The 55,936-nt window shown below is 64.0% G+C and carries 52 protein-coding genes (1 of these 52 cut by a window edge); 24 read left to right on the forward strand and 28 right to left on the reverse strand.

Annotated elements, in window-relative coordinates; genetic code table 11:
• The 3 genes from LQT98_RS13235 to yfcF form a co-directional block, all read left to right on the forward strand.
• A partial coding sequence (locus LQT98_RS13235; RefSeq protein ID WP_231462751.1) for a hypothetical protein occupies positions 1-3,357 on the forward strand: 3,357 nt, incomplete at its 5' end.
• Positions 3,358-3,523: 166 nt separating this feature from the next.
• Positions 3,524-4,408, forward strand: coding sequence for a cysteine synthase CysM (cysM, locus tag LQT98_RS13240; protein WP_048410902.1), 885 nt, complete (start codon positions 3,524-3,526; stop codon positions 4,406-4,408).
• Between the two features lie 108 nt (positions 4,409-4,516).
• Positions 4,517-5,140 (forward strand): glutathione transferase, encoded by a 624-nt coding sequence (gene yfcF / locus LQT98_RS13245; RefSeq protein ID WP_231462752.1) that lies wholly within the window; start codon positions 4,517-4,519, stop codon positions 5,138-5,140.
• Positions 5,141-5,202: 62 nt separating this feature from the next.
• On the opposite strand, the gene LQT98_RS13250 is transcribed toward yfcF, so the two are convergent.
• From LQT98_RS13250 to LQT98_RS13265, 4 genes are all read right to left on the reverse strand, one after another.
• Positions 5,203-6,390 carry a DUF3734 domain-containing protein gene (locus tag LQT98_RS13250; protein WP_048410904.1) on the reverse strand — a complete coding sequence of 396 codons (1,188 nt, stop codon included), beginning with the start codon at positions 6,388-6,390 and terminating at the stop codon, positions 5,203-5,205.
• Positions 6,387-7,169, reverse strand: coding sequence for a 3-hydroxybutyrate dehydrogenase (locus tag LQT98_RS13255; protein WP_048410905.1), 783 nt, complete (start codon positions 7,167-7,169; stop codon positions 6,387-6,389). The genes LQT98_RS13250 and LQT98_RS13255 overlap by 4 nt, the downstream gene beginning before the upstream one ends.
• A 94-nt stretch (positions 7,170-7,263) precedes the next feature.
• A complete protein-coding gene (locus tag LQT98_RS13260) occupies positions 7,264-8,004 on the reverse strand; it encodes an acetoacetate decarboxylase (RefSeq protein WP_048410906.1) in 741 nt (246 codons plus the stop codon).
• A gap of 152 nt (positions 8,005-8,156) precedes the next feature.
• Positions 8,157-8,582, reverse strand: a complete 426-nt coding sequence (locus LQT98_RS13265) for a hypothetical protein (protein ID WP_231462753.1) — start codon at positions 8,580-8,582, stop codon at positions 8,157-8,159.
• A gap of 353 nt (positions 8,583-8,935) precedes the next feature.
• Here LQT98_RS13265 and LQT98_RS13270 point away from each other — a divergent pair, with 353 nt between their 5' ends.
• The gene (locus LQT98_RS13270) at positions 8,936-9,715 is read left to right on the forward strand and encodes an HAD-IIA family hydrolase (RefSeq protein ID WP_231462754.1); all 780 of its coding nucleotides are present in this window, start codon (positions 8,936-8,938) and stop codon (positions 9,713-9,715) included.
• Between the two features lie 74 nt (positions 9,716-9,789).
• Here LQT98_RS13270 and LQT98_RS13275 read toward each other — a convergent pair whose 3' ends face one another.
• Complete coding sequence (locus LQT98_RS13275) at positions 9,790-10,713, reverse strand: LysR family transcriptional regulator (RefSeq protein ID WP_231462756.1); 924 nt, start codon at positions 10,711-10,713, stop codon at positions 9,790-9,792.
• A gap of 193 nt (positions 10,714-10,906) precedes the next feature.
• On the opposite strand from LQT98_RS13275, the gene LQT98_RS13280 reads away from it, so the two are divergent.
• Positions 10,907-11,854, forward strand: a complete 948-nt coding sequence (locus LQT98_RS13280) for an alpha/beta hydrolase (RefSeq protein WP_231462757.1) — start codon at positions 10,907-10,909, stop codon at positions 11,852-11,854.
• Positions 11,855-12,154: 300 nt separating this feature from the next.
• Here the strand turns inward: LQT98_RS13280 and LQT98_RS13285 are convergent, their stop codons facing one another.
• The gene (locus LQT98_RS13285) at positions 12,155-13,414 is read right to left on the reverse strand and encodes a DEAD/DEAH box helicase (protein WP_231462758.1); all 1,260 of its coding nucleotides are present in this window, start codon (positions 13,412-13,414) and stop codon (positions 12,155-12,157) included.
• A gap of 161 nt (positions 13,415-13,575) precedes the next feature.
• Here LQT98_RS13285 and hflX point away from each other — a divergent pair, with 161 nt between their 5' ends.
• The 5 genes from hflX to LQT98_RS13310 all read left to right on the forward strand — a co-directional run bounded on the left by hflX (position 13,576) and on the right by LQT98_RS13310 (position 18,924).
• Positions 13,576-14,964: a GTPase HflX gene (gene hflX / locus LQT98_RS13290; RefSeq protein ID WP_231462759.1), complete on the forward strand. Its 1,389-nt coding sequence runs from the start codon at positions 13,576-13,578 to the stop codon at positions 14,962-14,964.
• A gap of 220 nt (positions 14,965-15,184) precedes the next feature.
• A complete protein-coding gene (locus tag LQT98_RS13295; RefSeq protein ID WP_231462760.1) occupies positions 15,185-15,616 on the forward strand; it encodes a hypothetical protein in 432 nt (143 codons plus the stop codon).
• Positions 15,617-15,654: 38 nt separating this feature from the next.
• Complete coding sequence (locus LQT98_RS13300; RefSeq protein ID WP_231462761.1) at positions 15,655-16,065, forward strand: immunity 50 family protein; 411 nt, start codon at positions 15,655-15,657, stop codon at positions 16,063-16,065.
• Positions 16,058-17,077, forward strand: a complete 1,020-nt coding sequence (locus LQT98_RS13305; RefSeq protein ID WP_231462762.1) for a hypothetical protein — start codon at positions 16,058-16,060, stop codon at positions 17,075-17,077. The genes LQT98_RS13300 and LQT98_RS13305 overlap by 8 nt, the downstream gene beginning before the upstream one ends.
• A gap of 179 nt (positions 17,078-17,256) precedes the next feature.
• A complete protein-coding gene (locus tag LQT98_RS13310) occupies positions 17,257-18,924 on the forward strand; it encodes an ABC-F family ATP-binding cassette domain-containing protein (protein WP_231462764.1) in 1,668 nt (555 codons plus the stop codon).
• Positions 18,925-19,171: 247 nt separating this feature from the next.
• Here LQT98_RS13310 and LQT98_RS13315 read toward each other — a convergent pair whose 3' ends face one another.
• A complete protein-coding gene (locus LQT98_RS13315; protein WP_113194596.1) occupies positions 19,172-19,438 on the reverse strand; it encodes a hypothetical protein in 267 nt (88 codons plus the stop codon).
• A 255-nt stretch (positions 19,439-19,693) separates the two neighbouring features.
• Between LQT98_RS13315 and LQT98_RS13320 the strand changes: the two genes are divergently transcribed.
• Positions 19,694-20,245 (forward strand): hypothetical protein, encoded by a 552-nt coding sequence (locus LQT98_RS13320; protein WP_231462766.1) that lies wholly within the window; start codon positions 19,694-19,696, stop codon positions 20,243-20,245.
• A gap of 58 nt (positions 20,246-20,303) precedes the next feature.
• Here LQT98_RS13320 and LQT98_RS13325 read toward each other — a convergent pair whose 3' ends face one another.
• Complete coding sequence (locus LQT98_RS13325) at positions 20,304-21,212, reverse strand: aspartyl/asparaginyl beta-hydroxylase domain-containing protein (RefSeq protein WP_231462768.1); 909 nt, start codon at positions 21,210-21,212, stop codon at positions 20,304-20,306.
• A 282-nt stretch (positions 21,213-21,494) separates the two neighbouring features.
• On the opposite strand from LQT98_RS13325, the gene LQT98_RS13330 reads away from it, so the two are divergent.
• On the forward strand, positions 21,495-22,502 hold the full coding sequence (locus LQT98_RS13330) for an arginine deiminase-related protein (protein ID WP_231462769.1): 1,008 nt from the start codon (positions 21,495-21,497) through the stop codon (positions 22,500-22,502).
• Between the two features lie 307 nt (positions 22,503-22,809).
• Here the strand turns inward: LQT98_RS13330 and arsB are convergent, their stop codons facing one another.
• From arsB to LQT98_RS13345, 3 genes are all read right to left on the reverse strand, one after another.
• Positions 22,810-23,880, reverse strand: coding sequence for an ACR3 family arsenite efflux transporter (gene arsB, locus LQT98_RS13335; RefSeq protein WP_456237133.1), 1,071 nt, complete (start codon positions 23,878-23,880; stop codon positions 22,810-22,812).
• A 137-nt stretch (positions 23,881-24,017) separates the two neighbouring features.
• Positions 24,018-24,497: an arsenate reductase ArsC gene (locus LQT98_RS13340; protein ID WP_231462770.1), complete on the reverse strand. Its 480-nt coding sequence runs from the start codon at positions 24,495-24,497 to the stop codon at positions 24,018-24,020.
• 4 nt (positions 24,498-24,501) lie between these two features.
• Positions 24,502-24,873: an ArsR/SmtB family transcription factor gene (locus LQT98_RS13345; protein ID WP_231462771.1), complete on the reverse strand. Its 372-nt coding sequence runs from the start codon at positions 24,871-24,873 to the stop codon at positions 24,502-24,504.
• Positions 24,874-25,004: 131 nt separating this feature from the next.
• Here LQT98_RS13345 and arsH point away from each other — a divergent pair, with 131 nt between their 5' ends.
• Positions 25,005-25,727 (forward strand): arsenical resistance protein ArsH, encoded by a 723-nt coding sequence (gene arsH / locus LQT98_RS13350; protein ID WP_231462772.1) that lies wholly within the window; start codon positions 25,005-25,007, stop codon positions 25,725-25,727.
• Positions 25,728-25,769: 42 nt separating this feature from the next.
• On the opposite strand, the gene LQT98_RS13355 is transcribed toward arsH, so the two are convergent.
• From LQT98_RS13355 to LQT98_RS13365, 3 genes are all read right to left on the reverse strand, one after another.
• Entirely contained in the window at positions 25,770-27,362 is a 1,593-nt protein-coding gene (locus LQT98_RS13355; RefSeq protein ID WP_231462773.1) for an ABC transporter substrate-binding protein, read from the reverse strand.
• A 291-nt stretch (positions 27,363-27,653) separates the two neighbouring features.
• Positions 27,654-28,427: a 3-oxoacyl-ACP reductase FabG gene (gene fabG / locus LQT98_RS13360; RefSeq protein ID WP_231462774.1), complete on the reverse strand. Its 774-nt coding sequence runs from the start codon at positions 28,425-28,427 to the stop codon at positions 27,654-27,656.
• 40 nt (positions 28,428-28,467) lie between these two features.
• On the reverse strand, positions 28,468-29,367 hold the full coding sequence (locus LQT98_RS13365) for a LysR family transcriptional regulator (RefSeq protein ID WP_231462775.1): 900 nt from the start codon (positions 29,365-29,367) through the stop codon (positions 28,468-28,470).
• Between the two features lie 469 nt (positions 29,368-29,836).
• On the opposite strand from LQT98_RS13365, the gene LQT98_RS13370 reads away from it, so the two are divergent.
• Genes LQT98_RS13370 through LQT98_RS13385 form a run of 4 tightly spaced genes read left to right on the forward strand, consistent with a single transcriptional unit; the run spans position 29,837 to position 33,341 of the window.
• Positions 29,837-30,550: an ABC transporter permease gene (locus LQT98_RS13370; protein ID WP_269326031.1), complete on the forward strand. Its 714-nt coding sequence runs from the start codon at positions 29,837-29,839 to the stop codon at positions 30,548-30,550.
• A 53-nt stretch (positions 30,551-30,603) separates the two neighbouring features.
• Positions 30,604-31,524: a glycine betaine ABC transporter substrate-binding protein gene (locus LQT98_RS13375; protein WP_231462776.1), complete on the forward strand. Its 921-nt coding sequence runs from the start codon at positions 30,604-30,606 to the stop codon at positions 31,522-31,524.
• Positions 31,525-31,533: 9 nt separating this feature from the next.
• A complete protein-coding gene (locus LQT98_RS13380; protein ID WP_231462777.1) occupies positions 31,534-32,193 on the forward strand; it encodes an ABC transporter permease in 660 nt (219 codons plus the stop codon).
• On the forward strand, positions 32,193-33,341 hold the full coding sequence (locus LQT98_RS13385; RefSeq protein ID WP_048411560.1) for an osmoprotectant ABC transporter ATP-binding protein OsmV: 1,149 nt from the start codon (positions 32,193-32,195) through the stop codon (positions 33,339-33,341). Before LQT98_RS13380 ends, LQT98_RS13385 begins: the two co-directional genes overlap by 1 nt.
• A 3-nt stretch (positions 33,342-33,344) precedes the next feature.
• Here LQT98_RS13385 and LQT98_RS13390 read toward each other — a convergent pair whose 3' ends face one another.
• A complete protein-coding gene (locus tag LQT98_RS13390; protein WP_231462778.1) occupies positions 33,345-33,572 on the reverse strand; it encodes a helix-turn-helix domain-containing protein in 228 nt (75 codons plus the stop codon).
• A gap of 415 nt (positions 33,573-33,987) precedes the next feature.
• Here LQT98_RS13390 and LQT98_RS13395 point away from each other — a divergent pair, with 415 nt between their 5' ends.
• Positions 33,988-34,536, forward strand: a complete 549-nt coding sequence (locus LQT98_RS13395) for an NADAR family protein (protein ID WP_048411562.1) — start codon at positions 33,988-33,990, stop codon at positions 34,534-34,536.
• Positions 34,537-34,603: 67 nt separating this feature from the next.
• On the opposite strand, the gene LQT98_RS13400 is transcribed toward LQT98_RS13395, so the two are convergent.
• Positions 34,604-35,611: a class 1 fructose-bisphosphatase gene (locus LQT98_RS13400; protein WP_048411563.1), complete on the reverse strand. Its 1,008-nt coding sequence runs from the start codon at positions 35,609-35,611 to the stop codon at positions 34,604-34,606.
• 330 nt (positions 35,612-35,941) lie between these two features.
• Between LQT98_RS13400 and LQT98_RS13405 the strand changes: the two genes are divergently transcribed.
• Positions 35,942-36,703, forward strand: a complete 762-nt coding sequence (locus LQT98_RS13405; RefSeq protein WP_231462779.1) for a substrate-binding periplasmic protein — start codon at positions 35,942-35,944, stop codon at positions 36,701-36,703.
• A gap of 7 nt (positions 36,704-36,710) precedes the next feature.
• Here LQT98_RS13405 and gcvA read toward each other — a convergent pair whose 3' ends face one another.
• Positions 36,711-37,604: a transcriptional regulator GcvA gene (gene gcvA / locus LQT98_RS13410; protein WP_231462780.1), complete on the reverse strand. Its 894-nt coding sequence runs from the start codon at positions 37,602-37,604 to the stop codon at positions 36,711-36,713.
• A gap of 202 nt (positions 37,605-37,806) precedes the next feature.
• On the opposite strand from gcvA, the gene acnB reads away from it, so the two are divergent.
• Both acnB and LQT98_RS13420 read left to right on the forward strand, forming a co-directional pair.
• Entirely contained in the window at positions 37,807-40,392 is a 2,586-nt protein-coding gene (acnB, locus tag LQT98_RS13415) for a bifunctional aconitate hydratase 2/2-methylisocitrate dehydratase (protein WP_048411565.1), read from the forward strand.
• Positions 40,393-40,914: 522 nt separating this feature from the next.
• Positions 40,915-41,109 (forward strand): hypothetical protein, encoded by a 195-nt coding sequence (locus LQT98_RS13420; protein WP_048411566.1) that lies wholly within the window; start codon positions 40,915-40,917, stop codon positions 41,107-41,109.
• 33 nt (positions 41,110-41,142) lie between these two features.
• Here LQT98_RS13420 and LQT98_RS13425 read toward each other — a convergent pair whose 3' ends face one another.
• The 7 genes from LQT98_RS13425 to ggt form a co-directional block, all read right to left on the reverse strand.
• Positions 41,143-42,567 carry an MATE family efflux transporter gene (locus tag LQT98_RS13425; RefSeq protein ID WP_231462781.1) on the reverse strand — a complete coding sequence of 475 codons (1,425 nt, stop codon included), beginning with the start codon at positions 42,565-42,567 and terminating at the stop codon, positions 41,143-41,145.
• Between the two features lie 120 nt (positions 42,568-42,687).
• Positions 42,688-43,131, reverse strand: a complete 444-nt coding sequence (gene aac(6'), locus LQT98_RS13430) for an aminoglycoside 6'-N-acetyltransferase (RefSeq protein ID WP_231462783.1) — start codon at positions 43,129-43,131, stop codon at positions 42,688-42,690.
• Between the two features lie 83 nt (positions 43,132-43,214).
• Positions 43,215-43,373 (reverse strand): hypothetical protein, encoded by a 159-nt coding sequence (locus LQT98_RS13435; RefSeq protein ID WP_156183980.1) that lies wholly within the window; start codon positions 43,371-43,373, stop codon positions 43,215-43,217.
• Positions 43,374-43,480: 107 nt separating this feature from the next.
• Entirely contained in the window at positions 43,481-43,801 is a 321-nt protein-coding gene (locus LQT98_RS13440) for an SMR family transporter (RefSeq protein ID WP_048411569.1), read from the reverse strand.
• A complete protein-coding gene (locus LQT98_RS13445) occupies positions 43,798-44,172 on the reverse strand; it encodes a DMT family transporter (RefSeq protein WP_048411570.1) in 375 nt (124 codons plus the stop codon). The genes LQT98_RS13440 and LQT98_RS13445 overlap by 4 nt, the downstream gene beginning before the upstream one ends.
• A gap of 280 nt (positions 44,173-44,452) precedes the next feature.
• Positions 44,453-45,238 carry a substrate-binding periplasmic protein gene (locus LQT98_RS13450; RefSeq protein WP_048411571.1) on the reverse strand — a complete coding sequence of 262 codons (786 nt, stop codon included), beginning with the start codon at positions 45,236-45,238 and terminating at the stop codon, positions 44,453-44,455.
• A 99-nt stretch (positions 45,239-45,337) separates the two neighbouring features.
• Entirely contained in the window at positions 45,338-47,095 is a 1,758-nt protein-coding gene (ggt, locus tag LQT98_RS13455; RefSeq protein ID WP_231462785.1) for a gamma-glutamyltransferase, read from the reverse strand.
• Between the two features lie 166 nt (positions 47,096-47,261).
• Here ggt and LQT98_RS13460 point away from each other — a divergent pair, with 166 nt between their 5' ends.
• Together LQT98_RS13460 and LQT98_RS13465 are read left to right on the forward strand one after the other, a co-directional pair.
• Complete coding sequence (locus tag LQT98_RS13460) at positions 47,262-48,881, forward strand: HAMP domain-containing methyl-accepting chemotaxis protein (RefSeq protein ID WP_231462787.1); 1,620 nt, start codon at positions 47,262-47,264, stop codon at positions 48,879-48,881.
• Positions 48,882-49,078: 197 nt separating this feature from the next.
• The gene (locus LQT98_RS13465; RefSeq protein ID WP_231462789.1) at positions 49,079-50,698 is read left to right on the forward strand and encodes a methyl-accepting chemotaxis protein; all 1,620 of its coding nucleotides are present in this window, start codon (positions 49,079-49,081) and stop codon (positions 50,696-50,698) included.
• A gap of 90 nt (positions 50,699-50,788) precedes the next feature.
• Here the strand turns inward: LQT98_RS13465 and LQT98_RS13470 are convergent, their stop codons facing one another.
• The 3 genes from LQT98_RS13470 to LQT98_RS13480 all read right to left on the reverse strand — a co-directional run bounded on the left by LQT98_RS13470 (position 50,789) and on the right by LQT98_RS13480 (position 53,775).
• Entirely contained in the window at positions 50,789-50,983 is a 195-nt protein-coding gene (locus LQT98_RS13470; protein ID WP_231462790.1) for a hypothetical protein, read from the reverse strand.
• A 355-nt stretch (positions 50,984-51,338) separates the two neighbouring features.
• Entirely contained in the window at positions 51,339-51,704 is a 366-nt protein-coding gene (locus LQT98_RS13475; RefSeq protein WP_231462794.1) for a hypothetical protein, read from the reverse strand.
• A gap of 424 nt (positions 51,705-52,128) precedes the next feature.
• On the reverse strand, positions 52,129-53,775 hold the full coding sequence (locus LQT98_RS13480; RefSeq protein WP_231462796.1) for a methyl-accepting chemotaxis protein: 1,647 nt from the start codon (positions 53,773-53,775) through the stop codon (positions 52,129-52,131).
• Positions 53,776-54,078: 303 nt separating this feature from the next.
• Here LQT98_RS13480 and LQT98_RS13485 point away from each other — a divergent pair, with 303 nt between their 5' ends.
• The gene (locus tag LQT98_RS13485) at positions 54,079-54,828 is read left to right on the forward strand and encodes an endonuclease/exonuclease/phosphatase family protein (protein ID WP_048411577.1); all 750 of its coding nucleotides are present in this window, start codon (positions 54,079-54,081) and stop codon (positions 54,826-54,828) included.
• A gap of 107 nt (positions 54,829-54,935) precedes the next feature.
• On the opposite strand, the gene LQT98_RS13490 is transcribed toward LQT98_RS13485, so the two are convergent.
• Positions 54,936-55,936, reverse strand: the 3' portion of a protein-coding gene (locus LQT98_RS13490) for a methyl-accepting chemotaxis protein (RefSeq protein ID WP_231462798.1). The gene runs 745 nt beyond the window's last position; only the last 1,001 of its 1,746 coding nucleotides appear in the window; its start codon lies off the right edge, out of view — the gene reads right to left on this strand; it ends in the stop codon at positions 54,936-54,938.

The raw sequence follows: 55,936 nt of genomic DNA on the forward strand, positions 1-55,936 counted from the left end.
CTGGCCAATCTGTTCAATCTGCTCGGCTACCGCAATAGCAAGACCGACGACTTCAAGGAGAGCAATTTCGGCGTGGCTTCCGGCCCCGGCAATATCGACGGCGACGGCCCGGCCGACAAGGTGCGCGCGCCGCGCGCGGCGAACCAGGACCAGCCATGGCGCTATGTTCGCACCGTGCCGTATCCCAGCCTGTATCTGCATCCGCCGATGCAGCGCCAGGCCTCGCCGGCGGTGGGCGGCAGCCCTTATCTGGGCGTGGGCGGCCTGCTGCAGATCGAGCTGGCCTGGCTGGACTTGTTCGGCAACCGCATCCTCAGCGATCTGGACGCGCCGCCGGCCAAGGCCAAGGCATACAACTTCCCGCCGCAGCTGACCGGCTACACCGACAGCGTGCTGGGCATCGGCCAATGGCCGTCGCTGGCCAACGACTACCAGTTCGCCACCCTGCCGGACGGCAAGGCGGGGCTCAAGGTGGCGCTGGCCTTTGATCAGCAACCCTATCTGGACGCGGCCAAGGCGCTGGACGCCGGCGGGCGGCAGCGCATCGAACAGGCGATCGCCATCTACGCCAAGATCTTGTATCAGTTGCAAGACCCCAACGGCCTCGCCATCGAACTGAGCAGCAGCGTCTGCCCCGACGCGGCATCCTTGCTGGAACCGACGCAGCAGGCGGCGCTGCTCAATTGGGCGGTGGACATCTATGCCTGGCTCAACAGCCTGCTGCCCAGCGGCAGCGGCAGCCATCGCGAGCGCGCCGCCGGCTTCCAGCCGCTGCTGGAGCTGAGCGTGCCGCTGCCCGCCGGCCAGATCAACGACGAGCAGATCTTCCGCCTGAACGCCAGCCTGACGCTGAGCCGCCGGCCGCAGCTGGTCAGCGGCGAACTGGCGGCGGTGTCCGGCGTGGCAGAGGCCGGCACGCTGCTGTCGCCGTCCACCGGCCCGCTGCAAGGCGACCAGGCCGCGGCCGGCGCGCAGCGCGATCTCAAGCAATTCGCCGCCAGTTTCGAGCAAGCGCTGTCCACCCCGCAGGGGCCGCGCTATCAAGTGGCCACCGGCACCGATCGCGACGCCTTCGCCGGCGGTTCCGGCATGACGCTGTGGGCGGTGCAGCTGGGACGCGACGCCACGCAAGCCATCTCCTACCGCGTGCTCAATCCGGGGCAGCCCAAGCAGTACGCGCCCAGGCCGGTGTCCAATCAGCTGGCGTCCAAGCAGAACGCGGCCATCATTCCCTATCACACCGGCAAGGTGATCAGCCTGCAGGACCCGGTCCAGCCGCGCGCCTTCACCGACGTGGATCTGGATCAATGGCTGCAGTCCTCGCTGGCGCGCATCGACCAATTGCTGTCGCCGGCCTATGTCGCGCCGGCGCAGATCCTGCGCAGCCTGACCGGCAACGATGCGATGCAGGGATTGCTGGACGCCAAGGAAGCGCTGGCCCAGGCGCTGAAGAGCGCGATGATTCCGGTGTTCCGCGACGAAACCGCGGACGACAAGGAATTGGCGGCGATCCGCGAAGCGTTCTTCCAGCGCATGCTGGGCACGCTCAGCGAATTCTACGCGGTGCGCGCCGGCATCCAGTTCCAGGCCGAGGTCAATGCGGAGATTCAGCTGTCGGGCGCGGAACTGACGCCGCGGCTGTACGGCAATATCGTGGGCCGTCCGGGCGGAGACAAGATCGGCGGGCAGGGCAATCTGTCGCTGACCGCGCCCAAGCTGGGGCTGAAACTGGCCGGCGACGGCGGCGGCAATACCCGCGCGCTGAGTTTCCTGCTCTCCAGCGCCGGACTGGAGGCCAAGAAGGTGGACCTGGACCTGGTGTTCGAAGGACAGAACATCGAACACCAGATCGGTGCGCTGGCCGGCATCCGCGGTTATCAGCCGTCGTCCTGGCTCAGTTTCGTGGCCGATACCGCCGGCGAGGGCTGGCCGCTGCGGCAGGCGCTGGGCGCGTTCAGCACGCCCATCGTGCTGCGCGCCTTCCCGGAAACCCCGGCCTTGACCCTGCAGGAAGCGGTGGCCAATGCCGATATCGCCTGCCCATGCCGGCCGCCCGAGAGCGCGGTCGCGCCGGCGCGGGCATGGGCCGTCGGCGATCCGGCTTGCAGCCGGCCCGGCGATTACAATCCCTTGGCTGCGCTGAGCCGCTGGAACTACCGGCTGCGTTATGCCTTGCAACGTCACTTCGAGCAGGACGCGATCAACGGCCAGATCGATTTCAACCTGGGCGGCCAGGCCGGCCTGAAAGCGCTGGCGCTCAGCCGCGATCTGTTCGACAACCTGGCGGAAATGACCCAGGTCTTCCCGCAGGTGGTGGCGGATCTGAACCGCTACCTGCTGCCGCTGGACATCGACAGCCAGGACCCGGCCCAGATAGAAAACGCCGAGGCGGCGCTGCTGTCCGCCGGCGCGATGGTGGGGTGGCTGGCGGACAGCGCCGGCGGTTCCGGCCTGCTGCAAGCGAATAGCCGGCTATTGGCGCAGGCGGAGCCGGTGCGCTTCGTCATCGAGGAGGACGCGGTGGAGCGCGTCAATCCTGGCGGTGGCAAAGTGAGCGCGCTGCGGGTGACGCTGACGCTGGAACAGGCGCTGCCCGAGCGCGTCGGCCAGCCCTTCGTGCAAGTGGAGCCGGAGCGTTACGAGTGCGAGCCGGAGGAGGGCGAAGGCCTGAGCCGCGCCTTCACCTATCGCCAGCGCGACACCGGCATGTATCTGCCCGCGTCCGAGGGCAAGGGCATCGCCGCGCGCATGGTGGTGTTGCCGGACCTGGACATTCTGGAGCGGCAGGACGCCAATGCCCAGGTCTTCCTGCGGCGCAACGAGGAATTGGTGCCCGGCAAGCCGACGGCCGAGCCTTTCGTCTACCAGACGCCGACGGTATCGCTGTCCGCGCCGCTGCGGCCCACCGTGGATTCTGACCAGCCGGTGAATATGGCGGCCATCTACGCCCAGGGCGCGGATCAGCCGGTGAGCCGCTCGCTGGAATGCCAGCTTGGCTTGTTCTACCAGGCCTTGTTCGGCCATGCCGGCAGCGACAGCGCCATCCTCAGCCTGACGGCCTACTATGAATACCGGCTGAACAATGCGCTGACCAAGGTGCGTCTGCCGGTCTATCTGATGCCGCCGACCAAGGCGGCCTTGCGGGAGGGGGGCGCCGGCCTGCCGCTGGCCGACATCGTCGCCTTGCAGGCCCAGGGTTGCGTGGATTGGTTCGCCGCGCATGGTCCGGAGCGGAAAGACGGCGGCTTGTGGTTCGATCTGACCGTCAGCTCCAATCTGACCGAGCAGGCGCAACCCTTGCTGCGCTTGCGCAATGTGTTCCTGGAGCTGGCGAACATCGAGCCGCCCTTGGCTTGAGCCGCGCCTCACGGTCTGCCGCTGGCGGCAGACCGTGAAGCTTCCCGGATTGATGCGCGCGCTCGCGGCGGCGGGGGTGCGCAATGGTTATTTGCTTAGACATAAGGATTCCGTCTTTGCTGATAGCCAATCGGTATAATGGCCGTTCCCCGTTGGAGAACGCGTCGTGTACAAGCATCTGGAAGATTTCGTCGGCCACACCCCGCTGGTCAGACTCAAGCGCCTGCCCGGCGTCACCAGCAACACCGTGCTGGTCAAGCTGGAAGGCAATAACCCGGCGGGTTCGGTCAAGGACCGGCCGGCGTTGTCCATGATCCGCCGCGCGGAACAGCGCGGCGAGATCCGGCCGGGCGACACCCTGATCGAGCCCACCAGCGGCAACACCGGCATCGCGTTGGCGATGGCGGCGGCGATGATGGGTTACAAGATGATCCTGATCATGCCGGAGAACTCCAGCGCCGAACGGGTGCAGGCGATGCGCGCCTATGGCGCGGAAGTGATCCTGACGCCCAAGGAAGCCTCCATGCCCGGCTCCATCGACCTGGCGCGCAATATGGAAGCCGCCGGCCAGGGCCGCATCCTCGATCAATTCTCCAATCCGGACAATCCGCTGGCCCATTATGAAAGCACCGGGCCGGAAATCTGGCAGGACACCGCGGGCGGCATCACCCACTTTGTGTCCAGCATGGGCACCACCGGCACCATCATGGGCACCAGCCGCTATCTGAAGCAGCAAAACCCGGCGATCCAGATCGTGGGCGTGCATCCGGAGCCGGGCAGCCAGATCGCCGGCATCCGCAAATGGGAAGATCCCTACGTGCCCAAGATCTGCGATTTCTCGCAGCTGGACGATTTGCAGCATGTCAGCCAGCAGGAAGCGGAGGACATGGCGCGGCAACTGGCGCGCGAGGAGGGCATCCTGGCCGGGCCTTCGTCCGGTGGCGCGCTGGCGGTGGCGCTGCGCCTGTCGCGCCAGCTGGAAAACGCGGTCATCGTGTCCATCGTCTGCGACCGCGGCGATCGTTACCTGTCCACCGGCCTGTTCGGCTGAGCATCTGTCGATGACGCGCCGGAACGCAGCGTTCGCGTTTTGGCGCTGGCGTGCGGCGCATCATGCAGTTAGCATCTGGAGTCCACTATCCCAGTCACGGAGGCTCCCATGCTGCTGCACGTCGATTCCCGCTTCCTCAGCCCTTATGCGCTGTCCGCCTTCGTCGCCCTGAAAGAAAAGGGGCTGACTTTCGAGCTTTCGACCGTCCGCCTGGAAGCGCAGGCCAATCTGGCCGTCGACTACCGTCGCCAGTCGCTGACCGCCCGCGTGCCCATGCTGGAAGACGGTGAGTTCCATCTCAGTGAATCCTCGGCCATTGCCGAATACCTGGAAGACGCTTATCCCGAACGCGCGCGCCTGTATCCGCAAGAGCTGCGCCCGCGCGCCCGCGCGCGCCAGCTGCAAGCGTGGCTGCGCAGCGACCTGATGGCGCTGCGCGAAGACCGCAACACCGAAGTGGTGTTCCTGCGCCCGGCGACGGGCACGCTGGCGCCGGAAGCGCGCCAGGCGGCCGGCAAGCTGATCGCCGCGGTCGAGCAACTGCTGCCGGCCGATGGCGGCGACTTGTTCGGCGCCTGGTGTCTGGCCGACACCGATCTCGCCTTGATGCTGAAACGGCTGCAATACGACGATGTGCTGCCGCCGCGCTTGGCCGCCTACGCCGAGCGCCAATGGCGGCGGCCGGCGGTGCAGGACTGGCTGGAGCTGGGACGGCGGGCGGCGTCGGCGTGACCGGCCGAGGCCTCGCCAGGGAAGGCCGTTGAGCAGGGGCGGGGCCAGGCCCCGCCTCGGCCTCAGCGGTGGATGTCGTGAGCGACGAAGGGACGGTCCGGCGATGGCATCGCCAGCCAGTCCGGATGGCGCAGCGTGCGGCACATGTCCTGATAGCCGCTGGCCCAGTGCATGCGCATGGTCTGAGCGCCGAATTGATAGTCCTTGTGGTGGTTTTCGTACTCCTTGTCCTGGTAGATCAGGTGTATCACCTTCAATAGCCGGCCGCAGGCCAGTTCCCGCGCGCGCAGATAGGCCGGGTGCTCGCGCTGCGCCTCCGGGATCAACTCCATCAATTGCCGCAGCAGGCCGCGGTAGTTCTGCTCCCGTTTCATCATGTCGGTGATCTGGCGGGTGCGGCTGGAGTACTGGATATCCTTCTGCCGCATCGTGATCGCCTTCATGTCCGTGGGCGGCTCGCCCTTGGCGCTCCATAGATCAACCTGGAAGATCAGCGAGTTCTTGCGCGGCTCGGTGGCCAGCACCTGCTGCAAGGGGGTGTTGGACACCAGGCCGCCGTCCCAGTAGTACTCGCCGTCTATCTCCACCGCCGGGAAGCCGGGCGGCAGCGCGCCGGAAGCCATGAAATGCTCGGGCCGCAGCCGTTGATGGGTATTGTCGAAATAGACGAAGTTGCCGTTGTGCAGATTGACCGCGCCCACCGACACCCGCATCTGATTGCTGTCGTTGATGCGGTCGAAATCCGCGAACCGCTCCAGCGTGCTCTTCAAGGGCGCGGTGTCGTAGACGCTGCAATTGGTCGGCAAGCGCACGGATGCGGGCCACCAGGGCCGCGGCTGGTAGAAGCCGTTCTGGCCCTCGGTCATTGCCCGCCACGCCTCCCAGTCCGACGCCAGCTCGTTCAGCTCCGTTGGCCAGGAACGGTTGTCCAGATGGCTGAACGGGCTGGGCGGCAGCATCGGCGGACGGCAGATGGTTTCCCAGAACGCGCGCAACTGCTCCACCCGCCGTTCCGGCGGATTGCCGGCGATGATGGCGGCGTTGAGCGCGCCTATGGAAATGCCGGCCACCCAGTTGGGGTGCAGATCGGCCTCGGCCAGGCCCTGGTAGACGCCGGGCTGGTAGGAGCCCAGCGCGCCGCCGCCCTGCAGCACCAGCGCCAGCACCTGGTAGCGATGATCGGGCGGCAGGCTGCGGCTCTGGTACAGGCCGTCGGCGTGCGGGCAGGCCGGGTTGTGCCGCGTCGTCATTGCATATACCAGCCGTGGCTGACGATGACGGATTGGCCGGTCAGCGCCGCGCTGGGGAAGGCGGCCAGGAACAGCGCGGTCTGGGCCACGTCTTCCACCGTGGTGAACACGCCGTCCACGGTATTGCCCAGCATCACATGCTTGACCACGTCCTCCTCGCTGATGCCCAATTCCTTGGCCTGCTCCGGAATCTGCTTTTCCACCAGCGGCGTGCGCACGAAGCCGGGGCAGATCACATGGGCGCGCACATTGTATTCCGCGCCTTCCTTGGCCAGCACCCGGCACAGGCCCAGCAGCGCGTGCTTGGCGGTGACATAGGCGGACTTGAGCTTGGATGCTTCATGGGAATGCACCGATCCCATATAGATCACCGTGCCGCCGCGCTTGTCCTTGTACATATGCGGCAGCGCCGCCTTGGTGGTGAGAAAGGCGCCGTCGACGTGGATGGCCTGCATTTTCTTCCAGTCGGAGAACTTGTAATCCACCAGCGGGTTGACGATCTGGATGCCGGCATTGGAAATCAGGATGTCCAGCGCGCCCAGCGCATCCACCGCCGCCTGGGTGCCGGCGTTGACGGATTCCTCATTGGTCACGTCCATCGCCACGCCCACCGCCTTGCCGCCGGCGGCCTGGATTTCCGCCGCCGTCGCCTGCGCCGCCGCCAGGTTGATGTCGGCGATGGCCACCGCCGCGCCGGCCCGGGCGTAGGTTTCCGCGATGGCCTTGCCTATGCCGCTGGCCGCGCCGGTGATCAAGGCCACTTTGCCGTTCAATTGCATGCTGCTCTCCTTCGTTGTCGAGTGGGGACGTGCCGCCGAGCGGCGTAGAGCCGGTTTACGATCCCGCGAGCCGCGCCGCGTATCGTAAACCGCTTCAATTCAGGTAATCGAATTCCACCTCGCCCAGGCCCAGGGTCAGGTCGGCGATGATGTGGCGCGCTTCCACCACTTCCAGCACCGGCAGCTCCGCCACCGGGGCCAGCGCGTGCGGAAACAGCGCCAGCGCGGCCGGGCCGCTCCAGACGCCGTGCACGGTCACGTCCTTCAGGTAGAAACGCACCAGTTCGCAGATGCGGGCGCTGCCGTCCACGTGCGGGATGATCTTTAGCAGGAAGTTGGGGGTGTTGATCATGGAGCGCTGCTGCGCGCTGGCATCCAGGACCTGGTGCTTATAGCCCATGGTGGCGGTGGCCACCCGCACCGGGCCGTAGTCCAGCTCGCCCACCAGGGTATCGGTATGCACTTGCAGGCGCGGGCAGGCCAGTTTCTTGGGAAAGCCCCACAGCTCGCGGCCGCCGGCGATGGGCGGATGGTCGTTCAGATACATCGCATGGGTGTAGTTGCCGGCCACGCCGCCCAGCAGCACCGGAATCACCTGGCCGCTTTCGGTGTAGTCGCCAAAGCCGGTGGAATCCGGCATGCGGATGAATTCGAAGTTCACCAGGTCCGAGGCCGGTTGCAATGGCTCCGGCACTACCTCGCGCAGCTTGGCCGGGTCGGTGCGGTAAGTGATGATGAAGAATTCGCGGTTGGTGAAGCGGTAGGGACCGCGGGGGAAGGCGGGGTTGGTCAGCGGCATGGCGAAGGCCTGCTCGCGGATGGCGTCGATGTTCATACGTGCTTACGCTCCCTGGATGGCAATGGGTCGCGCCCGGGATGGGCGCGACCGTGCTGCTGAAGGAGCCCGCCGTCAGCAGGGGCGGGCATGAGTGCATCTGGCTTTGATGGTACAGGGAAAGAGTTCGTTACCGGTGGCTTGGTTCCGTGTCAACTGTCACTTGGAGTGGAACGGCGGCGCGGGCCGCGACGTCGCGGCGGTTTGGCGGCCGGGCGGCGTGCGTTGAGCATGGCCGCCAGCACGAAGCCATCGACAAGATCGCTGGCGAGCAGCATCGCCTGTTCCAGGCAGTCGAAGAACCCCACCCAAAAGCCCTTGGCGGCGCTGGCGTCGGCGTAGTCGATGTCGGACGCGATCAGCCCTAGCAGGCCGTTGCCGGCGTGTTGCGGACAGTCGTGCAGCAGGCGCAGCAGATGGGCGGCGTATTCGCGGCCCATTTCGCAGGCTTCGCCGTAATCCTGGATCGGCGGCACTTGCCAGCAGTGGATGCGCGCGCGCTGCGGCAGCCGGCGGACAAAGGGCAATACGGTGAGCGAGGGCAGGGCGGAGTATCGGGAGGACAGAGATTGGGACATAACGGCTCCTTGCTGAAGCTGATTATGGCCACCTCCGCGCTTGCGAAGACGCGGGAGTGGGCGAGAGGTTCGCAACACGTAGCAAGCCGTGCCCCGCACCTCGCGGTAGCGGGACTCTCGCCCATTGGGAAACGCTGGGCGTGACGAGTCCGCGCTTCTCAGGATGCGCGGGGGACTGCTTGCTATTTGGTGTTGCGAGCACCAGCCCGGGACTGTAATGGCGGGGCTGGCGGGTGTCAAGGCGCGGCCGGCAAAGCGGCGGCGCGCCGTGCTATGCTGTCACGGTTGCGGCGGATGAGCCGCGGCCCGCCACCGTGCCGGCGGAGTCGGCACTTGTGTTTTGGATATACCGTATGAGCAAAAGCATCATTTCCGACATGGATGGAGTGATCTATCGGGGCAAGCAACTGATTCCGGGCGCGCGCGATTTCGTCAACCGCCTGACGCAGGAGGGCACGCCCTTCCTGTTCCTGACCAATAACGCGGAGCAGACGCCGCTGGATTTGCGCTTGAAGCTGGAGAGCCTGGGCATCAGCGGCGTGACGGAAGACAACTTCATCACCAGCGCGATGGCGACGGCGATGTTTTTGCGCAGCCAGACGCGCAAGGCGATGCCCACCGCCTATGTGGTGGGCGGCGCCGGCCTGATCAACGAGTTGTACAACGTCGGTTTTTCCATTTCCGAATCCCACCCCGATTACGTGGTGGTGGCCAAGTCGCAAACCTTCAGCTTTGAGCAGATCAAGAAGGCGGTGCGCTTCATCGACCAGGGCGCCAAGTTCATCGGCACCAATCCGGACATGATAGATCCGATCGAGGGCGGCGGTTACGAGCCGGCCGCCGGCACGCTGCTGGCCGCCATCGAGGCCGCCACCGGCAAGAAGCCCTATATCGTGGGCAAGCCTAACTCGCTGATGATGATGCTGGCCACCCGCAAGCTGGGCGTGCATCCGGAGGAGGCGGTGATGATAGGCGACCGCATGGACACCGACATCGTCGGCGGCATCGAGGCCGGCATGGGCACCGCGCTGGTGTTGTCCGGGGTGTCGTCGCGCGAGTCCATGGAGCAGTTTCCCTATCAGCCGGATTATGTGTTCGAGAGCGTGGCGGAGATCGATCCGCAAGCCTTGTAGGACCTTGCCGGCCAAGCCGCTTGCAAATGAAGACAGGGCCGTCCCAGTGGGGCGGCCCTGTTCGTTTCCGGCCGTCACGGCGTCTGGCGCCAGCCTTCCCTTTTCTCCACCATGAAGTCCATGAAGGCGCGGACCTTGGCCGGCATCTGCTCGCGCGAGGGCAGATAGAGATAGAAGCCGGCGAAGGGCTTGCACCATGGGCGCAGCACGCGTTGCAGCGCGCCGCTTTGCAGCTGCGCGCGCACGGCGATTTCGATGTGCTGCATCAGGCCTATGCCCTGCAGCGCGGCGCGCATCATGCTGTCGTCGTCATTGGTGGTGTAATTGCCGATGGGCTCGACGACGAAGTCGCCGCCCTCGGTGTCCGGCGGCGAGAATTCCCATTGATAGATGGCGCCGCTGCTGGTGTGGCGGTAGCGCAGACAGTTGTGGCGCGTCAGTTCCGCCGGGCTCTGCGGCAGGTCGTGGCGCGCGAAGTAGTCCGGCGTGGCCACCACCGCCATTTCCAGCGGCGGGGTGATGGGCACCGCGGTCATGTGCTCGGCCAGACTTTGGCCCAGGCGGATGCCGGCGTCGCAGCCCTCGGCGATGATGTTGGCGAAGCCGTCGTTCATCACCAGTTCCAGTTGCAGCTTGGGGTGGCGCGCCAGCAGTTCCGGCAGGTGCGGTTCCACCAGCACCTTGGCGGCAAAGCGCGAGGTGTTGACCCGCAGCAGCCCGCTGGGCTCGGCCTTGGCTTCGCCCACGGTGCGCACCGCGCCGTTTATCGATTGCAGCGCGTCTTGCAGCACGGCGAACAGGCGCTGGCCTTCCTCGGTCAGCGACATGTCGCGGGTGGTGCGATAGAGCAGCTTCACGTTCAGCCGCCGTTCCAGGTTTTTCAGGTTTTGCGACAGCGCGGCGCGGGAAACGCCCATTTCCGCGGCGGCGCGGGTGAAGCTGCGATGCTCGGCCACGCGGCAGAACCAGGCTAGCGAAGGCAGCAGCGAAGGGTCCATGCTCTGGCCTTGAATTGTAAACTTGAGCTTAGCACTGTAGTCCGTTTTGTGTTCTTGTTCAATGCTAATCAACTGCCTACCATGCACTGACAAAGCGTAGCCGTCTTTGCCGCTGCCGTGCTTCCAAGCGACGCTGAGCTGAGCCGCGGCCCGCATTTTTCATTTTCAGGTTTTTTCATAGCGAGCATTGGACATGAGCATAAGCATCAAGGCGGTGACTTACCGCAACCTGGGCTGGGATTCCGCCGCCGATCTGTATCTGCCGCCCGGTTTCGATCCGGCGCGGCGTTATCCGGCGCTGGTCAGCACTCATCCCATCGGCAGTTGCAAGGAGCAGACATCGGGCAAGGTCTATGCCCGCGGACTGGCGGCCGAGGGCTTCGTGGTGCTGGCTTTCGACGCCAGCTTCCAGGGCGCCAGCGGCGGCGAGCCGCGTTTCATCGAGGACCCGGCGCTGCGGGTGTCCGATATCCGCTTCGCCATCGATTACCTGCAGTCGCTGCCCTATGTGGACGCCGGCCGCATCGGCGCGATCGGCATCTGCGGCGGCGGCGGTTATGCGGTGCACGCGGCGATGACGGATTACCGCATCAAGGCGCTGGCTGCCATCACCGGGGTGAATTTCGGCCGGCTGATGCGGGAGGGCTTCAGCCAGTTCGATCCGGTCGGCGCGCTGGAGGCGATGGCCGGCCAACGCGCGGCGGAAGCGCAGGGCGCGGCGCGCCATCTGATCTCCTATCTGCCCGCCTCGGTGGCGGAGGCCCGCCAGGCCGGCATCACCGACATCGATGTGCTGGAGGCCACCGACTATTACAAGACGCCGCGCGGCCAGCAGCCCAACGGCGCCGGCAGCGGCCTGCTGTCCTTCAATGGCGCGGCGATGGCCTGGGATGCCTTCCAGCATGCCGAGCGGCTGTTGACGCAGCCGCTGATGGTGGTGATGGGCGACAAGCCGGGCGGCTTCGGCGCGTATCGCGACGGCTGGGACATCTATGGCCGCGCGGCGTCGCCGGTCAAGCAGATGGTGTTGGTCGAGGGCTGCTCGCACTACGATCTGTACGATCAGCCGGAACCGGTGGCGCAGGCCTTGGCGCGGCTGGTGCCGTTCTTCCATGAACATCTGCCCGAGCGGCAGGCCTGAATCCGGCATGGCTTCCCGGCGCCGGCCGGGCGGCCAGGCCCGTTTCATGCGGCGGCAATGCCGCTCGACGCGGCCACGCCCATGGCGCCGGTCGGCGCCGGGCGCGGCTAAGAGCCTGTTTACGATCTGCTGCGCTTCGGCGATACGACGTTGGAAATGACCTCAGAATGCTCATGTACCGTATGTACATTCCGCTTCTTCGGTCATTTCCGCCTTGCCTCGCTCTTGCTCGCGAGATCGTAAACAGGCTCTAAGAGCCTGTTCAAGGCCTGCTGCGCGTCGGCGCGATGTTGAACAGGTTTAAGACCGTTCGGCCTGTTCCCGTGCCGCCGCTTCCCGCAGCTTGTCCTTCTTGCTCTTGCGTTTGCCCTTGATGCCGCCATTGCCGTCGTTGGCCGGCACGGCCGTTTCCGGCGCGGCGGCCTTGGGCTCGAAACCGGCGATGCGCTCGCGCGGTAGCCGCAAGCGCTGGCGTTTTTCTATCAATTGGAAATGCGCGGCGCAATCGGCGCTGACGAAGCTGATGGCCTCGCCGCTGGCGCCGGCGCGGCCGGTGCGGCCGATGCGGTGGGTGTAATCCACCGGCGAGCGCGGCAGGTCGTAGTTGACCACGGCCGGCAGGCGGGCGATGTCGATGCCGCGCGCGGCCACGTCGGTGGCCACCAGGACTTGCAGGCGGCCGGACTTGAGATCGGCCAGTACCTGGCCGCGCTGTCCCTGGCTGCAATCCCCATGCAGCGCGGCGGCGCGGATGCCGGCGGCCTGCAGTTTGCCGGCCACCCGGTCGGCGCTATGTCGGCTGGCCACGAAGACCAGCACGCGCTCCCAGCCATGGGTGTGCAGCAGATGGCGCAGCAGCAGGGTGCGTTGCGCCGCGTCCACCTCGATCACGCGCTGGCGGATGTCCGGCGCGGCGGCGTCGCTTGGCGTGATGTCGATGCGCTGCGGCTGATTCAGCAGTTGTTCCGCCAGCGCGCGCACCGCGGGCGGGAAGGTGGCGGAGAACAGCAGGTTCTGGCGGTAGGGCGGCAACAAGGCCAGCACGCGGCTCAGTTCGTCGGCGAAGCCGAGGTCGAGCAGGCGGTCGGCTTCGTCCAGCACCAGGGTTTTGACGGCGGAAAGCCGCAGCGCATTGTGCGCCAGCAGGTCCAGCAGCCGGCCGGGCGTGGCCGCGACGATGTCGGCGCCGCCGCGCAGGGCCATCATTTGCGGATTGATGGAGACGCCGCCGAAAACCACGGCGATCTTGGGCCGGCGCGGCAGGTCCTGAGCCAGTTGGCGCAGGGTGTCGCCCACTTGCGCCGCCAGTTCCCGCGTGGGAAGCAGGATCAGCGTGTGCGTCTGGCGCGGCGCGGCCTGGCTGCCCGTCAGCCATTGCTGCAGCAGCGGCAGGCAGTAAGCCGCGGTTTTGCCGGAGCCGGTTTGCGCGGTGGCAAGCACATCGTGGCCTTGCAGGATGGCGGGGACGGCGGCGAGCTGGACGGCGGTGGGGGCCAGATAGCCTTGAGCGCTGGCGGCCTGGGCCAGCGCGGGCGACAGGCCCAGTGAGGTGAAGGACATGGGGAGGCTTGACGGCTAGGGTGCTTGAAGCGGCAGGAGTATCGGCGCTGTCCGCCGCCCGGTCAAGCGGGGCGTGGCGGCGGCGCAACGCGTGTTGCGCAGCGGGAAGTTCCGTTTGCGGGTACTATCTGGGCTCGCTATCAAGTTAAAGTCATACGCACATGCAAACAGAAGTCAAAGAGAAACCCCGCTATGCCCTGGTGGCCTCGGTGCAATTGCCCGATGTCAGCGATATCGAGTTCGAGGCCTCGCTCACCGAATTGAGCGAGCTGGCCAAGACCCTGGGCTTCCAAGTGGTGGGGACCTTTGTGCAAAAGCGTAACAGCTTCGACCGCACCGCCTATATGGGCGTGGGCAAGCTGGAGGAAATCAGCATGTTCGTCAATCGCGGCCTGCGCAATGACGAACTGGATGACGCGCCGCCGGTTCTGGACGCCGGCACGGTGGAGATCGACGCCCTGCTGGTGGACCACGAAATCTCGCCGTCGCAAGCACGCAATCTGGAGCTGGCGGTCGGCTGCGAGGTGATGGACCGCACCATGGTCATCCTGGAGATCTTCCACCGCAACGCGCGCTCGCGCGCGGCGCGGGCCCAGGTGGAAATCGCGCGTTTGGGTTATATGGCGCCGCGCTTGCGCGAGGCGGCCAAGCTGGCCGGCCCGCAAGGCCGGCAGCGCAGCGGCATGGGCGGACGCGGCGCCGGCGAATCGCATACCGAGCTGGACCGGCGCAAGGTGCGCGACCGCATCGCCGAGCTGCAGCGCGAAATCGTCGCGATGGAGTTGGAGCGCAAGACTCAGCGCGCGCGCCGGCTTGAGCGCCAGGGGCAGGGCCTGGGCGGGGTGTCGCTGGTGGGCTACACCAATGCCGGCAAGTCCACGCTGATGCGCGCCTTGACCGGCAGCGAGGTGCTGGTGGCGAATAAATTGTTCGCCACCCTGGACACCACGGTGCGCGCCATCTACCCGGAAAGCGTGCCGCGGGTGCTGGTCAGCGATACCGTCGGTTTCATCAAGAACCTGCCTCACGGTCTGGTGGCTTCGTTCAAGTCCACGCTGGAAGAGGCGCTGGACGCGGCCTTGCTGCTGCACGTGATCGACGCCAGCGATCCGGGCTTCCAGCGCCAACTGGAAGTGACCGATGAGGTGCTGCAGGAAATCGGCGCCGACGACGTGCCGCGCATCCGGGTATTCAACAAGATAGACCATGTCGGCGACGCGGCCGCGCAGGCGGCTTGGACCGCCGAGTTGCGGCAGCGCTATCCGGACTGCGTGGTGATGAGCGCGCGCCGTCCCGAGGAAGTGGCCGAGCTGCGCGCGCAGATCGTTGCCTTTTTCCAGCGCGATCTGGAGGAGGGCGAGCTGCTGCTGCCGTGGTCGGCGCAGCAACTGCGCGGCGAGATCTACAGCCATTGCCAGGTGCTGGAAGAACGCGCGGAAGAAGAGGGCAGCTGGTTCCGCGTGCGCGGCGAGCCGGAGAAGCTGCGCAGCTTGCGCGAGCAGTTGAACCCCGGCTCTCAGGGCCGGGAAAAGGAATACTGGGAAGTCTGAACCAGGGCGCACCGGGCCTGGGCTCTGAGAACCGGTTTACGATCTGCTGCGCGTCGGCGGGATGGATAGAGATGGGCGTTGAAACCAAGCTCAAAATGCTCATGTACCAGGTGTACATTCCGCTCTTCGCTCGTTTGCGCCTTGTCTCGCTCTAGCTCGCGAGATCGTAAACAGGTCCCGAGCCCGGGCCTTTTTCATTTCAAGCGAGCGAGAGGCGGATGTGAGGATTGTCGAAGTCGAACTGCCGTTCCGGCAAAACCCGCAATGCCATGTCGTGACCCTGCATCAGCGGGATCAGGCCATGGCGGTGTTCGATTGTTGGGATGACGATGCCGACATCGCGCCGGGCGTGTTGGGCTGCGTGCGTTTCTACGGGGTGCTCGCGGTCAAGGTTGAGCGCCACAGCACGCCGCTGATCCCGGACGAGCTGGAATTCGGCTCGTCCCTCTACCAAGTGCTGGAGTCGGATTGGCTGCGCGCGCACTTGCAAGCGGTGCGGGCGTGGACGCATGAAGGCCAGGATGCCGGCCGTTATCGCCATTATCTGGTGAACAGCCACGACCACCAGCTGGCGGTGCTGTGCACCGGCTACGACGCGCAACTGCGCCAGGCGCGGCTGGCCGACATCATCGGCGATTTCGAGCTTGGCTGAACGCGCCGGCTTCCGGCCGCAATCCTCTTGAGGCTGCAATGGATTTATTGAATCGGATCGCCCGCAACACATTCTTGTTGGACTTGTTTCCTTCCGGCCTGGAACAGCCCTTGTTCTTGGGGCAAATCAGCCTGGACGTGGGCGGGCGGTTGAGTTTCAAGTTGCACACCCGGCAGCGGCCGGCGATGGAGGTCCGGAAATGGGGCCAGTGGGAGCGGGACTACAATACCATCGTGATCAAGCTGTTCGCCCACGCCGGCGCCGACATCCGGATCTCCAACTGGCGCGAGGCGCGTTATTGCGCGCTGCAACTGGAGGTGGACGGAGAAACATTGCGCCTGAAGCAGGCCAGCGGCGCTTTCTCGCTGGAGCTTGCCTTGTCCCATCTGCTGTTCCAGGAGTGCTCGGTCTATATGGACGGCGCGGATGAGGAGGTCGCCGATGTCTGAGGCCCTGGTGTTTTATGCTGAGATCCCCTTGTCCAACCAGGGATTCAACAAGTGGCTGGCCCGGCCGATGGCTATCGATGGCCAGGCGGGCTGCAGCGTGCTCGACGCCTTGGCCGATTACCTGGCGCAGTGCTGCGACCCCGTCGCCGGGAATGCGCTGTTGTGCCGCTACCAGCGCGCAGACAAGACCCTGCAGTTCGCCGCCTGTCTGCGGGATGGCTCCAGCCGGCAGAGCCGCGATGACGCGAGCTTCCTGAAGCGATTGTGGCAGGAGCTTGTCTCTTGCCGCGGCAAGGCGGGCAAGCCTGGTGCGGTTGCGGACGCCATCGTGGACTGGTCCGAAGCGGGGCCGGGCGATGCCGGCGATCCGGCCTGGTTCCGCGAGTGGTTGCAGGCCATGCCGCTGCTGGGCGCGCCGGACAGCCAGGGCCGCTGGCTGGACCGCGAGATACTGCGCGCGCTGGCCGCCATCGACGCCGTCGCCAACGCCAGCCCTGAGCACCCGGCCAGGATAGGCTGCTTGTATACCGATGGCGTTCAGGTCTACGCCGATGTGGCCGGGAAAACCATCATGGTGGACGATGCGGAGGCAGCTGGTGGTCAAAGAATGGAATTCAGCCCGGCGCTCAGCTATGTGCTGGAAGGAGCCCAGCCCCGCTCCATGCGGGCGCTGAGCGACAGCTACTACACCGACGGCAATATCCTGTGGCACTGCAATATCTTCGCCGGTAACGCGCCGCAGGCGCTGGCGTATTGCGAGGGCCAAGCTCCCAGGCTTTATAAATTCGTAGATTCCTCGGTGGATGCGCTGATCGTGTTGGGCGACATGGCCTGGAGCGCGGCGATGGACGACAGCAAGCCGCCGCACGAGAGGTACTATGTCAAGTCCGTGGCCATCGATGGTCAGTCGTTTGCCCGGGTGGCCGGCGGCAACGACTTCCAGGACCGCTTCAGGCGCTATCGCTTCGACGAGCGCCGCGGCTTGCTGCCCTTGAACCCGCTTGAGGCGTGAGCGGCCAAGCGGGTCCTTGTCACGCGACAAGCGTTCCGCCAGTGAAGCCCGCATCTGCGTATAATCCCCGGCATGTTCTGGGCCGCGGGCGCGGCGCACGCATGATATTCCGCCGGGCCGCGAATAGTCGCGGACCGTGATTTCCTGTTTTCTATAATTTCGTAATACCGCAATTCCCAATGATCATTCTGAAAAACGTGGTGCTGCGTCGCGGCACCAAAGTCTTGCTGGACGGCGCGACAGTCAATATCAATCCCGGTGAAAAAGTGGGCCTGGTAGGACGCAACGGCGCGGGCAAGTCCTCGCTGTTCGCGGTATTGAACGGCAATCTGCATGAAGACGGCGGCGATTTCTCCATCCCCAGCCAATGGCGGATGGCGCAAGTGGCGCAGGACATGCCCGAGACTTCGCAGACCGCCACCGAGTTCGTGGTGGAGGGCGATACCGTCCTGCTGGCGGCGCGGCGCGAAGTGGCCGAAGCCGAGGCGGGCGAGGACTATATGCGCATGGCGCATGCCTATACCGCGTTGAACGACGCCGGCGAGCATGATGCGCCGGCGCGGGCGCAGGCGCTGATCCTGGGCCTGGGCTTCAGCGTGGCCGAGCTGCAACGGCCGGTGAACAGCTTCTCCGGCGGCTGGCGCATGCGTCTGCAACTGGCGCGCGCGCTGATGTGCCCGTCCGACCTGTTGCTGCTGGACGAGCCGACCAACCACCTGGACCTGGACGCGCTGGTGTGGCTGGAGGCCTGGCTCAAGCAGTACGCCGGCACCATGGTGGCGATCAGCCATGACCGTGAATTCCTGGACGCGGTGACCGATGTCACCCTGCACATCGATCACGGCAAGCTGGTGCGCTACGGCGGCAATTACAGCAAATTCGAGGACATGCGCGCGGAACAGCTGATTCTGCAGCAGGCGGTGCTGGCCAAGCAGCAGGAGAAGATGGCGCACCTGCAAAAGTTCATCGACCGCTTCAAGGCCAAGGCCAGCAAGGCCAAGCAGGCGCAAAGCCGCGTCAAGGCGCTGGAACGGATGGAGAAGATCGCGCCGGTGCTGACCGAAGCCGACTTCCAGTTCGGCTTCAAGGAGCCGAGCAGCCTGCCCAACCCGATGCTGACCATGTCGCAGGCTTCCTTCGGCTATCCGGCGGCGGAGGGAGCGGCGGAAGGCGCGCCGCCCACCGTGATCGTCAAGGGCGTGAACCGCTCGGTGCTGGCCGGGCAGCGCATCGGCATCCTGGGCGCCAACGGCCAGGGCAAGTCCACGCTGGTGAAAACGGTGGCCGAGGCGCTGGCGGCCACCGGCGGCGAGATCATCCGCGGCAAGGGTTTGAACATCGGTTACTTCTCGCAGCAGGAGCTGGACGTGCTGCGGCCGGAAGACGATCCGCTGCAGCATATGCTGCGCCTGGCGCGCGAAACGCCGGCGCAGCTGCGTCCGCCGGCCAACGATTGCCGCGAGCAGGGCCTGCGCAACTTCCTGGGCACCTTCAATTTCAGCGGCGACATGGTCAAGCAGGCGGTGGGCAGCATGAGCGGCGGCGAGAAGGCGCGGCTGGTGTTGTGCATGATAGTCTGGCTGCGCCCCAATCTATTGCTGCTGGACGAACCGACCAACCACCTGGACCTGGCCACGCGCGAGGCGCTGAGCGTGGCGCTGAACGAGTTCGAGGGTTCGGTGATGCTGGTCAGCCACGATCGCGCGCAGCTGCGCGCGGTCTGCGACGAGTTTTGGCTGGTGTCGCGCGGCGGCGTCAGCGACTTTGACGGCGATCTGGACGACTACCAGGTGTATTTGCTGGAAGAAGCCAAGCGCCGGCGCGAAGAGGCGGCCGGCAAGCGCTAAGAACCTGTTTACGATCTCGCGAGCCAAGGCGAGACAAGGCGGAAACGAGCGAAAAAGCGGAATGTACTCGTGGTACATGAGCATTTTGAGCTTGGTTTCAACGCCGTATCGCCGAAGCGCAGCAGACTTTGAACAGGTTCTAAGACTCGCAAACAGAACCAACTTCTGCGTAAGGCCGGCGTTGTTGCATCACTGGCGCCATGGCGAATGCGCGTGGCAGCGATCTCACAGATTTGCTGCCGCTCCGCTACGTTTTTCGGGAGGAGGTCAGGGGCTCACCGCGCTCCGTCCGCGCCAGCTCAATGATGGCCCGGATCGCGGCCCTGGCCTGCGGGCTGTTGTGCCAGCAACTGGAGCCCATCATGTCCGCGATCTGGCGTGTCAGCAGCGCCGGGTCCTGATCCGCCAGTTGCGGCAATGAAGTAAAGCCTATTTGTTCCAATCTGGAAACGACGGTGGCGCCGACGCCTTTCAACGCCACCATCTTGTCTTTTTCTGCGGTGCTGAAACCCATTTTTCCTCCTGTCTTGCTGATGAGCAGGGCAACAGCATACACCTCCCGCGCCGGGGTCCTGCCATGGGGCGGTCGCGCGCCTTGCTGTTGTCGCCTGTGAAATAGGGCAGGCTGAGCGCGATGCCGCCGCAAACACCAATGGCATCGCATGGGTTAGCATTTAAGGATGTCCGCATTGGGGTGCGGGTGTTAGGAATGAGGTCGGGCAAAAGCGTCGGCGAGCGCGGCGGACCTCAATCTGGGGAGTGATGCACAATGATGAAGACGAAACATTGCCGTCATTGCGGCCATGTGAGCGGCGCCGCACCGCGCAGCCGGCAAGCGCCGCCAGGCGTGTGCCCGGAATGCCGGACGCCTTATCAGGAAATGTATCCGCGGCCACTGCCGAGGCGCGAGCCGGCGCAGCCCTCGCCACTGTCCTGGGTCCATGTCGGCGTGCTGTTTGCCGCCATGCTGGCGGGAGGCATTTGGCTGACGTGTTCGGTGTGGCCCAGTCAGCATCAGGCCGCGGCCAAGAACGAGGAGGAGTTGAAGGCCATTGCCGGCGTGGTTCTGCCGGATGCGATCCAGCCTGCAGGCGAGTTGTGCGGAGCCCAGGCTTTCGCCGGCGGCGCTTTCTGCCGCTGGGCACCGGAACTGGCAAAAGTGGGTCGTCGGGCGGCGCTGGCCCGCGATTGCATGGAAGTGACTTCCGTGCGCTTGCATCCGGGCAGCAAGACCCCGGAGCGGCCCGATTTCGCGGTCAGCTGCCGCAACGCCGCCGGCGAGCTGATGCAGATGGGCTTCAATGAAGACGATCTGAACTAGTCGAGGCAGCTGGTTTCTCTATTCGCAAACGCTATCGGTCAAACGGCTGGCTGCTGGCTCAACTCAGCAGCCAGCCCAGCAACAAGCCACCGAACAACAGCCATTTCAGCGCGTAATAGCCAAGGCGGCTCTGCGCCTTGATGCGCTTGCCGAACAAGCGCACCGCCTGCACATAGCGGAACAGGCGGTTGAGCGCGCCGGTGCGGTCGCCTTCCTGATTGGGGGAACTGGCTGCGCCCAGCAGCGGGCGGCTGATCTGGCGGTTGCACCAGGCGGCGAGCCGGAAGCGCATCGGTCGCTCGATATCGCAGAACAGGATGATGCGCTGATGCTTGGTGGCGTTCTCCGCATAGTGCAGATAGGTTTCGTCGAACAACACCGCCTCGCCGTCGCGCCAGCTGTAGCGTTCGCCGTCCACCTCGATGTAACAGGCCTCGCTCTGCGGCGTGGACAAACCCAGGTGGAAACGCACCGAGCCGGCGAAGGGATCGCGGTGGCGCACCAGTCGGCCGCCCGGCGGCAGGCTGGCGAACATCGCCGCCTTGATCGAGGGAATGCCTTGCAGCAGCGCGGTGGTCTCGGGGCACAGCTTGGCCGCGGATGGGTGCGGCTGGTCGTACCACTTGAGGTAGAAGCGTTTCCAGCCGGATTTGAAGAAGGAATTGAAGCCCAGGTCGTCATAACGGTCGGACGCCTTGATCGCGCCGTCGTTGGACAGGGCCAGCGCCTCGGTGCGGATGCGCTGCCAGTTATCGTTCAGCGTTTGCAGTTCGGGAAAACTTTGCAGTGGTAGGTAGGGGCGGGCTGGCAGGGTGGAGAACAGGTAGCAGAAGCAGTTGATCGGCGCCATGAAGGTGGAGTGATCGGTCAGTTGTCGCCAGAAACCCAGGCGCTGGCGGCCGCGAAAGTGGATGTAGACAGTGCAGAGCGCAAAGATCAGCACAATGGAGATTTTGAAATAGGGCATGCCGGAACAATCTCGATGTTTCACGAAGATGGCTTCAATTTCATGCAATTCGGCGGTTGGGGGCGACTGGCCATTGGTCTAGTCGACAGCGCCGGCGGTGTAAAACGGCCTTGGGGACCGTCTGTTGATTTGAGCGCCCGCGTCAGTGGAAGTCAAGTCGGCGCGTGTCGCCTGCTTGAAGGTTTGTGTCATGTTTCTGGCATTGGGCGAGGCCGTACTGTCTGTAGAATGATTTGCCGCCCGCGGGCGGACATGCAACCACCCACCCAAGAGCCGCCCACCATGCAAGCCCAAGCTATCGCCGCCGCCGCGCCGGCGCAAGAAAACCTGGAGCCGATCTGGCTCAACGCCAGACAAGGCCAACTGGCCCGCGCCGTCGTGATGGCGCGCCCGTGCGACTTCGCCTTCAACGAACAGACCGGCGCCGACAATGTATTCCAGCATCGGCTGCAACTGCCTGCCGCCGAGGTCACCGCGCTGGCGCTGGCCGAATTCGACGCGATGGCGCAGCGCCTGCGCAATCATGGCGTCGAAGTGCTGGTGCTGGAGAAAAGCCCGGACGGCTACCCGACGCCGGACGCGGTGTTTCCCAATAACTGGTTCAGCACCAGCGTGGATGGCAGCCTGCACGTTTATCCTATGCATACCTTGAACCGGCGCCGCGAGCGGCGGGTGGAGGAGCTATGCCAACTGCTGCTGAGCCATGGCTACGAGGTGGAGCAAGTCGTGTGGGCCGGCCCGCCGCAGGAAGAAGATCTGATATTGGAGGGCACCGGGGTGATGGTGTTCGATCATCCACGCAAGCGGGTGTACGCGGCGCGCTCGCAGCGTTGCCATCCAAGCGCGCTCTACCGTTACGCGCGCCGACGCGGCCTGGAAGCGGTGCATTTGTTCGATACCGTGGACAGCCGCGGTGTGCCCATCTACCACACCAATGTGATGATGAGCGTGGGCGAAGGCTTCGCGGTGATTTGCTCCGAGAGCCTGCACCGGCCGGAGCAGCGGCGGCAAGTGCTGAGCGCGCTGAGCGAGCATCACGAGGTGATAGACATCAGCCTGGCCCAGGTGGAGCGCAGCTTCTGCGGCAATATCCTGCAATTGCGCGGCGCTGGCGGCCAGCCGCTGATCGCGATGTCGGAACAGGCGTGGAACGGCTTCACGTCGGCGCAGCAAAGAGTGTTGGAGCGGCACGGCCAGCCGGTGGTCAACCCCATTCCCACCATAGAGGCGGTGGGCGGTGGTAGTTGTCGCTGCATGCTGGCCGAGCTGTTCCTGCCGCGCATTCGCTAGCGGTTGTCCCGGCAAGGGCCGGGAACGCGTTCCGTCTCGGGGCGTTCGGGAGAAACTCGTTAGAACCTGTTCAAAGTCTGCTGCGCTTCGGTGATACGGCGTTAAAAACAAGCTAAAAATGCTCATGTACCATGTGTACATTCCGCTTTTTCGCTCGTTTTCGCCTTGTCTCGCTCTTGCTCGCGAGACTTTGAACAGGCTCTTAGGCGGCCTAGACAACTCGAGCCACGGTTCAGACGCGGCCGCGCGGTTCCGGCAGCGCCGCGGCCTTGCAGTAGGAACCGGACGCCCTGAGCGTGTTTAGCGGCTACGCGTCTCTTTCATACCAGTCTTTGCTGGCGTTCACGATGCGAACAACCAGCAGCATGGCGGGGACTTCAACCAATACGCCGACAACAGTGGCCAGCGCCGCTCCGGAATGAAATCCGAACAGGCTGATGGCGGTGGCCACCGATAGTTCAAAGAAGTTGGACGCGCCAATCAACGCGGACGGGCAGGCCACGCTATGCTTTTCTCCGACGAGCCGGTTGAGCCAGTAGGCCAGGGCGGAGTTGAAGAACACTTGGATCAAAATGGGGACCGCCAGCAAGGCAATCACTAGCGGCTGCTGCAATATCGCTTCGCCCTGGAAGGCGAAGAGCAGAACCAAGGTCGCGAGCAGGGCCGCGATCGACCAAGGGCCAATCTTGCGCATGGCGGCCTCGAAAGCCGCCTGCCCCTTGGCTAGCAGCGCCTTGCGCCATGATTGCGCCAAGATGACCGGAATCACGATGTAAAGCACGACCGATACCAGCAGGGTGTTCCATGGCACGGTGATCGCGGAGATGCCGAGCAGGAGGCCGACGAGCGGGGCGAACGCCACAACCATAATGCTATCGTTCAAGGCGACCTGCGACAGCGTGAACAAGGGGTCGCCATTGCTCAGCCGGCTCCACACGAAGACCATGGCGGTGCAGGGTGCGGCGGCTAGCAGGATCAGTCCGGCAATATAACTGTCCAGCTGCTCCGCCGGGAGCATGTGAGCAAATAGGTTGCGAATGAACAGCCAGCCTAGAAACGCCATGGAGAACGGCTTAAGCAGCCAATTCACCACCAGGGTCACGCCAATGCCGCGAACATGATGGCCTACTTCGTGCAGCGCGCCAAAATCGACTTTGACCAGCATGGGAATGATCATCACCCAAATCAGCAAACCGACGGGAAGGTTGACCTGGGCGATTTCCAGCTTGCCGATAGCCTGGAAGACCTGAGGCAGCGTTTGTCCCAGCGCGATTCCCGCGATGATGCAAAGAAAAACCCAGAGGGTCAGGTAGCGTTCAAACCTGCTCATCGACGCCGGGCTGTCCCGGTGAAGGGTGGCGTCACAGGGGGTGGACAAAACGATTCTCCTTTTTCATAAGGTGTGGGCTGGCCGGGAGTTTGCGATTGAGTGGATAGAGCCAGCCGGCTGGCCACGTCCCGATGGCTTGCATGGGCTGCAGCCAGCATGGTCATGGCCGTCATGCTGCTTTGCCTTCAGGGCAGCAAGCCGCCGATACGATCCAGTTCCGCTTTCAGGCGCGTGGGGTCTTGTCGCAGCTCGGCCAGCGGCAAGGCCAGGAAGGCTTCAATCCGGGTGCGCAGAATGCGGTAGGCCGCCATGAAGGCCGCGTCGATTTCCGCGTCTGAGCCGGTGGCGTGGGCGGGGTCTTCCACTCCCCAGTGGCTGCGCAGCGCCTGCCCCAGGTAGGCGGGGCAGGTTTCGCCGGCGGCGCTAGCGCAGACGGTGATGACGATGTCGGGCGTGGCCGGCAGATTGTCCCAGGATTTGCTGCGGCAGCCCTCGGCAGCAATTCCTTCGCGCTTCAAGAGCGCCAGCGAGCGCGGATGCACTTGTCCGGCAGGTTGGCTGCCCGCGCTCATGGCCTTCCAGCCGGCCGGCGCCAGGTGCTTGAAAACGGCTTCGCCCAGGATGGAGCGGCAGGCGTTTCCGGTGCACAGGAAAAGCACGTTCATGGCATCAGTTTTCCGTGTCAGTTTTGGATGATGGGGGCAGGGCGGCTTCTGGGCAGCATGAGTCCGCATGCATGTCGACGCATTGCTCCGGATGGCCGGCGCAGCACTCTTCGGTCAAATAGGCGATCAATTCCAGCATCAAGGTCAAATTGGCGCGATAGCGCTGGTAGCGTCCTTCCTGCTCCACCGAAACCAAGCCTGCATGGCTCATGCCCTTGAGGTGAAAGGACACGTTGTTGGGAGGAAGGTTGAGCGTGCCGGCGATTTGGCCAGCCACCATGCCTTCCAGTCCTTGCCTGACCAGCAAGCGGTAAATGTCGAGCCGGATGCTGGAAGACAGGGATTCGAAGATTTGGGTCGCGGTTTTGTTTTCCATGATTCAACTATACAAGAACTATTGAAATAATGTCTAGATCCATTATCATGGCCTGCGTTCCGCTCACCCTTGTGAGGCCGCAACGCGGGGTTCGCACAGGGGGATTGACTCGTTATCTGCAGGAGGCCGCTATGCTCATCCATTCCCCCGATTTGCCCAATGTCCGGGCTGATCTATTTGAAAGCCCGTCGTATTCGCAGTTGTCTGCGGTGCCCGCATCCAAGCATGCGCCCCGCTTTTTACTGCTGTACGGCTCGTTGCGCGAGCGCTCATACAGCCGTTTCTTGGCTGAGGAGGCGGGCCGTTTGTTGCTTGCGATGGGGGCGGAGGTCAGGATGTTCGATCCCAAGGGCCTGCCATTGCCGGATGATGCTCCGGATAGCCACCCCAAGGTGCAGGAGCTGCGCGAACTTGTTTTGTGGGCCGAGGGCATGGTGTGGTGTACCCCGGAACGGCATGGGGTAATGACCGGCGTCATGAAGACGCAAATCGACTGGATTCCGCTGTCCGCTGGGGCCGTTCGTCCCACTCAGGGCAAGACCTTGGCGGTGCTGGAGGTGTCCGGCGGTTCTCAGTCGTTCAATGCGGTCAACCAACTGCGCATCTTGGGGCGCTGGATGAGGATGCTGACCATTCCAAATCAGTCCTCGGTGCCCAAGGCTTTCCTCGAGTTCGACGAGGGCGGCAGGATGAAGCCATCCGCCTACTATGACCGGGTAGTGGATGTGATGGAGGAGTTGATGAAGTTCACGCTGCTTACCCGCGATGTGTCCCCCTATCTGACGGACCGTTACAGCCAGCGCAAGGAAAGCGCGGAAGCCTTATCTTTGCGGGTGAGCCAGCACAGTATTTAGCCGTCGGACAGGGCGCCGCAAGGGCGGCGCCCTGAAGCGGCCTTACTTCACACTGACGCCGCTGAACTGGTAATCACCGAAGGGGCTGATCTTGAAGCCGTTCACTTCCTTGCGCATCGGCTGATTGATGATGGAGTGGGCGATGGTGGTCCACGGCAGGTCGCGCTTGAACAGGGTTTGCGCCTGGGAGTACAGCTTGGCGCGCTCGGCCTGATCGTTCAGGGTGCGGGCCTTGATGATCAGCGCGTCGAACTCCTTATTGCAGTAGCGCGAGTAGTTGGAGCCGTTCACCGCCTCGCAGCTGAGCAGCACGCCCAGGAAGTTGTCCGGGCTGGCGTAGTCGCCGGTCCAGCCCATCAGGCCGGCGTCGTGTTCGCCGCGCTTCATCCGCTTCAGGTATTCACCCCATTCATAGGTCACGATCTTGGCCTTGACGCCTATCTTGGCCCAGTCGGACTGTATCATCTCCGCCATCAGCTTGGCGTTGGGGTTGTACGGCCGCTGCACCGGCATCGCCCACAAGCTCAGCTCGAAGCCGTTGGGATAGCCGGCCTTGGCCAGCAGCGCCTTGGCGGCGGCCACATTGTAGGGCGCGTTCTTCAGGCTCTTGTTGTAGGACCACAGCGAGGATGGGAAGGGGTTGCTGGCGGCTTGGCCCTGGCCCTGGTAGACCGCGTCTATGATGGCCTGGCGGTTGATCGCCATGTCCAGCGCCTGGCGCACCTCGCGCTTCTGGAACTGCGGCTTGTCCAGGTTGTAGCTGAGGTAGCCGATATTGAAGCCGGGCGCGGTCAGCATTTTCAGCTTGGGATCGGTCTTCATCACCGCCAGATCGCTGGGGCGCGGATAGGACATGATCTGGCACTCGCCGGCCTTCATTTTCTGATAGCGCACCGAGGGGTCGGTGGCGATGGCGAACACCAGATTGTCCACCTTCACCGCGCTCTTGTCCCAATACGCCTTATTGCCGGCGTAGCGGATCTGGGCGTCCTTCTGGTAGCGCTTGAAGATGAAGGGGCCGGTGCCCACCGGCTTCTGGTTGATGTCGGCGGCGCGGCCGGCCTTGAGCAGCTGCTCGGCGTATTCGGCGGACAGGATGGAGGCGAAGGGCATGGCGATCTTGATCGCCAGGTCGGCGTCCGGCGCTTTCAGCACGAAGCGCACCGTCTGCGCGTCCACTTTTTCCACGGCGCTGACGTTGCTGGCCAGGCCGGTGTCCACCGCGTAGGGGAATTCCGTGTTGTAGGCTTTGCGGAAGGGGTGGTTCTTGTCGAACATGCGCATGAAGGTGAACACCACGTCGTCGGCGTTGAAATCACGCGTCGGCTTGAAGTAATCGGTGGTGTGGAACTTCACGCCCTGGCGCAGCTTGAAGGTGTAAACCTTGCCGTCCGGCGAGGCGCTCCAGGTGGTGGCCAGGCCAGGAATGGCCTTGGTCGAGCCTTTCTCGAAACCCACCAGGCGGTCGAACAGCGCGTGGCCGGCCGCGTCGAAGGTGGTGCCCGAGGTGAACTGGGCGGAGTCGAAGCCGTCCGGGCTGGCTTCGGAGCAGTAGACCAGGGTGCCGGCAGCCTGGACGGAGACGGCGAAAGCGGCGCAGCAGGCCGCGGCCAGCAGAGTGGCGGAGGTTCTCATCTATTTCCCTTTCTGAGCGATTCAGCGTGGCGGGGCGCGGCTGGCGCCGCTATCCGCCCGCCAATTGGCGCTTTGGCGCGCCTGTGTTGTTGTCGGGTTTAGCCGCGGTCCTTTGCATCCGCGGTGCCAACAGCATAACGATTGTTCGCGCGCAGTCAATCGCCATCGCGGCGCATGCTGTTATGTCTTTATTATTTTTTTGAAATGAAATCTATTGAAAAGCCGTTCCATGTGAGCGCTGGAACATCGCTGGCGCCGAGGCCAGCGATGCCGGCCGGAGGTTTGTCGCGCTCAGCCGGCCATGGCGTCCAGCGACTCTGGCAACACCTGACCGCCGTCGACGATCAGGGTCTGGCCGGTGATGAAGCCGGCCTCCTTGCTGGCGAAGAACAGCGCGGCGTTGGCGATGTCGTCGACGCTGCCCAGCCGCCGCAGCGGCACCGCCGCCGCCATTTTGTTCAGATAGTCCTCGCCCAGCTCGCGCAGCCCCTCGGTCAGCACATTGCCCGGCATCACCGCGTTGATGGTGATATCGTCGCGCGCCAGCTCCAGCGCCGCGCTGCGCATGAAGCCCAGCTGCGCCGCCTTGCTGGCGCCGTAATGGCTCCAGCCGGCATAGCCGGTGACCGGACCGGTGATGGAGGAGGTGAGGATGACGCGGCCGTATTCGGCCTGGCGCAGAAAGGGCAGCGCAGCCTGCACGCACAGGAAGTTGCCGCGTACATTGGTGTGCTGCACCTGGTCCCACTCCTCGGCGCTCATGCTTGCCAGCGGGGCGGACGGGAAGATGCCGGCATTGCAGCACAGCACGTCCAGGCCGGCCTGCGCCGCGGTGGCGGACAGCAGGCGGGCAACATCCTCCGGCCGGACCACATCGGCGATGTGGCCGGCCGCGTTCAGCCCTTCGGCGCGCAGCCGGGCCAGCGCGGCATCCAGTTTGTCCTGGCTGCGGCCGCTGATCGCCACGCGCGCGCCGGCGCGGGCGAAGGCGCGGGCCAGGCCCAGGCCGATGCCGGCGGTACCGCCGGTGATGAGTACACTCTTGTCCTGAAGCGGGGTCAACATGGATAGGTCTCCTTGAACGAGGGGAAAGGGGATGGCGGCGCTAGCGCAGCGCCGGATCGGCGCGCAGCCGTTGCGCCATCAATTCGATGAAGGCGCGGGTCTTGGCCGAAGCCAGCCGGCCTTGCTGATGGACGATGTGAATGGCCTGGACCGCATCATCGCTGTCGCTCAGAACCGTGCGCAACTGGCCGGAAGCCAGCAGCGGCGCGGCCTGATAGGACAGCAGACGGGTAATGCCGACGCCGGCCGCCGCGGCGGCGATCGCCGCCTCATTGTCGCTGACGGTGAGTCGGGGCGTCAGCCGCGCGCTCAGTATCTTGCCGCCGCGCTGGAAGCGCCATTCAGCGACGGAACCGACGCCGCGCGACGCGATGATGGCGTGGCGGCGCAAATCCTCCAGCGAGGCCGGCGCACCGTGTTCCGCCAGATAGTCCGGCGACGCGCACAGCATCAGCCGCACTTGGCCCACGCGTTGCGCGCGCAGGCTGGAATCCGGCAGTTCGCCGATGCGTATCGCCACGTCCACGCCTTCTTCCAGCAGATTGACCACTCGGTCCAGCAATAGCGCGTCCACGGTCACTCCGGGGTGGCGGCGCAGGAAGTCGCTGATGCCCGGCATCACGTAACGGCGGCCGAACAGCACCGGAGCGGTCACGGTCAGCAAACCGCGCGGCGGCGCGTCTATGCCGGCGGCGGCTTCGTCCGCCTCGTCGGCCGCGGCGATGACGCGGCGCGCGTCCTCCAGATAGCGCTGGCCGGCCTCGGTCACACGCACATGACGGGTGCTGCGGTTCAGCAGCCGCACTTGCAGCCGAGTTTCCAGCGCGGCCACCGCGCGGGTCACCGCTGGCGGCGACAAGCCCAGTTTGCGCGCCGCGCCGGCAAAGCTTTCCGCCTCCGCCGTGGCGATGAATACAGTCATCAGATGGAATCTGTCCATATTTTTTGCCGCCATTATTCCGGCATCCGGAATAGCGCATTCTGCGGCCGAGTCATGCCGATGGCAAGCGCTGGCCAGCTGCGCTCACGGCCGTTCTCGCGCGCGTACCTTATAGGGGATGCCCGCGGCGGTGGTGGGGGTGCGTCGTCGGCTTATCCATTTGGCTTTATTTGCAGGTAAAGAAATATCGGCTTTTCAAGGCCTTGCATCGGCCATAAACGGCCGTTAACGTAAATTAGAAAATTTGCATGTTCGATACAAACAGTGTTATAACTTATTAGGTTTTTCATCAGGCGCACACCGCGCCACTCAAAATCGGCAGCTTTGCCGCTGTCGAACTCCGCGTTTTACGCACCTCATGTCCGGTGAACACCGGATGTCTATCTACTGGCAGCTCTCTAGTTGTCGCGATCATTACAGCGGATCGTCGTGGCCCTGGCCGCCATCGTTTCCGCCTAGGAGGACGCAGATGCACAAAAGAGCGTTTAGCAAGCGCAGCATGATCGGGCTGATCCTGGCCGCAGTGGCGGCGGGATTGATTTATGGCGTCAGCCCCGCCGTATGGAGCGAGTACCGCGAAGACCTGCTGTACCTGGGGCGTCAGCATCTCTACCTGGTGGGCGCGTCCATGGCGTTGGCCCTGGCGGTGGGCTTGCCCAGCGGCGTGCTGCTCAGCCGTCAGCGGCTGCGGCACAGCGCTGAACACTGGATGCAGATTTTCAATATCGGCAACACCTTGCCGCCGATGGCGGTGCTGGCGTTGGCCATGGCCCTGATCGGCATCGGCGACGCGCCGGCCATCGTCGCGCTATTCCTGGCGTCCTTGCTGCCCATCGTGCGCAATACCTATGCCGGCCTGGCCGGTTTGTCTCCGGCGCTGCTGGAAGCGGCGGACGCGCTGGGCATGACCCCGCGTCAGCGGCTGTGGCGGGTGGAATTGCCGAATGCCTTCCCGGTGATGCTGTCCGGCGTGCGGGTGGCCCTGGCGCTGAATGTGGGCACCGCGCCGCTGGCTTTCTTGATCGGCGCCAGCAGCTACGGCGAGCTGATCTTCCCCGGCATCTACCTGAACAATCACACCGCCTTGCTGCTGGGTGCAGGCGCCACCGCGCTGATCGCGCTGGCCTTGGACCTGGCGCTGGCCGGCGTGGGCCGCCTGGCGGCCGCTCGCGGCCTGGCCTGATTCGAACACCCCGCTGTCGCCCGTCCCGACGGGCGTCCACACGGAGGATTTCCATGACACAAGCACTTCTTTTTCCGCGCTGGCGCAAGCTGGCGCGCCGCGCGCTGGCGTTGGCGGCCTTGCTGACCGCCGTGCCGGCGTTTGCCGCCGGCCTGGTGCTGGGCAGCAAGAACTTCACCGAGCAACACCTGCTGTCCGAGATCACCTCGCAATATTTGAACAGCAAAGGCTACCAAGTGACGCGCAAGCCGGATCTGGCGACGGTGATCCTGCGCAATGCGCTGGTGAACCGCCAATTGGACCTGGCTTGGGATTACACCGGCACCGGCCTGATCATCCACCACGGCATTCAGAAGAAAATGAGCAGCGAGGAGGCTTACGCCACGGTGAAGAAGCTGGACGAGCCGCTGGGCCTGATCTGGTTGAACCCGGCGCCGCTCAACAATACCTACGCGCTGGCGATGCGGCGCGTGCGCGCCGAGGCCGAGGGCGTGCGCACCTTGTCCGACCTGGCGCGGCGGGTGAATGAGAGCAATGAAAGCGCCAAGCGCTGGCAGTTGGGCTTCGACATGGAGTTCGCCGGCCGGCCGGATGGACTGAAGCCGATGCAGCAGTTGTACGGCATGGAGCTGAGCCGGCCGCAGATCCGCCAGATGGACCCGGGCCTGGTTTATAACGCCATCCGCGACGGCTTCGTCGACGCCGGACTGGTTTACACCACCGACGGCCGCGTCAAGGGTTTCGACCTGGTGGTGCTGCAGGACGACCTGGGCTATTTCCCCGCCTATGCCGCCACCCCGGTGGTGCGCCGCGAGACGCTGGAGGCCAATCCCGGCCTCGCCGATGAGTTGAACAAGCTGGCGGCGCTGATGGACAACGACACCATGGCGGCGCTCAACGCCAAGGTGGATATCGAGCACCGTCCGGTGAGGGAAGTCGCCAGCGAATTCCTGCGCCAGCGCGGCCTGATCTGAGGAGGGCGCATGGACACCTTATTGCAAACCTGCTTGTACATCTGGCAAAACCTGCCGCAAATCGCCGGCCTGGCCGAACAACACCTGTACCTGGTCGGCATCGCCGTCGGCCTGGCGGTGCTGCTGGGCGTGCCGCTGGGGGTGCTGATCGTGCGCTTCCAGGCGCTGGCCGGCCTGGTGCTGGGCCTGGCCACCATTGTGCTGACCATACCCGCCATCGCGCTGTTCGGCCTGATGATCCCGCTGTTTTCCCTGATCGGACAGGGCATAGGCGCGGTGCCGGCGATTACCGCCGCCTTCCTCTATTCCCTGCTGCCCATCGTGCGCAACACCCACACCGCGCTGACTCATCTGGACCCTGGCGTGCGTGAAGCCGGCCGCGGCCTGGGCCTGACCTTCTGGCAGCGGCTGCGCTGGGTGGAACTGCCGCTGGCCACGCCGCTGATCTTCGGCGGCATCCGCACCGCGGTGGTGCTGAACATCGGCGTGATGGCGATTGCCGCCATCGTCGGCGCCGGCGGCCTGGGCACCTTGATCTTGCACGGCATCAGTCAGAGCGACATCCGCAAACTGATTGCCGGCGCACTGGCGGTGAGCGTGCTCGCCGTCGCCATGGATTGGTTGTTGCTGCGCGCTCAGCGCGCGCTGACCCCGAAAGGAATTCGTTGATGATTGAACTGCAAAACCTCTGCAAGCAATTTACCCAGAAAAACGGCCAAGTCTTCCAGGCGGTGGACAATGTCAATCTGCACGTGCCGGAAGGCGAAATCTGCGTGCTGCTGGGGCCGTCCGGCTGCGGCAAGACCACCACCATGAAGATGATCAACCGGCTGATCGAGCCGACATCGGGCAAGGTGCTGATCAATGGCGAGGACACCGCCGGCATCGACTCGGTGACGCTGCGCCGTCAGATCGGCTACGTGATCCAGCAGATCGGCCTGTTTCCCAATATGACCATCGAGGACAACATCACCGTGGTGCCGCGCATGCTGGGCTGGGACAAGAAGCGTTGCCGCGAGCGCGCGCGCGAACTGATGAGCATGGTGGCGCTGGATCCCAACCGCTTCCTGCAACGCTATCCGCGTGAAATGTCCGGCGGTCAGCAGCAGCGCATAGGCGTGATCCGCGCGCTGGCGGCCGACGCTCCGGTCTTGCTGATGGACGAGCCCTTCGGCGCGGTGGACCCGATCAACCGCGAGCAGATCCAGAACGAATTCCTGCAAATGCAGCGCCAGCTGGGCAAGACCGTGATGCTGGTCAGTCACGATATCGACGAGGCGATCAAGCTGGGCGACCGCATCGCGGTATTCCGCCAGGGTCGCATGGTGCAATGCGCCGGCTCCGACGAAATCCTGGCGCGGCCGGCCGACGACTTCGTCGCCAGCTTCGTCGGCCAGGACCGCACGCTCAAGCGCCTGCTGCTGGTGCAGGCCGGCGAAGTGGCCGATCAGCAGGAAACGCTGACCGCGCGGCTGGACACGCCGCTGGCGGCCGCTTACAGCCTGATGGACGACAACGACCTGATGCACCTGACCGTGGTGGACGCGGACGGCTTGCCGCTGGGCTTCGTGCGCCGGCGCGATGCGCGCGGCGCGGATGGCGTGTGCGCGGACAAGATCAAGCCGGTGAGCGTGACCGCGGCGGCGGGCGAGAACCTGCGCGTGGTGCTGTCCCGGCTGTACGAGCACAACCTGACCTGGATGCCGGTGCTGGACGACGATGGCCGTTACAATGGCGAAGTGTCGCAGGACTACATCGCGGACTATCTGCATTCCGGCCGCACTGCGGCGCGCGGCGCGCGCCAGGCCGCCGGCTGAGCGTCACAGGGTGGGGTCTTCGTCGGCTTCCCGGCGATAGGCCAGCAAATCGCCTGGCTGGCAGCTTAGCTGCCGGCACAGCGCGTCCAGCGTATCCAGCCGCAGGCTCTTGACCTTGCCGCGTTTCAGCAGCGACAGGTTCTGCGGCGTGATGCCTATGGCCAGCGCAAGCGCTTTGGAACTGAGCTTGCGCTGCGCCAATACCATGTCCAGCGTGATCACCACGGTCATGCCGGTCTCCCCAGTGTTTGTCGTTTCGGTTCTCGCCGCGGCGTGGCGGCGTGGAATCAACATACTCCTGTCTGGCTCGGCGCCGCAATGCGGCCATCAGTAGTTTTACCTATGGGCAAGCGGGTGGGGCGCACCTATGTTGGTAAGGCAGTGTTGCATATCCACTGCGCGCCGCCGCCGCGTCAGCGGGCAAAATCATCGCGGCGCGGTAATTAATCATTGTTTTTGTCGGTTTGCGCGGAAGCTGGCGGATGCGCGCGCGGTTTGGGTTCGCGCCGCGCTTGTCTAAGCCGGTTCCGGCTCCTTATAGTGATGGCCATGAAGATGTTCAGCGCCGCGGCGACAGCGGACACGAAGATGGGGCTCTTGGCTTTTTTTGCGGCGGATGCCGCGCTGGAAGTGGAGGACGCGGACCATGGCGATCCGAACGGTAAGTGAGTTGCGCAAGCGGGCTGCGGCCGGCGAAACCCTGGATTTCCTGTTTTTTTGGGGGCACCGGCCCAAGCACGACGGCGGCGTCTGCAAGAGCTGCCTGAGTCAATGGTACATGGCGGGCTTTGAACTTGGCGGCACGCATTACGCCAGCGCCGAGCATTATATGATGGCGGAAAAAGCGCGCCTGTTCGAGGATGCCGAAACCCGCGGCCGCATACTGGCGGCGGCCAGCCCGGCCGAGGCCAAGGCGCTGGGGCGCCAGGTGCGTGGCTTTGATTCCGCCTTGTGGCAGCAGCGTTGTTGCGAGGTGGTGATGCAAGGCAATCTGGCCAAGTTCCGGCAAAATCCGTTATTGGGCGATTTTCTGCGCGGCACCGGCGACGCGGTATTGGTGGAAGCCAGCCCGGTGGATTGCATCTGGGGCATAGGCTGGGCCGAGGACGATCCGCAGGCGCGGCTGCCCGAGATGTGGGACGGCAGCAATCTGCTGGGTTTCGCGCTGATGGAAGTGCGCGAGCAATTGCGCTAGCGCCGGCGGCGAACAAAAAACAAGCCCTGTCGAATCCGGCAGGGCTTGTTTTGTTTGGCGTGGCCGCTTACTGCTGTTCGGCGTGGTAGCCGGTAACGCGCTCGACTTCTTCCTTGGAGCCGAGGAAGACCGCCACGCGCTCATGCAGCTTTTGCGGCTGGATTTCCATGATGCGCTGATGGCCGTTGGTGGCCGCGCCGCCGGCCTGTTCCACGACAAAGGCCATAGGATTGCCTTCATACATCAGCCGCAGCTTGCCGGCCTGATCCGGCGTGCGCGCGTCGCGCGGGTACATGAAAATGCCGCCGCGGGTGAGGATGCGGTGCACTTCCGCCACCATGGACGCCACCCAGCGCATATTGAAATCGCGGCCGCGCGGGCCGGTGCTGCCGGCCAGCAATTCGTCGACATAGCGCTTCACCGGCGCATCCCAGTGGCGCATATTGGACATATTGATGGCGAACTCGCCGGTGCTTTCCGGCACCTTCATGTCCGGGTGGGTCAACACGAAAGAGCCTTGCTCGCGGTCCAGCGTGAAGCCGTTGACGCCGCTGCCAAAGGTTAGCACCAGCAAGGTTTGCGGGCCGTACACGGTGTAGCCGGCGGCCACTTGCTCGGTGCCTGGCTGCAGGAAGGCGCCCTCGGTGGCGTGATCTATGCCATGCGGACAGCGCAGGATGGAGAAAATGGTGCCCACCGAGATATTGACGTCGATATTGGACGATCCGTCCAGCGGATCGAACATCAGCAGGTATTCGCCCTTGGGGTATTCGCCGGGAATGTGATAGGGCAGCTCCATTTCCTCGGAGGCCATCGCCGCCAGGCTGCCGCCCCATTCATTGGCGTCCAGCAGGTAATCGTTGGCGATCACGTCCAGCTTCTTCTGCGCCTCGCCCTGGATATTGCCGGTGCCGGCCTCGCCCAGCACGCCGGCCAGCGCGCCCTTGTTCACCGAGTAGCTGATGGCCTTGCAGGCACGGCCAACGGTTTCGATCAGCAGGCGCAGCTCGGGCGGCAGCGAGCCGGCCTTGCGTTGCTGTTCGATCAAAAAGCGGGAGAGGGTGATGCGGCTCATGACTATCCTTAGCTTTGGGTGGTGCGCGAATGATAAGGCCGGCGCTACGCCGGCACAACGCGCCATTATAGCGGATAAGCCGTTTGCCGTCGTCATGGACGCCCCGCGCTGGCGGTCGGGCCGCGCCAGCCATGGGCCAGGGTGGATTTTCCGACGCTTTGCGGACCATGAATCCGTGGCATGGCCGGCTTGTTTGCTGCTTAAGGCTTGAATGCCAAATCGCATGCATTTGGTATCGTTTCCGTCAGGCTGGCGCGCCGGCGATTCCTCTGCAGCCGCGGTCAAGCGCGGCTATGAATAAAGACAGGATCAAGCCGGCGGAGAATCATCATGAAAGCGATATTGGCGCTGCTATTGCTGCTGGCGGCTTGGCCAGCGCGGGCCATCACGATCTACACCGAGGACTGGCCGCCCATCACCTATCTGCATAACGGTGTGCCGGACGGCATGGCGGTGGAGGTGGTGCGCGAGATCCAGTCGCGCATGCATGACAATAGCGCGATTGAAGTGGTGCCCTGGGCGCGTGGCTACAAGGAGGTGACCACCGCGCCCAATGTGATGCTGTTCACCGTGGGGCGCAATGACGCGCGTGAGAAGCAGATGACGCTGCTGGGACCCATCGCCATTTCCCAGACCGTGTTGCTGGCGCGCAAGGGCGAGGCCGCCGCTCTGCTGGCCTTGGGCTCCGGCATATATCAGCGTCCGGTGGGCGCTTACCGTGGCAGCATCTTCGCCGACGCGGCCTCCGCCGCCGGCTTCGTCGAGGTGGATCTGGCGCCGACGCCGCAAGTGACCGCGCAAAAGCTGCTGGTGGGCCGCTACGATATGTGGTCGGAAGGCGGTTTCGTGGTCGCCTCGGTGCTGAAAGACATCCATCAGCCGCCGGACTCTGTGGAAGTGGTCAAGGTGCTGGAGTCGCTGGAACTCTACCTGGCGTTCTCGCGCGGCACTTCGGCGGCCGAAATCCGGCGCTGGCACGACGCCTTCGCCGCGGTCAAGAAAGACGGCGCCTTCAAGCGCATCTACAATAAATGGCTGCCGCGCGACACCGCGCCGCCGGAGCTGAGGCAGATCGGCGTGACCCCGCACTGAACCCGGCTCAAGCGGCTTCCGGGCGCGCGGCCTCGCTTTCCAGCCAGCGGCAGAACGCCGCCACCGTCGCGTCTTCCGCCGCCATGCGCGGCGCCACCCAGCAATAGTCGCGAACCGTCGCCACCGGCGCCGGCAACGGCGACAGCAATGCGCCGGCATCGATCTGCGCCTGCGCCATCGGCATCGGCCCCAGCACCACGCCTAGGCCATCCATCGCCGCCTGCAGCGCCAGGGAGAAGCGATCGAAATGCATGGCGCTGGCCGGTTTCAGCTCCGGCACCCCGGCCAGGGTCAGCCAGCGCTGCCAGGCGGTTGGGCGGGTATCGGCGTACAGCAAGGTATGCCGGGCCAGGTCCGCCGGACTGGCGATGGGCGCCGCCGCCAGCAGCGCCGGGCTGCACAGCGGCAGCTCCCACTCCTTCAGAAACGGCTTGGCGATATGGCCGGGCCAATCGCCGGGACCACGGCGGATGGCGATGTCGAACGGGCTGTCCAGCCGGCTGATGTCGCGGTCCGAGGTGGCCAGGTGCAGCTCCAGCTCCGGAAACTGCTCGCGAAAGCGGCTCAGCCGCGGCAGCAGCCAGTGCATGGCGAAAGTGGGCGTGGAATTGATGCTGAGCCGGCGCTGGCGGTCCGGCTGCAGCAGCTGGGAGGTGGCGTTGGCGATCAAATCCAGGCCGTCCTGCACCTGCACCAGATAGCGCCAGCCAGGGTCGGTCAGCTTGACGCGGCCGCCGCTGCGCTCGAACAGCGGCACGCCCAGCCAATCTTCCAACTGCTTGATCTGCTTGCTCACAGCCCCGTGGGTGACGAAGAGTTCGCCGGCGGCGGCGGAAAAGCTTTCCAGACGAGCCGCTGCCTCAAAAATACGCAGGGTGTTGAGTGGGGGATAAGTGCTCATGCTGTGATTTTATCTCACAATCTATGTTGCGATAACTCGTTTGAAAGCGGACCGCTAACAGCGTAATCTTCAGGCATGAAATCTGGGCCGCGGCCATCGGCATCCCACCGCGCGGTCCATAGCCTTGCCGGCATCGCCGCGCGCAGCAGCGCGGGCCATGCCGGGGACGCTGCCGACAACCCAAGCTATAAAGGTCAAAGTCATGCTGGAAGCTTATCGTCAACACGTGGCCGAGCGCGCCGCGCTGGGTATCCCGCCGCTGCCGCTGTCCGCCAAACAAGTGGAAGCGCTGGTCGAACTGCTGAAAAACCCGCCCAAGGGCGAGGAAAGCACCCTGGTCGATCTGATCACCCATCGTGTGCCGCCGGGCGTTGACGATGCCGCCAAGGTCAAGGCTTCCTTCCTGGCCGCCGTGGCCGAGGGCGACGTCAAATCCCCGCTGATCTCCCGCGAACTGGCCACCCAACTGCTGGGCACCATGCTGGGCGGCTACAATATCAAGCCGCTGATCGACCTGCTGGACGACGCCGCGGTCGCGCAGATCGCCGCCGACGGCCTGAAGAAAACCCTGCTGATGTTCGATGCCTTCCACGATGTGAAGGAAAAGATGGACAAGGGCAACGCCCACGCCAAGCAGGTGGTGGAATCCTGGGCCAATGCCGAATGGTTCACCAGCCGCCCGGCCGTGGCTGAGAAAATCACCGTCACCGTGTTCAAGGTGACCGGCGAGACCAATACCGACGACCTGTCCCCGGCGCCGGACGCCTGGAGCCGTCCGGACATCCCGCTGCACTACCTGGCCATGCTGAAAAACGCCCGTCCCGGCATCACCCCGGAAGAAGACGGCAAGCGCGGCCCGATGCAGTTCATCGAAGACCTGAAGCAAAAAGGCCATCTGGTCGCTTATGTCGGCGACGTGGTCGGCACCGGCTCCAGCCGCAAATCCGCCACCAATAGCGTGATCTGGGGCACCGGCGAAGACATCCCTTACGTGCCGAACAAGCGTTTCGGCGGCGTCTGTCTGGGCGGCAAGATCGCTCCCATCTTCTTTAACACCCAGGAAGACTCCGGCGCGCTGCCCATCGAAGTGGACGTGTCCAAGATGGAAATGGGCGATGTGATCGACATCTACCCGTATGCAGGCAAGATCGAGAAGGCCGGCCAGAAGATCGCCGACTTCGCGCTCAAGTCCGAAGTGATCCTGGACGAAGTGCGCGCCGGCGGCCGCATCAATCTGATCATCGGCCGCGGTCTGACCGGCAAGGCGCGTGAAGCGCTGGGCCTGCCGGCATCCACCGAATTCCGCCTGCCCAAGGCCCCGGTCGATTCCGGCAAGGGCTTCAGCCTGGCGCAGAAAATGGTCGGCCGCGCCTGTGGCCTGCCGGAAGGCCAGGGCGTGCGCCCGGGCACCTACTGCGAACCGAAGATGACCACCGTCGGCTCCCAGGACACCACCGGCCCGATGACCCGCGACGAACTGAAAGACCTGGCTTGCCTGGGCTTCTCCGCCGATCTGGTGATGCAGTCCTTCTGCCACACCGCCGCCTATCCCAAGCCGGTGGACGTGAAGATGCACAAGGAACTGCCGGCCTTCATCTCCACCCGCGGCGGCGTGTCGCTGCGCCCGGGCGACGGCGTGATCCACAGCTGGTTGAACCGCCTGCTGCTGCCGGATACCGTGGGCACCGGCGGCGACAGCCACACCCGCTTCCCGATCGGCATCTCCTTCCCGGCCGGCTCCGGCCTGGTGGCCTTCGCCGCCGCCACCGGCGTGATGCCGCTGGACATGCCTGAATCGGTGCTGGTGCGCTTCAAGGGCAAGATGCAGCCGGGCGTGACCCTGCGCGATCTGGTCAACGCCATTCCGCTGTACGCGATCAAGCAAGGCCTGCTGACCGTGGCCAAGGCCGGCAAGAAAAACGCCTTCTCCGGCCGCATCTTGGAAATCGAAGGCTTGCCGGATCTGAAGGTGGAGCAAGCATTCGAGCTGTCCGACGCCTCCGCCGAGCGCTCCGCCGCCGGTTGCACCGTGCACCTGGACAAAGCGCCTATCATCGAATACATGACCTCCAACATCACCCTGATGAAGACCATGATCGCCAACGGCTATCAGGACGCGCGCACGCTGGAGCGCCGCATCAAGGCGATGGAGGCCTGGATCGCCAATCCGCAGCTGCTGAAGGGCGACGCCGACGCGGAATACGCGGCGGTGATCGAGATCGACCTGGCCGACATCCACGAACCCATCGTGGCCTGCCCGAACGACCCGGACGACGTGAAAACCCTGTCCGACGTGGCTGGCGCCAAGATCGACGAAGTGTTCATCGGCTCTTGCATGACCAATATCGGCCACTTCCGCGCCGCCTCCAAGCTGCTGGAAGGCAAGCGCGACATCCCGGTGAAACTGTGGGTGGCGCCGCCGACCAAGATGGACGCCGAACAACTGACCGCGGAAGGCCATTACGGCACCTTCGGCACCGCCGGCGCGCGCATGGAAATGCCGGGCTGCTCACTGTGCATGGGCAACCAGGCGCAGGTGAAGGAGGGCGCCACCGTGATGTCCACCTCCACCCGCAACTTCCCCAACCGTCTGGGCAAGAACTCCAACGTCTACCTGGGGTCCGCCGAACTGGCCGCGATCTGCTCCCGTCTGGGCCGCATTCCGACCAAGGAGGAATACATGGCCGACATCGGCGTGCTCAATCAGAAGGCCGGCGAAGTGTACCGTTACATGAACTTCAACGAGATCGCCGACTACCAGGAACTGGCCGATACCGTGAAGGTGTAACGAAATCAGTAGATTGTGTTTTGGGGGCGTGTGCGGGTTTCGACCTTTTGATTTTTGATACCCCCATCGAGACCCCCAAATAGAAAAGGTGCTCAGGCACCTTTTCTATTTCAGTTCTCTTGAGGGCGTGCCTTCTGGGCAATCCAAATCAATATACCCTGCGCAGGCGGGGTATTGGTTGGGCGAGACGGGATGACGGCAGGCGAAATGCAAGCTTGAAGGTCATGCCAAAAAGCCGTGGAGAGTTATCTGGCATGCCGGCGATGAAGCCAGGGGTGCTGTGTTGAATAGCTGTGATGAACAGATAAGAAAGAGAATGCCTTTTGCAACTTTTTGTAAATGTTTTCGTGATTGGCCTGATGACGCTTTATCCCCTATGGCGAATATTCAGGCGCGCGGGCTTGCCGCCATATTATGCCTTGGCCGTTTTCATTCCCGCCGTAGGCATGCTGCTAGTAATGCTGGTGCTGGCAAATTCGGCATGGCCAGCGTTTAAAAATAATAAATAAAGGAGATGTTGACATGCTCTTATTAGTGGCTGCGGCAATAGTGGCTTTTATTGTCATCATTCTGTTTGGAATGGTGATTTCAAAGATGGGGTATTCAAAATGGGGTAGCTTGATCATCTTCGTTCCTGTTTTCAATATTCTTGCACTCTGGTATCTGGCCTTTGCCAAATGGCCGATCGAGGTGGCAGAACCCCAGAAGGATCAATAAAGTTGGACTTCTAGGAAGCTGCATCGGTCATAGCTAGCCAAGGAGTTCTGTGTCACTGCGCATGGTGTTTTTATCTTGTTGTGGGCAGTTTGCTGGTCGGGTCCATGCGCCTAGCCGGCACGCCAGCGCAAGCGCCGCCAAGCTGAGCCCCGCGGCCAGCCCATACCAGAGGCCGACGCCGCCCAGCCCTCCCTGGGTGGCCAGCATCCAGCCGCCGCCTATGCCTATCAGCCAATAGCCGATGCTGGCGATCCACATTGGCGCCAGCGTGTCGCGCAAGCCTTTCAGACTGCGCGACAAGATGATTTGAGCGGCATCCGCCAGCAAGAACCAGGCAAGAATGCCCAGCAGGATTTGGGCGTATCGCAACACCTCGGCCGCCTCGGCCTTGGCGGTATCGATGAAGATGCCGGCAATCCAGTCCGGCCCCCACCAGCAAAGCGCGGCCAGGGGAGCGGTCAGCACGGTGATCAGCAGCAGAGCGCTCCAGGCCAGCCGGCGGCCGCCGCGCACATCGCCCCGCGCCGCCTTGGCGGCCAGTTGCACGGTCAGTAAATCGCCAATTCCCAGCGCCAGGATGATGAAAAGATCGCCAACGTAGATGGCTATGGTGGTGGCGGCCATGAAGGCCACGCCGAAGTAGCCCGCCAGCAGCGTCACCACGCCGAACAAGCTGCTTTCGAACAAGCCAATAGCGAAGGAGGGCAGGCCGATGCGGAGCAGGTCGCGGCAGGTTTGTCTGTCCAGCCCAGACCGCGAGCGCCAGCGAAAGCGGTAGCCGAGTCGATGCCGGCAGTGGCGAGCGATGGCGAACAACATCGCCCAACTGGCCAAGGCGGTTCCTATCGCCGCGCCGGGCAGACCAAGGGCGGGCAGGCCGAGCGCTCCGAAAACCAGTCCATAATTGAGCGCGGCATTCAGCAGCACGCCGCCCAGGCTGACGACGAAGATCACCCGGTTCGCGCCCAGCGCCGAAACATAGGCGCGGTAGACGCTGAAACCCAGCATTGCGGGAATGCTCCAGCTGACGACGGCAAGGTATTGCCCGCACAAGGCGACCACGGCCGGGTCCTGGCCGGCAAGACGGAACGCCGCCGGCAGCAGCAAGGCGACGGCAATCAGCGCCGGGGACAGGGCGAGGCAGGCCCATAGACTGAGATCGAGCGCCGCCTGGGTACCGGCGTGATCACCGCGCGCATGGGCCTCGGAAACGAAGATGCACCCGGTCGAGACCAAGACCATGCCGCCAAATATCAATGGAAACAGCGCGCCGATGGAAAGACCTATCGCCGCCAGCTCCGTGTTGCCGAGATGGCCGACGAAGGCCGCATCGGTAAGCGTCATCGCCACTTCGGCCAGATAGAAGCTGATCACCGGCAGCGAGCCCTTGAGCAAGCGGCGCTGCTGAAGCAGGGATCGCCGCACATGGCGGGTTGGCGGGCGGAAGGGGCCGGGCATTGGCGGTCTCCGCCATGAATCGCTGATGAGCGCTATTGCATCATGGAGATCTTGCCGGCAGCAAATCTACGCGGCCGCGATGGCCGGGAATGGAATGGGTTTTGCGCGCAGCCGCCGCTGCTAGACCAGCGCCTTCCTGAAAAACACCACTCTTTCAGTTTCCTCGAAACCCAGGCAGGCGTGCATGCGCTGCGAATCGACATTGCTCAGCGGCGCGTCGGATGCCAGTTCCGCGCAATCGTGCTCCAGGCCCCAGGCCTGCACCGCCGCAACGAGTTGCCGGGCGATGCCGTGTCGCCGGCAGGCGGGCAACACGAAAATGCCTTCCAGGAAAGCCACCGGGCTGTCGGCGCAACCATTGACATAGTCGTGCCGGATCGCTGCGTCGGCGAAGCCCACCGCCTGGCCGGCGGCGTCCCGCGCCAGGAAGGCGGCAAGGTGGCCCGACGCGAGGATGGCCTCGCCGTCGCGGTAGTGGGCGGCGGACGCATGGTGCGGCCAGAGTTGTTGGCGCAGCGCCACCCAGTCTGGCAGGGCGGCGTGGTCCAGTTTTTGAATCGGCATCGGTATTCCTGTGCCGGCGCGGCGGCGCCGGGAAAAACAAAGGGCCGGCAAGGCCGGCCCGGTGTGGAGACGGAAGGCGTGGCTTAGTCTACCTCGCCGCACAACTCGCAGGGTTGATCCGTTTCACCGTGGATGGCCAGGATGCCGACATCGCTGGCGCAGTGCTCGCAAAGGGTGAGCAAGGCTTGGGGGTTCTCCAAGGGTTCCTGGCTCATGCCGCTCAAAACTTGATACTGTTGCATGTCTCAGCCTTTCATTGCCTGGATGGAGCCCGTACCGTAAACCGATAACGGGCACATCGCCATATTCAGATTGGACAGGTGGCCTGCTGCGACGCGTCATAAAACCGTCACGCCGTGGTCAGCACCACCACCGAAGAAATCACCACCGCCATGCCCAGCCAGCCCAGCGGCTTCAGCTTCTGGCCGAAGAACACCCGTGCGCCGATGGCGGTGCCGATGATGCCCAGCGCGCCCCACAGCGCGTAGGCCACCGCCAGATCGATGCCGCGCACCGCCTGGCCCAGCAAGGCGAAAGCCACCCATACCATGGCGATGGCGCCGAAGCCCCAGGCCTTGTGGCGGAAGCCGTTGGACTTTTCCAGCATCAGGTTGGCGGCCACTTCGATCAGCGCCGAAGACACCACGAATAAGTAGAAAACGGTTTTCATGCGGCTTGCTCCTCGGCGTTGCCATGGTCTTCGCCGAACACCACGCAGGCGATGCCGACCACGGACAGCGCCAGGCCTATCATTTCCTGGGTCAGCAAGGCTTCGCCGAACACATAGACGCCGATCAGCGCCAGCCCGGCCAGGCCCAGCGCCTCCCAGGCGGCGTAGGCCACGCCCACCGCGATGGTGCGGATGGCCAGCGACAGGAAGTAGTAGGACAGTGCCAGCGCGGCGGCCATCACGCCATAGCCCCAGTAGCTTTCGGTGCGGGCGGCGTAGGCCATGAAGGAGGTGCCGATGATTTCGGTGACGATGGCGGCCAACAGGCACAGCCATCCCAGCATGGGTTGGTCTTGTTGATGAATGGGCATGAAAAGCTCCTGTGATGAAGATCCGGGGCCACATGCGCTAGAGGCGCAACAACGCTCCGCTAAAAGCGCGGATGACGCCGTCAGCAAAGACAGTCGGTCGCTTAGGCTGCCCCGTGAAACCGTTTGGGGCAGAAGGGTTGTTTATCGCATTGAAGCGCAAGATAAGCGCAAAACGGCTACGCGCTTAAGGTGGCTGTTTGATATTTTGAACAATTCTAGCTGATGCGGCTGAAATGTTCAACTTAATTGATAGTAATTTCTATCTAATGAAGGGCGGGTATCACTTGCAGCCAGCCATGCGCACATTATAGCGACGCGCCAGCCGCGGCAAGGTGCCGTCGCGGCACATGGCGGCAAGCGCCTGATTGAAATCCGCCACGGTATTGGGTTTCACGTTTTTCAGCGGGAAGCCGTACAGATAGGTCAGCGGCTGAATGGTGGCGAGCGGGCGGATACCGCTCAAGGCCTCGCGGCGGATCAGAAAGCGAGTGACGTCCTCGTTGGCGAACACCACCGCGTCCGCGCCATAGCGCAGGGCGGCCAATTTCTTCAACACCGTTTCCTGATTGTTTTCCACGGTGATGTTGATATTGGGCAGGCCGGCGACCAATTTATCCAGCGCGTTCTGGGTGATGGACGGCCCGTATACCGCGATGCGGCGCAGCGCCAGATCCTGCGGTTGCTGGTAGCGGAAGTTGGAACTGGCGGTGGCGAACAGGCCGTAGCTGCTGTTGAACACCGGTGCGCTCAAGGCCAGCGAAAGCCGGCGCTCCGGAGTGTCCTGCACCGGGAAGATGCCATCCACCTTGCCCTCCTCGGCCAAGAGCAGCGCGCGGCGCCACACCATGGGCTGGATCTCGCAGCTCCAGCCCAGGCGCTGGCAGGCGGACACCAGCACATCCACCATCAGGCCCTGCGGCTGTGGCTTGTCGCTCACCTCGATGAAGGGCGGGAAGTCCTGGGTGGCGAAGTGCAGGGTGGCCGCGCCGGCGTTGGGCAATAGCGACAAGGCGAGCGCGGCGCGGCTCAGCGATTTCAGCATCGGCGGTTTTTCTCCGTTCAGCATGCTTGCATTATGGCCAATTGCACACCCCTTGCCGTTTTATCGGCGAGCCGGGCCGGGGAGAACGCGCGGGGCGCCCGCCCGGCCCGGTGCCGGACGGGATCAATAGCCCAGGGTCGCGCCGTCGGGGTTGCGCGGATCGGAATAGCCATACAGGCCGTCGTCACGCAGCTGGATGGTCTGGGTTCGGCCCATGCTGGGCTTGACCGCGATCTGGTAGCCCTGTTCGCGCAGCAGGCGCAGCGTGTCCGGGCTCAGCCCCTTTTCCACCCGCAATTCATCCGGCAGCCATTGATGATGCACGCGCGGCGCGGCGGCGGCTTCGGCCGGGTTCATGCCGAAGTCGATGGCGTTGACGATGGTTTGCAAGGTGGTGGTGATGATGCGCGCGCCGCCGGGGCTGCCGGTGACCAGCCACGGCTTGCCGTTTTTCAGCACCAGGGTGGGCGACATCGACGACAGCGGCCGCTTGCCGGCCGCCACCGCGTTGGCGTCGCCGCCGATCAGGCCGAAGGCGTTGGGCACGCCGGGCTTGGCGGAGAAGTCATCCATCTCGTTGTTGAGCAGGATGCCGGTGCCGCCGGCGATGATGCCGCTGCCGAAGTTCAGGTTCAGCGTATAGGTGACAGCCACCGCGTTGCCCTGTTTATCGACGATGGAATAGTGAGTGGTCTGGTCGCTTTCATAGGGCTGCGGCTTGCCCGGCTTGATCTCGGCGGCGGGGCGCGCCTTGACCGGATCGATGGACGCGGCCAACTGATCGGCGTAGCGCTTGGAGGTCAGGCCGGCTTGCGGCACTTTGACGAAGGCCGGGTCGCCCAGGTATTCGGAGCGGTCGGCATAGGCCAGCTTCATCGCCTCGGCCAGGTAGTGGATGGTCTGCGCGCTATTGGAGCCGTAATCGGCCAGCGGGTAGCGTTCCAGCAGGTTCAGGATCTGGATGATGTGAATGCCGCCGGAGCTAGGCGGCGGCATGGACACCACCTGATAGCCGCGGTAGCTGCCGCTGACCGGCGCGCGTTCCTCAACCTTGTAGCCGGCCAGGTCCGCCTTGGAGATCAGGCCGCCGTGGCGCGCCATCTCCGCCACGATCTTGTCGGCGATGCCGCCCTGGTAAAACGCCTTCGGTCCTTGCTGCGCGATCAGGCGCAGCGATTTGCCCAGGTCGCGCTGCACCAGCTTCTCGCCGGCGCGCAAGGGGCGGCCGTCGCGGAAAAACACCGCGCGGCTGCTGTCCCAGCGGCCCAGATTGTCCTTTTCCACCTCCAGCATCTCGGCCAGCGTCTGCGACACGGCGAAGCCTTGCTCCGCCAGCCTCACCGCCGGCGCAATCACCTTGGCCAGCGGCAGGCTGCCCCAGCGCTGCTGCGCGTGCGCCAGGCCGGCCACGGTGCCGGGCACGCCCACCGCCAGGTGGGTGTACAGCGAGCGGCCGTCCGCCACCTTGCCTTGCGCGTCCAGATACATGTCGCGGCTGGCCTTGGCCGGCGCGGTTTCGCGGAAATCCAGCGCGATATTGCGGCCGCTCTTGGCGTCGTGCAGCACCATGAAGCCGCCGCCGCCCAGGTTGCCGGCATTGGGTAGGGTCACCGCCAGCGCGAAGCCCACTGCCACCGCGGCGTCCACCGCGTTGCCGCCCTGGCGCAGGATGTCCAGCCCCACTTGCGAGGCCAGCCCCTGCTCGGTGGCCACCATGCCGTTGCGCGCATGCACCGGATGGAAAATGTCGTAGTCGTAATCGTATTTGACCTGCGGCGCGGCCGGCGGACTCAGCGCCAGCGCCGGCGCGTTGAAGCCCAGGCTCAGGCCCAGCGCCAGCGCGCTGAGCAGCAGGCGTTTACGGGTGCGGAATGCCATCATGATCGTTCTCCTTTGTCATTATGGGTTTTTTGTGATTGCGAGGACATTCTACGGTGCGTTTCTTCAGTGCAAAAGCCTGATTTTGCATGCCAAATGATTTGAAAATTACCGGAATACGTACCTATAAAGAATCGAGCTTCATATGCAACGGATTGAGGGGGAAACCATGAGCATATCCCAGCGCTTGTTATTGACCTTGGCGGTGGCCCTGCTGGGCCTGTTCGCCGTTGGCAGCTACGGCCTGCTCCAACTGCACCGGGCCAATGAGCGTTTCGATTACCTGCAGATCAACACCTTCCCCAGCATTCACGCGCTGGACCAAGCCTTGCAAGCGCAAACCGATATGCGGGTGCTGACCTATCGCCACGGCATCAGCGAAGACCCCAAGCTCAAGGCCGAGATCGAGGTCAGCATCGCCGAGCTGGACAAGCAGATGGATCAGGTGCTGGACAAGTACCAGAAAGAGCTGGTGTCCGATGACGAGGACCGGCGGCTGATAGAAAAGGACAAGGCGGACATCCAGGTATATCGCCAGCAGCGCAACGCGGTGTTCAAAATGTCGCGAGAGCAGCCGCCGGAGATCACCCGCAAGGAATTGGTGAGCGGGCCGTTGATGCCGGTGGCCAGAGCCGTGGTCAAGGACATCAAGGATCACATCGAATACAACTACAAGCTGACCAAGCAGCTGTCCGCGGATAACACCGTCGCCTATGAGCAGGCTTTCGTGTCCTCGCTGGTGGTGATCCTGGGCGCGCTCATCCTCAGCGGCGCGCTGGGCTTCACCTTGTTCCGCAACATCCGCCGCAGCCTGAACCTGATCGGCTCCACGCTGGACCGCGTCAGTTCCAGCAAGGACTTCCGCCTGCGCGCCGAAGTGGAGCGCATGGACGAAGTGGGCCGCACCGCCACCGCCTTCAACCGCTTGCTGGATGATTTGCAGCAAAGCTTCAAGGGCATACGCGACAGCATCGCCGAGATCGACAGCGCCACCTCCGGCCTGGCGGCCAACACCAATCAGATCGCGCGCAGCTCGGAACTGCAAAGCGAATCCGCCGGGGCGATGGCGGCGGCGGTGGAACAAATGACGGTGAGCATCAACCACGTGGCCGACAATGCGGTGGAAGCGCGCACCCAGGCGCAGCAGGCGGGCAGCATGGCCAGCGAAGGCGGGCAAGTGATTTCCGCCACCGTGCTGGGCATTTCCGAAGTGGCCGGCGCCATCTCCAATGCCGCGCAGCGCATCGAGCAACTGAAGGACGACAGCGCCACCATCGCCTCGGTGATGGGGGTGATCAAGGACATTGCCGATCAGACCAATCTGCTGGCCTTGAACGCGGCGATCGAAGCGGCGCGCGCCGGCGAGACCGGGCGCGGCTTCGCGGTGGTGGCGGATGAAGTGCGCAAGCTGGCGGAGCGCACCGCCAAGTCCACCACCGAAATCGCCACCATCATCAACAAGATGCAGGGCAGCACGCTGGACGCGGTGCAGAGCATGGAAAAAGTGGTGGAGCAGGTGCACCAGGAAACCGACAATGCCCGCGAGGCCAATACCGTGATCGAAAAAATCCAGGATAGCAGCGGCCAGGCGATGGCGCTGGTCAAGGATATTTCCGGCAGCATCAACGAGCAAAGCAGCGCCAGTAACACCATTGCGCAGAAAGTGGAGCAAATCGCGCAGATGGCGGAGGAAAACGCCTCCGCTTCCAGCGCCTCCGCCGACGCGGCGGAGAAATTGCAGCGGCAGGCCAAGAATATCCTGCACACGGTCACGCAATACCAGGTTTAAAGCCGCTCACAAAACCCCGGGGCCCGCGTCGGCGCGCCTTGCCCCTGGTTTCGCTCTAGCTCGCAAGAGCGTAAGCACGGTTTTAGCACCGCGCGACGATTGGTATGTAATAGATATTCAAAATTAGAACTTTCTCTGGGTTTTTCGCTGCGCCTATAACAAGACATAGGTGTCGGGCGAAGAAACGGAGAAACAAAATGAATATCTCACAACGGCTCATGCTGACCATGATGGTGGCCATGCTGGCCTTGATCGGTATTGGCAGTTACGGCTTGTGGCAACTCAAAAGCGCCAATGCGCGTTTTGACTATCTGAAGGTGAATACCTTCCCCAGCATCCGGGCGCTGGACCAGGGCTTGCTGGCCTTGACCAAGATGCGCGTCGCCGCGTATCGCCACGGCATCGCCGTCGACGCCAAGAGCAAGGCGGACGCCGAGGCGCAGATCGCCGAAGGCGACAAGGCGCTGGAGCAGGTGCTGGCCAGTTATGAGAAAGACCTGCTGTCCAATGACGCGGACCGCAAGCTGTTGCAGCAGGACCGGGCGGATCTGCAAGCCTACCGCAATAATCGCGAGAGCTTTTTGAAGGCTTCGCGCGAGCATCCGGGCGCGGCGACGCAGGCCATGCTGGTGGCTGGGCCGATACCGGACTCCGCCAAGGCCTTGGCCAAAGACCTCAACGACCACATCGACTTTAACTACGCGCTGGCGGACAGCCTGTCCAAGGACAATGCCGCCGCCTATACCTTGGCCTTCGGCAGCTCGCTGGCGGTGATCGCCGCCTGTCTGCTGCTCAGCGGCGCGCTGGGCTGGGTGTTGTTCCGCCATATCCGCCTGAGCCTGCACCAGATCCGTTCCACGCTATTCAATGTCAACCAGCAAAAGGACTTCCGCCTGCGCGCGCCGGTGGGGCGCATGGACGAGGTGGGGGAAACCGCTACCGCCTTCAATCAGTTGCTGGACAATCTGCAACGCAGCTTCCAGGAAATCCGCGACAGCATCGGCACCATAGACGGCGCGATGTCCGGCTTGGCCAATAACACTCATGAAATCGCGCGCAGCTCGGAAGTGCAGAGCGAATCGGCGGCGGCGATGGCGGCGGCGGTGGAACAGATGACGGTGAGCATCAACCATGTCGCCTCCAGCGCGGTGGAAGCGCGCGGCCAGGCGCAACAGGCCGGCGAAATGGCCACCGAGGGCGGGCAGGTGATTTCCGCCACCGTGCGCGGCATCACCGAGGTGGCCGGCGCGATCACCGACGCCGCCGAGCGTATCGGGCAATTGAAAGAAGACAGCGCCACCATCGCCTCGGTGATGGGGGTGATCAAGGATATCGCCGACCAAACCAATCTCTTGGCCTTGAACGCGGCGATTGAAGCGGCGCGCGCCGGGGAAATGGGACGCGGCTTCGCGGTGGTGGCCGACGAGGTGCGCAAGCTGGCGGAACGCACCGCCAGCTCCACCACCGAGATTGCCGCCATCATCAACAAAATGCAGAGCAGCACGCTGGAAGCGGTGCAGAGCATGGAAAAAGTGGTGGAACAAGTGCACCAGGAAACCGCCAACACCCGCGCCGCCAATGACGCCATCGACCAGATCCGCAGCAGCAGCGGCAAGGCGATGGAACTGGTGCGCGATATTTCCAACAGCATCGCCGAGCAAAGCGTGGCCAGCAACACCATTGCCCAGCGGGTGGAACAGATTGCGCAGATGGCGGAGGAAAACTCCTCGGCGTCCAATGGCTCGGCGGATGCCGCCGGCCAATTGAGCCGACAGGCGCGGGTGATTCTGCAGACGGTGTCCGCCTATCAGGTGTGAGCGGCGGCGGAATGCGTAAAGGCGGCGCGGCAGAGTTGCCGGCGGCCGCCTTTACGCGTGCGGGCTCAAAGGGCTTGAGCCGCGGGAGGCTTATTCAGCCTGTTGCTTGTCCGCCTTGTCCTTCTTGGCGCGCTTCTGTTCTTTCTTCTTGACCGGCTTGTCGGTCATCGGGTGCTTCAGCACCTTGGCGGCCAGCTTGCGCGCCGATTTGGTCGCCTTCTTCTGCCCGCGCACCTTGTCCGCCAGCGCTGCCAGTTTCTTGACGGAACGTTTGCTCTTGGCCATCTGACTCTCCTTTACGGATTGATGAATCGAAGCCCCATGGTAAGGCGCGGGACAAATTAAGCACCGGACCTTTAGGCCATTGACGGAACGGGATTCAGGGGAAAGCGAGGCGGGGTGGAACGGAAGGGTGCGTGCGGCGCCGGCTGGGCGAGTCACCCGCCTGTGGTTTTTATCCGGCACCAAGAGGGTAGGGTGAATGGATCAAACAGGTGACTCGCGCAACCGCCTTGTCAGCCGCGCGCAGCAAGGATTGCAGGCTTTGTACCATAGTTTGCCGGCGGCAGCCATTGCCAGATTCCCCAAGTGCGGCGCTGACAAGGCCCAGGCCTGGAGCGGCCCGGGCCGGACGGCGGCCTCAGGCGGGCGGCGGCGCCTCAGCGCCTTGTTCCTGTTGGCCGGCGGACATCATGACTTCCAGGTGGTGGAAAACCCCCAGGGGCAGACCGCGCTGCAGGCTGAAATCCAGCAAGTCCATATCGCGCACGATGCGGCCAAGCAGGCCGTTGCCGGCATGGTCGGGGTAATCGTGGAAGAGCTGGAGCAAGGCGGCGCCGTAGCGTTCGCCCAGATCAAACGCCTCGGGAAAGGTGCGGCATTGGGGCACCCGCCAATAGTGCGGGTAGTTGCGATCCGGCGCCGGGCCGACAAAGGGCAGCCCGGCTTCGCGGCGGTCCCGTTCCCGGTAATGAGCGCGCAGGCTCAGGATTTTAACTTTGCTCATGGCGCGCCTCCTGCAGGTGGATGGACGCGGGGACGGATGGGCTGCCGGGCAAGCGCCAGGCCGGGGCGGGGGATGGAAGGGAGACGATGCGGAGACTCCGCTGGGTAGACTTCAACATTGCAACCTCCTCAAGCTGATGCCAGCCTGGCCGCGGGGCGCGGTTAGGCGGGCGCATGACAAGGTTGGCCTACCGGGAGACGTTCATACCGGCGCACCCATGGGGTGCCCTCGCCATGGCCCGCCCGAATGGGCAAAGCAATAGCGAGAACGTCTCTCTCGGGAGGCCAATCCCGAACGCCGCAGTTGCAGCGGCGCGGGGCTATTGTTGGCGAGGCGGGCCTTGGCTGTCAATGCAGCGCCGGCCGGAATAAAGCCAACGCCCCGCGGGCGAGGCCGGCGGGGCGGGGCTTGAAGCGGGCGAAGCTTACAGTTTGAAGGCGAGCGTGGTCTGCTGCAGCCGCTCCGCCACCACCGCCAGCTCGCGGGTGGCTTGCGAGAACACATCGACGGCCACGCCGTTTTCCTTGGACATCTGGGCAATCGCCTCCACGCGGCCGGCCAGGTCGGTGCTGGCCTGGCGCTGCTCCTGCATCGCCAGCGCGATATCGCTGATGGCGCTGACCACTTCTTCCGCCCGTTCTTCCACCGAGCTGATGGTGGTGGAGACGTGCTCCGACGATTCCACCACCTGGCTGACGATGTGGCGGCTGCTGCGCATGCTGTCCACCGCGTCCTTGGCGCCGGCCTGGATCTTGGCGATCATCTGGGTGATTTCGGTGGCGGAGCCGGTGGTGCGCTCGGCCAGCTTGCGCACTTCGTCGGCCACCACCGCGAAACCGCGGCCCTGCTCGCCGGCGCGCGCGGCTTCGATCGCGGCGTTGAGCGCCAGCAGATTGGTCTGGTCCGCCACTTCCTTGATCACGGTGGCGATGCTGCTGATCATCTGCGCCTGTTCCGACAGCGATTCCAGATTATTGGCCGAGGTGGCCACGCTATCGTTGACCTTGCGCACTTGCTGGGTGGAGTCCTGCACTTCCTTATTGCCGATCTTGGCCTGGCTGCCGGCTTCGCTGGCCTGGGAGTCCGCCAGCGAGGCGTTATTGGTGCATTGGTCGATGCTGACGGTCAGTTCCTCGATCGAGGCGGCGGCGCTGGAGGTGGCGTTGACCTGCTGGCCTATGCTGGCGCTGACTTGTTCGGTGGAGGCGGCCAGTTGCTCGGCGGTGGCGGCCACGCTGGTGGCGGAGTTGATGATGTCGCCGACGGTGACGCGCAGTTTCTTCTGGGTATCGGCCAGCGATTGCATCATCTGCGCCACTTCATCCTTGCCCTGAACCTTGATTTCGCCGCCCAGATCGCCGCTGCCCAACTGGAACAAGGCCGCCATCGCGCTCTTGAGGCTGCCGATGATGCCGTTCTGTATCATCAGGCCCAGCGCCAGCAGGATCAGCAGCGCCGCGACCAGCACGCCGATGACGACGTTGCGCGCGTGCTGGTATTTGGCGTCGGCGTCTTTCAGCGCCTGGTCCGCCAGCTTGACGTTGATGTCGACGATTTCGCTCATGATATCGTCGACGATCTGGAATTTGGGCCGGCACTCCTTGGACATCTGTTCCAGCGCTTTCTTGTTGTTCACGCCGTCGCCGGTGTCGGCGTAGCTGAGGTCGCGGACTTTTTTACAGGCTTCCTCCATGGCCGGCCAGGCGGCGTCAAAACGTTTGAGCGCGTCCACTTCCGGCGGGGTGAGTACGGTTTTGCGATAGAGATCCATCAGCCGGTTCATTTCCGCTAAGAATTTGGAACGGTTGGCTGTGACCTGATCCATCTGCTTTTTTTCGGTTTCGGCGATAAAGCGGTAATCAGCGCGGTTGATGTAAATCGCGTTTTGGTTGGCCACCGCCACCCAGTTGACCGGCATCAACTGGTTGTCATGCATGCTGATGGTCAGTTGATTCATGTCCGAGGTGCTGCTGACGCCGACGGTGCCGATGATCAGACAGGCCAAAACGCCCAGTGCGATCAGGCCGAAGATTTTGACCCGGATGCTGAACTGCGCAAGAAAGTTTCCCATCGCTCGCTCCCTAAGTGCCGCATTGTTTTTTGAACCTACTGTTATAAGTGTGTAGTGCAGCTGTATATATCTTGCAATCGCGGAGTGGTAGCGGGCGACAAGCGGCAAGCTCTTGGCGATAATAGGTTTTTCCAGGGAGATGAACGGCAGGCGGAGATTGAAATTGGCCAGCCAGCGCTTATCTTGGAGATACATGTCCATGCCGCGGCGGCGCTTGCGCGCCGGCACGGCGGGAACGGGGCGTTGGATGGTGAGTCCGACTCAAGCATCAGCATAAAAAAGCGGTTCCAAGAGCCTGTCCAAATGAAAGCCATCACAGTAGCCACCTACAACATCCACAAAGGCATGTCGCCGCTGAACCGCCATGTGCGGCTGGGCGACATGGCCTCCGCGCTGGAATCCATAGACGCCGATGTACTGTTTCTGCAGGAGGTGCAGGGCCGCAACGTGGAGCGCGCCTTGCAGCACGCCAGTTGGCCCAAGCTGCCGCAACACCATTTCCTGGCGCGGCGGCTGGATCACAAAGCGGCGTATGGCCTGAACGCGGCGTATGAGCATGGCCACCACGGCAATGCCTTGCTGACCCGTTTTCCGATCAATACCTGGTGCAACCGCGATATCTCGGTCAACCGTTTCGAGAGCCGTGGGCTGCTGCACTGCCAAGTGACGCCGGCCGGCTGGAAGCGGCCGGTGGTGACCTTGTGCGGGCATTTCAATCTGTTGGCGCGGGACCGGCGCAAGCAGTACCTGGACCTGGCGCGCTATGTGCGCGAGAACGTGCCGGCCGATGTGCCGCTGATCCTGGCCGGCGATTTCAACGATTGGCGCGAGGAGGCCACCGAGCAGTTGATGGACAGCCTGGGCCTGGTGGAGGTGTTCGATCAGCTGTTTGGCCGCCATGCGCGCAGTTTCCCGGCGCGGCTGCCGATGCTGGCGCTGGACCGCATCTATGTGCGCGGGCTGAAGCCGCTGGAGGCGGAGGTGCTGAAGGGGGCGCCGTGGTCGCGGCTGTCGGATCATTTGCCGTTGGCCGCCAGTCTGGTGCCGGCGTAGTGCCTGTTTACGATCGTTGCGCGTCGTGAGGCGTGGCATCAGTTGAATCCGCTACGCGGATAAGGAACAGGGCGCCGCAATGCGGCGCCCTGTCGCATTGCGGCGTGTCAGATGTGGAAGCGTTCCACCACGTTCTTGAGCTTGCTGGCGTGGCCGTTGAGTTCGCTGAGGGTGGCGCTGGCGCCTTGCGCCACCTCGGAGGTGCTGCGGGTCATGCCGTTGATGTGCTCGGTGGTGTGGGCGATATTGCCGACGGCGGTGGATTGCTCGCGGGTGGCGTGGGTGATCTGGGTGAAGGTGTCCACCACTTGCCGCATCAGGCCGCCGATGTTCTCGATTTCGCTGGCGGCGCCCTGGGCCAGGTCCACGCTTTGATCCACGGTGGAACGCGCCTGCTGCATGCTGGCGACGGTGCCGGCGGTTTGCTGGCGCATGCCCTGGGTCATCTGGGTGATTTCGGTGGTGGCCTGGGCGGTGCGCTCGGCCAGCTTGCGCACTTCGTCGGCCACCACGGCGAAGCCGCGGCCCATTTCGCCGGCGCGGGCGGCTTCGATGGCGGCGTTCAAGGCCAAGAGATTGGTTTGGTCGGCGATGTCCTTGATCACATTGACGATGGAGCTGATTTCCTCCGAGCGGGTGCCCAGCGAGTTCAGGGTGTCGCTGAGGCTGGACATGGCTTGCGACAGTTTGCCGACTTCGGCGGACACCTGATGCACGGCCAGGCGGCCGCGTTCGGCGCTGCTATTGGCCTGGGAGATGATGGCGTTGGCGTCGGCGGTGGTGTCGGCGACATGGGTGACGCTGACGGTGATCTGCTCGATGGTGGCGGCGCTGGAGCTGATGGCCTGGTTGACCTGATCGGCGTCGTCGCTGATGCGGCTGGTGGTCTGGTGCAGGGAGCCGACGGCGCTGACCAGCTGCCCGGCGTTGTTGTTGACTTCGCCGATCAGCCGGCGCAAGCGCTGGTTCATCACGCCGATCTGGCCCAGCGCGCTGGCTTCCGGCGCCTTGGGCACGTCCACCGCCAGGTTGCCGGAGGCGATTTCCTGCAGCACGCCTTCGATGTCGGTGACCGAGCCGCCCAACTGGGTGTGGATCTGACGCCGGC

The sequence above is a fragment of the Chromobacterium aquaticum genome, assembly GCF_021129195.1.
GTDB classification, from domain to species: Bacteria; Pseudomonadota; Gammaproteobacteria; order Burkholderiales; family Chromobacteriaceae; genus Chromobacterium; species Chromobacterium aquaticum.

Excerpts from the sequence above, each read along its gene's own strand:
- LQT98_RS13300 (WP_231462761.1), top strand. The coding sequence starts at position 15,655 with ATGGATTTATTGAATCGGATCGCCCGCAACACATTCTTGTTGGACTTG.
- LQT98_RS13355 (WP_231462773.1), bottom strand. The coding sequence starts at position 27,362 with ATGAGAACCTCCGCCACTCTGCTGGCCGCGGCCTGCTGCGCCGCTTTC.
- LQT98_RS13450 (WP_048411571.1), bottom strand. The coding sequence starts at position 45,238 with ATGCTGAACGGAGAAAAACCGCCGATGCTGAAATCGCTGAGCCGCGCC.
- LQT98_RS13380 (WP_231462777.1), top strand. The coding sequence starts at position 31,534 with ATGGACACCTTATTGCAAACCTGCTTGTACATCTGGCAAAACCTGCCG.
- hflX (WP_231462759.1), top strand. The coding sequence starts at position 13,576 with ATGCAAACAGAAGTCAAAGAGAAACCCCGCTATGCCCTGGTGGCCTCG.
- LQT98_RS13385 (WP_048411560.1), top strand. The coding sequence starts at position 32,193 with ATGATTGAACTGCAAAACCTCTGCAAGCAATTTACCCAGAAAAACGGC.
- LQT98_RS13340 (WP_231462770.1), bottom strand. The coding sequence starts at position 24,497 with ATGAACGTGCTTTTCCTGTGCACCGGAAACGCCTGCCGCTCCATCCTG.
- LQT98_RS13470 (WP_231462790.1), bottom strand. The coding sequence starts at position 50,983 with ATGGCCAAGAGCAAACGTTCCGTCAAGAAACTGGCAGCGCTGGCGGAC.
- ggt (WP_231462785.1), bottom strand. The coding sequence starts at position 47,095 with ATGATGGCATTCCGCACCCGTAAACGCCTGCTGCTCAGCGCGCTGGCG.
- fabG (WP_231462774.1), bottom strand. The coding sequence starts at position 28,427 with ATGTTGACCCCGCTTCAGGACAAGAGTGTACTCATCACCGGCGGTACC.
- LQT98_RS13370 (WP_269326031.1), top strand. The coding sequence starts at position 29,837 with ATGCACAAAAGAGCGTTTAGCAAGCGCAGCATGATCGGGCTGATCCTG.
- LQT98_RS13270 (WP_231462754.1), top strand. The coding sequence starts at position 8,936 with ATGAGCAAAAGCATCATTTCCGACATGGATGGAGTGATCTATCGGGGC.
- LQT98_RS13320 (WP_231462766.1), top strand. The coding sequence starts at position 19,694 with ATGATGAAGACGAAACATTGCCGTCATTGCGGCCATGTGAGCGGCGCC.
- LQT98_RS13425 (WP_231462781.1), bottom strand. The coding sequence starts at position 42,567 with ATGCCCGGCCCCTTCCGCCCGCCAACCCGCCATGTGCGGCGATCCCTG.
- LQT98_RS13275 (WP_231462756.1), bottom strand. The coding sequence starts at position 10,713 with ATGGACCCTTCGCTGCTGCCTTCGCTAGCCTGGTTCTGCCGCGTGGCC.
- LQT98_RS13260 (WP_048410906.1), bottom strand. The coding sequence starts at position 8,004 with ATGAACATCGACGCCATCCGCGAGCAGGCCTTCGCCATGCCGCTGACC.
- LQT98_RS13310 (WP_231462764.1), top strand. The coding sequence starts at position 17,257 with ATGATCATTCTGAAAAACGTGGTGCTGCGTCGCGGCACCAAAGTCTTG.
- arsH (WP_231462772.1), top strand. The coding sequence starts at position 25,005 with ATGCTCATCCATTCCCCCGATTTGCCCAATGTCCGGGCTGATCTATTT.
- LQT98_RS13315 (WP_113194596.1), bottom strand. The coding sequence starts at position 19,438 with ATGGGTTTCAGCACCGCAGAAAAAGACAAGATGGTGGCGTTGAAAGGC.
- LQT98_RS13460 (WP_231462787.1), top strand. The coding sequence starts at position 47,262 with ATGAGCATATCCCAGCGCTTGTTATTGACCTTGGCGGTGGCCCTGCTG.
- acnB (WP_048411565.1), top strand. The coding sequence starts at position 37,807 with ATGCTGGAAGCTTATCGTCAACACGTGGCCGAGCGCGCCGCGCTGGGT.
- LQT98_RS13445 (WP_048411570.1), bottom strand. The coding sequence starts at position 44,172 with ATGCCCATTCATCAACAAGACCAACCCATGCTGGGATGGCTGTGCCTG.
- LQT98_RS13485 (WP_048411577.1), top strand. The coding sequence starts at position 54,079 with ATGAAAGCCATCACAGTAGCCACCTACAACATCCACAAAGGCATGTCG.
- LQT98_RS13480 (WP_231462796.1), bottom strand. The coding sequence starts at position 53,775 with ATGGGAAACTTTCTTGCGCAGTTCAGCATCCGGGTCAAAATCTTCGGC.
- LQT98_RS13365 (WP_231462775.1), bottom strand. The coding sequence starts at position 29,367 with ATGGACAGATTCCATCTGATGACTGTATTCATCGCCACGGCGGAGGCG.
- yfcF (WP_231462752.1), top strand. The coding sequence starts at position 4,517 with ATGCTGCTGCACGTCGATTCCCGCTTCCTCAGCCCTTATGCGCTGTCC.
- LQT98_RS13400 (WP_048411563.1), bottom strand. The coding sequence starts at position 35,611 with ATGAGCCGCATCACCCTCTCCCGCTTTTTGATCGAACAGCAACGCAAG.
- LQT98_RS13440 (WP_048411569.1), bottom strand. The coding sequence starts at position 43,801 with ATGAAAACCGTTTTCTACTTATTCGTGGTGTCTTCGGCGCTGATCGAA.
- LQT98_RS13420 (WP_048411566.1), top strand. The coding sequence starts at position 40,915 with ATGCTCTTATTAGTGGCTGCGGCAATAGTGGCTTTTATTGTCATCATT.
- LQT98_RS13465 (WP_231462789.1), top strand. The coding sequence starts at position 49,079 with ATGAATATCTCACAACGGCTCATGCTGACCATGATGGTGGCCATGCTG.
- LQT98_RS13280 (WP_231462757.1), top strand. The coding sequence starts at position 10,907 with ATGAGCATAAGCATCAAGGCGGTGACTTACCGCAACCTGGGCTGGGAT.
- gcvA (WP_231462780.1), bottom strand. The coding sequence starts at position 37,604 with ATGAGCACTTATCCCCCACTCAACACCCTGCGTATTTTTGAGGCAGCG.
- LQT98_RS13435 (WP_156183980.1), bottom strand. The coding sequence starts at position 43,373 with ATGCAACAGTATCAAGTTTTGAGCGGCATGAGCCAGGAACCCTTGGAG.
- LQT98_RS13345 (WP_231462771.1), bottom strand. The coding sequence starts at position 24,873 with ATGGAAAACAAAACCGCGACCCAAATCTTCGAATCCCTGTCTTCCAGC.
- LQT98_RS13405 (WP_231462779.1), top strand. The coding sequence starts at position 35,942 with ATGAAAGCGATATTGGCGCTGCTATTGCTGCTGGCGGCTTGGCCAGCG.
- LQT98_RS13305 (WP_231462762.1), top strand. The coding sequence starts at position 16,058 with ATGTCTGAGGCCCTGGTGTTTTATGCTGAGATCCCCTTGTCCAACCAG.
- LQT98_RS13325 (WP_231462768.1), bottom strand. The coding sequence starts at position 21,212 with ATGCCCTATTTCAAAATCTCCATTGTGCTGATCTTTGCGCTCTGCACT.
- LQT98_RS13395 (WP_048411562.1), top strand. The coding sequence starts at position 33,988 with ATGGCGATCCGAACGGTAAGTGAGTTGCGCAAGCGGGCTGCGGCCGGC.
- LQT98_RS13255 (WP_048410905.1), bottom strand. The coding sequence starts at position 7,169 with ATGCAATTGAACGGCAAAGTGGCCTTGATCACCGGCGCGGCCAGCGGC.
- LQT98_RS13250 (WP_048410904.1), bottom strand. The coding sequence starts at position 6,390 with ATGACGACGCGGCACAACCCGGCCTGCCCGCACGCCGACGGCCTGTAC.
- LQT98_RS13265 (WP_231462753.1), bottom strand. The coding sequence starts at position 8,582 with ATGTCCCAATCTCTGTCCTCCCGATACTCCGCCCTGCCCTCGCTCACC.
- LQT98_RS13475 (WP_231462794.1), bottom strand. The coding sequence starts at position 51,704 with ATGAGCAAAGTTAAAATCCTGAGCCTGCGCGCTCATTACCGGGAACGG.
- LQT98_RS13390 (WP_231462778.1), bottom strand. The coding sequence starts at position 33,572 with ATGACCGTGGTGATCACGCTGGACATGGTATTGGCGCAGCGCAAGCTC.
- LQT98_RS13330 (WP_231462769.1), top strand. The coding sequence starts at position 21,495 with ATGCAAGCCCAAGCTATCGCCGCCGCCGCGCCGGCGCAAGAAAACCTG.
- LQT98_RS13285 (WP_231462758.1), bottom strand. The coding sequence starts at position 13,414 with ATGTCCTTCACCTCACTGGGCCTGTCGCCCGCGCTGGCCCAGGCCGCC.
- LQT98_RS13375 (WP_231462776.1), top strand. The coding sequence starts at position 30,604 with ATGACACAAGCACTTCTTTTTCCGCGCTGGCGCAAGCTGGCGCGCCGC.